Source organism: Novosphingobium sp. AP12, assembly GCF_000281975.1.
GTDB lineage: Bacteria > Pseudomonadota > Alphaproteobacteria > Sphingomonadales > Sphingomonadaceae > Novosphingobium.
The window spans coordinates 1-43,880 of the sequence record NZ_AKKE01000124.1 but is presented as its reverse complement, the minus strand read 5'-3'; the positions used below and the strand labels follow the sequence as shown (position 1 = coordinate 43,880).

The 43,880-nt window shown below is 66.4% G+C and carries 45 protein-coding genes; 20 read left to right on the top strand and 25 right to left on the bottom strand.

Features of this window, described 5'->3' with window-relative positions:
- The coding region (locus PMI02_RS17400) for a hypothetical protein (RefSeq protein WP_007685235.1) at positions 1–558 on the top strand (558 nt) is incomplete at its 5' end.
- A gap of 62 nt (positions 559–620) precedes the next feature.
- Here the strand turns inward: PMI02_RS17400 and trxB are convergent.
- Entirely contained in the window at positions 621–1,592 is a 972-nt protein-coding gene (gene trxB, locus PMI02_RS17395; RefSeq protein ID WP_007685234.1) for a thioredoxin-disulfide reductase, read from the bottom strand.
- A gap of 163 nt (positions 1,593–1,755) precedes the next feature.
- Here trxB and PMI02_RS17390 point away from each other — a divergent pair, with 163 nt between their 5' ends.
- Positions 1,756–2,466, top strand: a complete 711-nt coding sequence (locus PMI02_RS17390; RefSeq protein ID WP_007685233.1) for a DUF899 family protein — start codon at positions 1,756–1,758, stop codon at positions 2,464–2,466.
- 61 nt (positions 2,467–2,527) lie between these two features.
- Positions 2,528–3,400, top strand: coding sequence for an alpha/beta fold hydrolase (locus tag PMI02_RS17385; RefSeq protein ID WP_007685232.1), 873 nt, complete (start codon positions 2,528–2,530; stop codon positions 3,398–3,400).
- A 5-nt stretch (positions 3,401–3,405) separates the two neighbouring features.
- Here PMI02_RS17385 and PMI02_RS17380 read toward each other — a convergent pair whose 3' ends face one another.
- Positions 3,406–4,200: a tyrosine-protein phosphatase gene (locus PMI02_RS17380; RefSeq protein ID WP_007685231.1), complete on the bottom strand. Its 795-nt coding sequence runs from the start codon at positions 4,198–4,200 to the stop codon at positions 3,406–3,408.
- Positions 4,201–4,280: 80 nt separating this feature from the next.
- Between PMI02_RS17380 and PMI02_RS17375 the strand changes: the two genes are divergently transcribed.
- The 3 genes from PMI02_RS17375 (at position 4,281) to PMI02_RS17365 (ending at position 8,399) form a co-directional block, all read left to right on the top strand.
- Positions 4,281–5,396 (top strand): HlyD family secretion protein, encoded by a 1,116-nt coding sequence (locus tag PMI02_RS17375; RefSeq protein ID WP_007685230.1) that lies wholly within the window; start codon positions 4,281–4,283, stop codon positions 5,394–5,396.
- A 62-nt stretch (positions 5,397–5,458) separates the two neighbouring features.
- Positions 5,459–6,952 carry a DHA2 family efflux MFS transporter permease subunit gene (locus PMI02_RS17370; RefSeq protein ID WP_007685229.1) on the top strand — a complete coding sequence of 498 codons (1,494 nt, stop codon included), beginning with the start codon at positions 5,459–5,461 and terminating at the stop codon, positions 6,950–6,952.
- Position 6,953: 1 nt separating this feature from the next.
- The gene (locus PMI02_RS17365; protein ID WP_007685228.1) at positions 6,954–8,399 is read left to right on the top strand and encodes an efflux transporter outer membrane subunit; all 1,446 of its coding nucleotides are present in this window, start codon (positions 6,954–6,956) and stop codon (positions 8,397–8,399) included.
- A gap of 174 nt (positions 8,400–8,573) precedes the next feature.
- Here the strand turns inward: PMI02_RS17365 and PMI02_RS17360 are convergent, their stop codons facing one another.
- Positions 8,574–8,777, bottom strand: a complete 204-nt coding sequence (locus PMI02_RS17360) for a hypothetical protein (RefSeq protein WP_007685227.1) — start codon at positions 8,775–8,777, stop codon at positions 8,574–8,576.
- Between the two features lie 546 nt (positions 8,778–9,323).
- Here PMI02_RS17360 and PMI02_RS17355 point away from each other — a divergent pair.
- The 4 genes from PMI02_RS17355 to PMI02_RS17340 all read left to right on the top strand — a co-directional run bounded on the left by PMI02_RS17355 (position 9,324) and on the right by PMI02_RS17340 (position 11,917).
- Positions 9,324–9,704, top strand: a complete 381-nt coding sequence (locus PMI02_RS17355; RefSeq protein WP_007685226.1) for a winged helix-turn-helix domain-containing protein — start codon at positions 9,324–9,326, stop codon at positions 9,702–9,704.
- A gap of 93 nt (positions 9,705–9,797) precedes the next feature.
- On the top strand, positions 9,798–10,583 hold the full coding sequence (gene modA, locus PMI02_RS17350; RefSeq protein ID WP_007685225.1) for a molybdate ABC transporter substrate-binding protein: 786 nt from the start codon (positions 9,798–9,800) through the stop codon (positions 10,581–10,583).
- Positions 10,584–10,590: 7 nt separating this feature from the next.
- Positions 10,591–11,292 (top strand): molybdate ABC transporter permease subunit, encoded by a 702-nt coding sequence (modB, locus tag PMI02_RS17345; RefSeq protein ID WP_007685224.1) that lies wholly within the window; start codon positions 10,591–10,593, stop codon positions 11,290–11,292.
- Positions 11,282–11,917, top strand: a complete 636-nt coding sequence (locus PMI02_RS17340) for a molybdenum ABC transporter ATP-binding protein (RefSeq protein ID WP_007685223.1) — start codon at positions 11,282–11,284, stop codon at positions 11,915–11,917. Before modB ends, PMI02_RS17340 begins: the two co-directional genes overlap by 11 nt.
- 77 nt (positions 11,918–11,994) lie before the next feature.
- On the opposite strand, the gene PMI02_RS17335 is transcribed toward PMI02_RS17340, so the two are convergent.
- Both PMI02_RS17335 and PMI02_RS17330 read right to left on the bottom strand, forming a co-directional pair.
- Entirely contained in the window at positions 11,995–12,315 is a 321-nt protein-coding gene (locus PMI02_RS17335; protein WP_007685222.1) for a 2Fe-2S iron-sulfur cluster-binding protein, read from the bottom strand.
- A gap of 8 nt (positions 12,316–12,323) precedes the next feature.
- Complete coding sequence (locus tag PMI02_RS17330; RefSeq protein WP_007685221.1) at positions 12,324–13,526, bottom strand: cytochrome P450; 1,203 nt, start codon at positions 13,524–13,526, stop codon at positions 12,324–12,326.
- Positions 13,527–13,737: 211 nt separating this feature from the next.
- On the opposite strand from PMI02_RS17330, the gene PMI02_RS17325 reads away from it, so the two are divergent.
- Positions 13,738–14,940 (top strand): NmrA family NAD(P)-binding protein, encoded by a 1,203-nt coding sequence (locus PMI02_RS17325; protein ID WP_007685220.1) that lies wholly within the window; start codon positions 13,738–13,740, stop codon positions 14,938–14,940.
- 25 nt (positions 14,941–14,965) lie between these two features.
- Here PMI02_RS17325 and PMI02_RS17320 read toward each other — a convergent pair whose 3' ends face one another.
- The 4 genes from PMI02_RS17320 to PMI02_RS17305 form a co-directional block, all read right to left on the bottom strand.
- Positions 14,966–16,123 (bottom strand): isovaleryl-CoA dehydrogenase, encoded by a 1,158-nt coding sequence (locus PMI02_RS17320; RefSeq protein WP_007685217.1) that lies wholly within the window; start codon positions 16,121–16,123, stop codon positions 14,966–14,968.
- 124 nt (positions 16,124–16,247) lie between these two features.
- Positions 16,248–16,898, bottom strand: a complete 651-nt coding sequence (locus PMI02_RS17315; protein WP_086000126.1) for a TadE/TadG family type IV pilus assembly protein — start codon at positions 16,896–16,898, stop codon at positions 16,248–16,250.
- Positions 16,898–17,437 carry a TadE family protein gene (locus tag PMI02_RS17310; RefSeq protein ID WP_238539105.1) on the bottom strand — a complete coding sequence of 180 codons (540 nt, stop codon included), beginning with the start codon at positions 17,435–17,437 and terminating at the stop codon, positions 16,898–16,900. The genes PMI02_RS17315 and PMI02_RS17310 overlap by 1 nt, the downstream gene beginning before the upstream one ends.
- 71 nt (positions 17,438–17,508) lie before the next feature.
- On the bottom strand, positions 17,509–19,260 hold the full coding sequence (locus tag PMI02_RS17305) for a Tad domain-containing protein (RefSeq protein ID WP_007685212.1): 1,752 nt from the start codon (positions 19,258–19,260) through the stop codon (positions 17,509–17,511).
- A gap of 240 nt (positions 19,261–19,500) precedes the next feature.
- Between PMI02_RS17305 and PMI02_RS17300 the strand changes: the two genes are divergently transcribed.
- The 4 genes from PMI02_RS17300 (at position 19,501) to PMI02_RS17290 (ending at position 22,399) form a co-directional block, all read left to right on the top strand.
- Entirely contained in the window at positions 19,501–19,839 is a 339-nt protein-coding gene (locus PMI02_RS17300) for a hypothetical protein (RefSeq protein WP_007685210.1), read from the top strand.
- The gene (locus PMI02_RS17295) at positions 19,829–21,649 is read left to right on the top strand and encodes a response regulator (RefSeq protein WP_007685209.1); all 1,821 of its coding nucleotides are present in this window, start codon (positions 19,829–19,831) and stop codon (positions 21,647–21,649) included. Before PMI02_RS17300 ends, PMI02_RS17295 begins: the two co-directional genes overlap by 11 nt.
- 97 nt (positions 21,650–21,746) lie before the next feature.
- Positions 21,747–21,896, top strand: a complete 150-nt coding sequence (locus PMI02_RS27225) for a hypothetical protein (protein WP_007685207.1) — start codon at positions 21,747–21,749, stop codon at positions 21,894–21,896.
- A 35-nt stretch (positions 21,897–21,931) separates the two neighbouring features.
- The gene (locus PMI02_RS17290; protein ID WP_007685205.1) at positions 21,932–22,399 is read left to right on the top strand and encodes a low molecular weight protein-tyrosine-phosphatase; all 468 of its coding nucleotides are present in this window, start codon (positions 21,932–21,934) and stop codon (positions 22,397–22,399) included.
- A 4-nt stretch (positions 22,400–22,403) separates the two neighbouring features.
- On the opposite strand, the gene PMI02_RS17285 is transcribed toward PMI02_RS17290, so the two are convergent.
- Positions 22,404–22,871, bottom strand: coding sequence for a MaoC family dehydratase (locus tag PMI02_RS17285; protein ID WP_007685203.1), 468 nt, complete (start codon positions 22,869–22,871; stop codon positions 22,404–22,406).
- Between the two features lie 190 nt (positions 22,872–23,061).
- On the opposite strand from PMI02_RS17285, the gene purC reads away from it, so the two are divergent.
- A complete protein-coding gene (gene purC / locus PMI02_RS17280; RefSeq protein ID WP_007685201.1) occupies positions 23,062–23,844 on the top strand; it encodes a phosphoribosylaminoimidazolesuccinocarboxamide synthase in 783 nt (260 codons plus the stop codon).
- Positions 23,845–23,950: 106 nt separating this feature from the next.
- On the opposite strand, the gene PMI02_RS17275 is transcribed toward purC, so the two are convergent.
- The 11 genes from PMI02_RS17275 to cysD all read right to left on the bottom strand — a co-directional run bounded on the left by PMI02_RS17275 (position 23,951) and on the right by cysD (position 35,437).
- Positions 23,951–24,694, bottom strand: a complete 744-nt coding sequence (locus PMI02_RS17275; protein WP_238539104.1) for a TetR/AcrR family transcriptional regulator — start codon at positions 24,692–24,694, stop codon at positions 23,951–23,953.
- Positions 24,695–24,737: 43 nt separating this feature from the next.
- Positions 24,738–26,219: an aldehyde dehydrogenase family protein gene (locus tag PMI02_RS17270; protein WP_007685197.1), complete on the bottom strand. Its 1,482-nt coding sequence runs from the start codon at positions 26,217–26,219 to the stop codon at positions 24,738–24,740.
- A 41-nt stretch (positions 26,220–26,260) separates the two neighbouring features.
- Complete coding sequence (locus tag PMI02_RS17265) at positions 26,261–26,998, bottom strand: SDR family oxidoreductase (RefSeq protein WP_007685196.1); 738 nt, start codon at positions 26,996–26,998, stop codon at positions 26,261–26,263.
- Between the two features lie 136 nt (positions 26,999–27,134).
- The gene (locus tag PMI02_RS17260; RefSeq protein ID WP_007685194.1) at positions 27,135–27,581 is read right to left on the bottom strand and encodes a MarR family winged helix-turn-helix transcriptional regulator; all 447 of its coding nucleotides are present in this window, start codon (positions 27,579–27,581) and stop codon (positions 27,135–27,137) included.
- Positions 27,582–27,629: 48 nt separating this feature from the next.
- On the bottom strand, positions 27,630–28,046 hold the full coding sequence (locus PMI02_RS17255) for a nuclear transport factor 2 family protein (RefSeq protein ID WP_007685192.1): 417 nt from the start codon (positions 28,044–28,046) through the stop codon (positions 27,630–27,632).
- Positions 28,043–29,761 (bottom strand): class I adenylate-forming enzyme family protein, encoded by a 1,719-nt coding sequence (locus tag PMI02_RS17250; protein WP_007685189.1) that lies wholly within the window; start codon positions 29,759–29,761, stop codon positions 28,043–28,045. The genes PMI02_RS17255 and PMI02_RS17250 overlap by 4 nt, the downstream gene beginning before the upstream one ends.
- Positions 29,762–29,834: 73 nt before the next feature.
- The gene (locus PMI02_RS17245; RefSeq protein ID WP_007685188.1) at positions 29,835–30,818 is read right to left on the bottom strand and encodes an MDR family oxidoreductase; all 984 of its coding nucleotides are present in this window, start codon (positions 30,816–30,818) and stop codon (positions 29,835–29,837) included.
- Positions 30,819–30,996: 178 nt separating this feature from the next.
- Positions 30,997–31,668, bottom strand: coding sequence for a TetR/AcrR family transcriptional regulator (locus PMI02_RS17240; protein WP_007685185.1), 672 nt, complete (start codon positions 31,666–31,668; stop codon positions 30,997–30,999).
- A 192-nt stretch (positions 31,669–31,860) separates the two neighbouring features.
- Positions 31,861–32,598 carry a 3'(2'),5'-bisphosphate nucleotidase CysQ gene (locus PMI02_RS17235; RefSeq protein WP_007685182.1) on the bottom strand — a complete coding sequence of 246 codons (738 nt, stop codon included), beginning with the start codon at positions 32,596–32,598 and terminating at the stop codon, positions 31,861–31,863.
- On the bottom strand, positions 32,598–34,535 hold the full coding sequence (cysN, locus tag PMI02_RS17230) for a sulfate adenylyltransferase subunit CysN (protein WP_007685180.1): 1,938 nt from the start codon (positions 34,533–34,535) through the stop codon (positions 32,598–32,600). The genes PMI02_RS17235 and cysN overlap by 1 nt, the downstream gene beginning before the upstream one ends.
- On the bottom strand, positions 34,535–35,437 hold the full coding sequence (gene cysD / locus PMI02_RS17225) for a sulfate adenylyltransferase subunit CysD (RefSeq protein WP_007685178.1): 903 nt from the start codon (positions 35,435–35,437) through the stop codon (positions 34,535–34,537). The genes cysN and cysD overlap by 1 nt, the downstream gene beginning before the upstream one ends.
- Positions 35,438–35,546: 109 nt before the next feature.
- Between cysD and PMI02_RS17220 the strand changes: the two genes are divergently transcribed.
- Positions 35,547–36,635, top strand: a complete 1,089-nt coding sequence (locus PMI02_RS17220; protein WP_007685176.1) for a LuxR C-terminal-related transcriptional regulator — start codon at positions 35,547–35,549, stop codon at positions 36,633–36,635.
- Positions 36,636–36,684: 49 nt separating this feature from the next.
- On the opposite strand, the gene PMI02_RS17215 is transcribed toward PMI02_RS17220, so the two are convergent.
- Genes PMI02_RS17215 through PMI02_RS17205 form a run of 3 tightly spaced genes read right to left on the bottom strand, consistent with a single transcriptional unit; the run spans position 36,685 to position 39,762 of the window.
- On the bottom strand, positions 36,685–37,932 hold the full coding sequence (locus tag PMI02_RS17215; RefSeq protein WP_007685174.1) for an MBL fold metallo-hydrolase: 1,248 nt from the start codon (positions 37,930–37,932) through the stop codon (positions 36,685–36,687).
- Position 37,933: 1 nt separating this feature from the next.
- On the bottom strand, positions 37,934–38,947 hold the full coding sequence (locus tag PMI02_RS17210) for a zinc-binding dehydrogenase (RefSeq protein ID WP_007685172.1): 1,014 nt from the start codon (positions 38,945–38,947) through the stop codon (positions 37,934–37,936).
- A 23-nt stretch (positions 38,948–38,970) separates the two neighbouring features.
- A complete protein-coding gene (locus PMI02_RS17205; protein ID WP_007685171.1) occupies positions 38,971–39,762 on the bottom strand; it encodes an SDR family NAD(P)-dependent oxidoreductase in 792 nt (263 codons plus the stop codon).
- Positions 39,763–39,925: 163 nt separating this feature from the next.
- Between PMI02_RS17205 and PMI02_RS17200 the strand changes: the two genes are divergently transcribed.
- From PMI02_RS17200 to PMI02_RS17190, 3 genes are all read left to right on the top strand, one after another.
- On the top strand, positions 39,926–40,798 hold the full coding sequence (locus PMI02_RS17200) for a helix-turn-helix transcriptional regulator (protein WP_007685169.1): 873 nt from the start codon (positions 39,926–39,928) through the stop codon (positions 40,796–40,798).
- Positions 40,799–40,947: 149 nt separating this feature from the next.
- Entirely contained in the window at positions 40,948–42,126 is a 1,179-nt protein-coding gene (locus tag PMI02_RS17195; protein ID WP_007685167.1) for a sulfotransferase, read from the top strand.
- Between the two features lie 89 nt (positions 42,127–42,215).
- Positions 42,216–42,692 (top strand): hypothetical protein, encoded by a 477-nt coding sequence (locus PMI02_RS17190; RefSeq protein ID WP_007685164.1) that lies wholly within the window; start codon positions 42,216–42,218, stop codon positions 42,690–42,692.
- 171 nt (positions 42,693–42,863) lie between these two features.
- Here PMI02_RS17190 and cofH read toward each other — a convergent pair.
- Positions 42,864–43,880, bottom strand: a 1,017-nt coding sequence (cofH, locus tag PMI02_RS17185; RefSeq protein WP_007685162.1) for a 5-amino-6-(D-ribitylamino)uracil--L-tyrosine 4-hydroxyphenyl transferase CofH, incomplete at its 5' end; no start/stop codon positions are given.

Below are 43,880 nucleotides of genomic sequence, written 5' to 3'. Positions count from 1 at the left end.
AACGCCGGCTTCCGATCGGCCGCAGCCGACCTCGCCGCAGCCATTGCTGCCCTTCGCACCGAGTGCCCTCATGTCGACCGGATCGTAGGCCTGGGCAACTGCGATGCCGCCAGCGCGCTGATGCTGGCGGGAGGCGCCGGGCTCGATGCGCTAGTGCTGTCCAACCCCTGGACCATCGAGGACGAAACCGGGGAAGCCCCCGCCGAAGTCGTACGCGATCACTACCGCCGCCGCTTGGCAGACCCCGCCGCGATCAGGCGGCTACTGACAGGCAAGGTTTCCGTCTCGAAGCTGGCGCGCAGTTTGATCTCGGCGGTTCGTCCGGTCCCCGCCGCGCCGGATGGACTGGTGGCGCAGATGGCCGAGGGTATCGCAGGGTTCGACAGGTCAATACGCTTCCTCGTCGCAGGACGGGACCGTACCGGCCTCGCCTTTCTCGCGCGCTGGGACAAGGCCGGCGCGCGCATCCGCACCTGCCCCGAAGCGACGCATAGCTACGTCGAACCCGAGGCACAGGACTGGCTGGCGGAACAGGTACTGGAAGTCCTGCGAGGCTGACGCCGGACGCATCTTCCACGCGTGTCTGGAAGGGCGTGGAATAACCACGCCCCCCGGAGCCTTCAGCCCTGCACCGTCTCGGTGATGCCTGCGAATTCCTTGGCGGCCAGATAACGCTCGGCGTCGAGCGCGGCCATGCAGCCCATGCCGGCGGCGGTGATGGCCTGGCGGTAGACGTGGTCCGAAACGTCGCCCGCAGCGAACACGCCGGGAACGTCGGTCTTGGGCGTGCCCGGCTGGACCAGCAGGTAACCGGTCTCGTCCATGGCGAGCTTGCCCTTGAACAGCTCGGTCGCGGGCGCGTGGCCGATGGCGACGAAAGCGCCGTCGGTGAGGATCTCGCTCTGCTCGCCGGTCTGCGTGTCGATCAGCGCCAGCGCCCGCAGGCCGCCGTCCTCCCCGGCCATGAAGCGGTCGACGCGCTGATTCCATACCACCGAGATCTTCGGGTGCGCGAACAGGCGGTCCTGCAGGATTTTCTCGGCCCGCAGCGAATCGCGGCGATGGATCAGGGTCACGTCGTCGGAGTGGTTGGTGAGGTAGAGCGCTTCCTCGACCGCGGTGTTGCCGCCGCCTATCACCACCACCTTCTTGCCGCGGTAGAAGAACCCGTCGCAGGTCGCGCAGGCCGAGACGCCCTTGCCCGACAGCTCCTGCTCGCCAGGAACGCCCAGCCACTGGGCCTGTGCGCCCGTTGCGATGACGAGGGTCTCGCCTTCGTAGATGTCGCCGCCGTCGCCAGTCGCGATGAAAGTATCGCCCGAGAGGTCGACGTTGGTGATCGTGTCCCACATCATGCGCGTGCCGACGTGGACTGCCTGCGCTTCCATTTCCTGCATCAGCCAGGGGCCCTGGATGACCTCGCGGAAGCCCGGGTAGTTCTCGACGTCGGTGGTGATGGTCAGCTGGCCGCCCGGCTGAAGGCCCTGCACGACGATCGGCGCCATGCCCGCGCGGGCACCGTAGATGGCGGCGGACAGGCCCGCCGGGCCGGAACCGATGATGAGCATGCGGGTCTTGTGCGTGGTCGCCACTGGGCAGTCTCCGGAAACGTGGAAATCTTTCTGGCCCGCGAGATAGGCGTTCTACCGCTGCTTTGCCAAGGACAGGGCCAGGATAGCATTAATTCATCCCCACAAATGCAGCCTTCGGAACCTTTCACGCGTTCACGCGCGAAACAGTGAGAGGACCCGTATCATGGAAAAGTCACTGCCGCCCGCGAACGAACTGGCTGCCCTCCGCAAGCCGCGCTTTGCCGGCGAAACCTCCCAATATGCCGCCGCCCGCGAGGCGCTGCTGGCTCACGAGATCGAGGCGCGCCGCCAGCTCGGCCGCCTCGCCGCGCAGCTTCGCGAATTGCCTCCCGGCCCGGCGATCGACGCGGACTACCGGTTCATAGACACGAACGGCTCGGAGATCGGCCTCGCCGACATGTTCGGCGGGCACGATACGCTCGTCGTCTACCACTGGATGTACGGTCCCGACCGCGAGCGGCCCTGCCCGATGTGCACCAATCTCATCGGCCCCCTTGCCGCCAACGCCGCTGACTTGCTCCAGCGTGTCGGCCTAGCCGTGGTGGCGCGCTCCCCGGTCGAGCGGCAGATCGCCTTCGCCATCGAGCGCGGCTGGCGCGAAGTGCCGTTCTATCAGGCGGTGGGCGATGCGTTCTCGCTGGCGGTCGGCGGGCTCGATCCCGAAAAGGGCTGGGAAATGCCGGTTCTCATGGTGCTGGTGAAAGAGGGCGACAAGGTGCGCCTCCACTGGATGGGCGAGACCACGCAGGACATGGCCGACCCCGGCGAGGACCCGCGAGGCGCGACCGAAATCGCGCCCCTGTGGACCGTGCTCGACCTGACGCCCCGCGGACGCGGCAAGGACTGGTATCCCAAGCTGTCGTACCTGCCTTGATCGCTGCGGCGGCACAGGGCCGCCGTTGACGCCGCGAGCGGGACGTTCCACGTCATGCGGCATGACCCAGCTCGGCCCGACATCGAACCGCTTCATCTCGCAGCGCCTGCGCCTCAATTACGTCGACTGGGGCAACCCGGACGCGCCGCCGCTGATCCTCCAGCACGGCGGGCGTGACCATTGCCGCAGCTGGGACTGGGTGGCCGAGGAACTGCGCCGCGACTGGCACGTCATCTGCCCGGACCTGCGCGGCCACGGCGACAGCGAATGGAGCCCGGAGGGGCACTATGCGATGGACGCCTTCGTCTACGACTTCGCGCAGTTGGTCCACACGCTCGGGCACGAGCAGGTGACGATCATCGCTCACTCGCTCGGCGGCAACATCGCCACGCGCTTCACCGGGCTCTACCCGGACAAAGTGGCGAAGTTCATCAACATCGAGGGGCTTGGTCCGCCGATCGCCATGCGTCGCGAACAGGAGGCGAAGGGCGCCGGTGACCGCCTGCGCCAGTGGATCGAGGACAAGCGCAAGGCTTCCGGCCGCACCGTGCGCAAGTACGCCACGCTGCGCGACGCCTATCAGCGCATGAAGGAGGAGAACGCCTTCCTCACCGACGAACAGGCACGCCATCTGACCATCCACGGCGCCAGCCGCAACGAGGACGGCACCTGGACCTGGAAGTTCGACAATTATCTCAACGTCTGGTCGGCCACGGATTTGCCGACCGACCAGATCGTCGCGATGTGGGAGGCGATAACCTGCCCGATGCTGTTGCTGTGGGGCAAGAACAGCTTCGCCAGCAGCCCGGCGGGTGACGGCCGCCTCGACCATTTCCCCAGCGCCCGGCTGATCGAATACGAGGACGCCGGCCACTGGCTCCACCGCGATCAGTTCGACCGCTTCATGGGCGATGTCCGGGCGTTCCTCACGTAAAGCCGCTACGCCACGAGCGCCTTCCTGAGACGATCCCGCTTGGCGCCGTCTAGTCCAAATGCTTCCTCAAGGTAGGCATCCACAGTCCCGTGCCGCTCCTCGATCGCCGCCCAGGCGGTGTCGAGATACTCGGGCTCAACGCCCATCAGCACCCGCAGCACCTCGTCGTCGAGCTGCCCGGTGATGACGCGCATGGTCTCGGCGCCCGACGCGATGCGTGCCTCGACGTCGCCGGCGGTGTTGGTGAGCAGGTAGTCTTCCATGATGTCGTCGCGGTGGACGCCCAAGCCTGCGTGAAGCATCGCGACCGCGATTCCGGTGCGGTCCTTCCCCGCCATGCAGTTCACCAACCCCGGCCCGGCCCCTTCCGCAAGCCGATCGATGTAGCCCCGGATCATCGCTTGAAGCTCCGGCCGGAAGCAGATCGCGGCGTAGTTGCGCACCAGGCTTTCCCAGGTGCCCTCGGCCGTGCGCTGCCGCGTGGTCTGCGCGGCGGCGATGTGCGGGGCATGGCGCACCTCCGGATCGGTGGAGAAAAACACCTCTGCGGCAAAGGCTTGCGGCCTGCGGCACGGGTGTTTGTCCCGCTCCTTCGAAGTCCGCAGATCGAACACCGAGGCCAGGCCCAATCCATCGATCCGGCTGAGGTCGTCGTCGGTGGCGCCGTGGTGCTGGCCCGAACGCCATACCATGCGGCGCTTCATGCGCCCGCCGCCCGCCACGGCGTAACCACCCGCGTCGCGGAAATTGTGCACCCCCTCCAGGGCGAGGACACGCTCGTCCATGTCATTCGCGTTCATGCGCTTTTCCGAGTCTCTCTATTGCCGATAGTAGCCATGCTTAGTATCTGCTGCGACAAGGTCGGGACACAGGATTTTTCATGAACGCTGAAACCACCATCGCGGCCCAGGCACCCGCCGATGGAGAGGCCATAACGGTGACGCCTGCCCGCAAACGCCCGCTCCGCACGGCGCTCATGATCGCCGGCCCGGTCGTGATCCTGGCCGTTGCCGCGTGGTTCTACCTTGCCGGCGGGCGTTACGAATCGACCGACAATGCCTCGCTCCAGACTGGCATGGTCGCGATCAGCCCGAGCATCGCGGGCACCGTCCTGGCGATCGAGGTCCACGAGAACCAGCGGGTGACCAAGGGCCAGGTCCTGTTTCGCATCAGGGCGAGCAGCTTCGAGGCCAACGTCGCACAGGCCGAGGCCGAGCTGGCCGATGCCCGCACCGACGTCGGCTCGCTGCGTGCCGACTACCGCGAGGCCCTCTCGCAGGTTAGCGCCGCCCGCGCCCGTTATGCCTACGCAACCGGCGAGGCCGCGCGCCAGAAGTCGCTCGAGGCCGAAGGCATTGCCTCGCGGGCGCAGTACGATCAGGCATCGACCGAGGCCCTCACCGCGCGTGACGCCATCGCGGCCGCGCAGGCCAAGGCGGACTCGCTGCGCGCCAGTCTCGCCGGAACCGTGGACGGGGCCGTCGATAGCCAGCCGCAGGTCCGCAAGGCCGCCTCGCAGCTTGCTCAAGCGCGCATCGGCCTGTCGGATACGGTGGTACGCGCGCCGCAGGACGGCGTCGTCACGCGCGTGAACCAATTGCAGGTCGGCAACTACGTGACGCCCGGCCGCCCGGTCTTCATCATGACAGGCCTCAAATTCTGGGTGCAGGCCAACTTCAAGGAAGACCAACTGCGCTACATGCGCGCAGGACAACCGGCGCGCATCACCGTCGACGCCTTTCCCGACCACGATATTCGGGGCCATGTCGAGAGTTTCAGCCCCGGCACCGGCTCCAGCTTCGCAGTGCTGCCGGCCGAGAATGCCACGGGCAACTGGGTCAAGGTGGTGCAGCGCGTGCCCGTGCAGGTTACCATAGACAAGATTCCGGCGGGCCTCCCGCTCAGCGCCGGCCTCAGCACCAACGTCGAGGTCGACACGGGCCACGAACGCCACCTCTTCGGAGCGGATACGCAAGCCCCCGCGGCGGCGCGCTGACGGCAATGCCATCCGCCGAACTTCCTCCTGAACCGACCGTCTACCCCAGCCCCGCGCGGCGCATGCTGATCACGATCCCCTCGATGATCGCCTCCACCATGGTCGCGGTCGACATCACCATCGCCAACGTAGCCCTGCCGCACATGCAGTCGAGCCTCTCGGCCTCGCAGGAGCAGGTGCTGTGGGTGCTGACCTCCTATCTCGTCGCCGGGGCCATCGCCACGCCGCTCAGTGGGTGGCTGGCCGGACGGCTGGGGCGCAAGCTGGTGATGCTCGTCTCGGTGGCGGGCTTCACCATCGCATCTGCGGGCTGCGGCCTCGCGACCGACCTCACCACCATCGTCCTCGCCCGCTTCCTCCAGGGCGCCTGCGGTGCGGCGCTGGTGCCGCTCAGCCAGGCGATCCTGCTCGACATCAACCCGCCCGAGGACCACGCCAAGGCCATGGCGATCTTTGCGCTCGGCTCGATGGCCGGGCCGATCATCGGACCGACGCTGGGCGGCTACCTCACCGATGCGCTGAGCTGGCGCTGGGTGTTCTTCATCAACGTGCCCTTCGGCATCCTGTCGTTCATCGGCATGTCGCTGTTCCTGGTCCGGCGCTCCAACCGCGAGCATCCGCGCTTCGACATGTTCGGCTTCGTCACTGTCTCGATCGCGCTGGCCTCGCTCCAGCTCATCCTCGACCGGGGCGAACATCTCGACTGGTGGGACTCGAACGAGATCCGCATCTATGCGCTGATCCTCATCATTGCCGGGTGGCTCACCGTGGTCCACATGGCGACCGCGAAGAACACCTTCATCCGGCCCGAACTGTTCCGCGACCGTAACTTCGCGGTCGGCTCGATCTTCAGCATCATGATCGGCATCGTCGCCTTCGCGACCATCCCGCTGATCGTGGTGATGACCCAGTCGCTGCTGGGCTATTCCGCGCTCGACGCGGGGATCGTCGGACTGCCGCGCGCGATCGGCACGCTGGCCTCGATGCTTCTGGTGACGCGCCTCATCGCCGTGATCGACGTGCGCGCCGTCATCATCGCCGGCCTGTCGATCATGGCCGCCAGCATGCTGATGTACTCGCACATCGACCTCTACGTGGACGAGCGCGCGCTACTCGCCATCGGCTTCGTCCAGGGCTTCGGCAGCGGGCTGATCTTCGTCCCGATCTCGGTCGTGGTGTTCTCCACCCTCCCCGCCGCCCTGCGCAACGAGGGCGCGGCGATGTACGCGCTGACCCGCAATGTCGGCAACGCCATCGGCATCTCGGTGCTCAACGTACAGTTCATCCGAGACATCGCCGCATCGCGTGACACGCTCTTGCAGGGCCTGCGCCCCGACAACCCGGCCCTGTTCTACGCCCGCCCCGACCTCGACTTCGGCTCAACCCAAGCGCTCGCCGGGTTGAGCGGAGAGGTCACGCGGCAGGCGACCATGGTGGGCAACGTCGCGAGCTACCACTTCGTCTTCGTGCTGACCTTGCTGCTGATACCGCTTGTGCTGCTCCTGCGCGCCAACCGGGGCCGGGTCGACACCGCATCGCTTCCGATTGGGGAATGACATGAAGCGCCTGTCCCTTGCCGCGCCGCTACTGCTGGTCGCGGGGTGTACGACCGTGGGGCCGAACTACCAGGCACCGGCGGCTCCGGCCGCGCACGCAGGCTATGGCGTTCCGGCCCAGCCTCCGGGGGCCGTGCTGGGACAAGGACCCGAGGGAGAGTGGTGGAGGGCGTTCGCCTCGCCCCGGCTCGACTCATTCGTCCACCGCGCGCTTGCAGGCAATCACAGCCTGGCCGCGAGCCGCGCGACCCTCGAGCGCGCGCGTGAGCGGATCGCAGCGGTGGCCGGACGGCAGTTGCCGCAGATCGACGTCGATGCACGCGCGGAGCACCAGAAGGTCAATCTCGCCGCCTTCGGCCTTTCCGACAGCTTCGGCGGCGGCGACATTCCCAATCCCGAATTCGACCTCTACACGCTGGGCGGCGGCGTTTCCTACGACCTCGACCTGTTCGGTCGCAACCGCCGCGCGCTCGAGCAGGCCGGCGCGGAGGCCGAGGCGCAGGCGCGCGCGGTACAGGCCGCGCACCTGCTCGTCGCCGGGCGCGTGGTGGCACAGGTGTTGGCCATCGCCTCGCTCAACGACACCATGGCCACCCAGCGTGCGCTGCTTGCGGAAGACGAGCGCAACGTCTCGTTGACGGAAGCGCGCCGAAAGGCCGGAGCGGGCACGCTGGTGGAAGTGCTGAGCGCGCAGGGCCAGTTGGCGGGCGACCGTGCCACCACGCCCGCACTGGATCGCCAGATGGCGGAGGGTCGCGCTATGCTCGCCGTGCTGCTGGGGATTTCGCCCACCGAACTGGAGCCGACCGACTTCGGTCTCGGCGAATTCGTGCTGCCCGCGCAGGTGCCCGTCGCCTTGCCTTCGGAACTCGTCCACAAGCGGCCGGACATCCTGGAAGCAGAGGCTCGCCTTCATTCCGCCGTCGCTGCGGTGGGCGTGGCGACCGCCGACCTCTATCCCGACGTGACGCTTGGCGGGAGCCTGACCCAATCGACCGCCGATCCCGACCGCATCACCAGCAGTCGCTTCAACGCGTTCGACCTTTTTGCAGGCATCTCGGCTCCGATCTTCCACGGGGGCACGCTCAAGGCCCAGAAACGCGGCGCCGAAGCGGAAGCGCGCGGTGCGGCAGCCCGCTACCAACAGGTCGTAACGGAGGCTTTCGGCCAGGTTTCCGGCCTGCTCTGGGCACTGGGCAGCGATCAACGGGAAATCGCGTCGCGGGAGGAGGCGGCCGAAGTCGCAGGCCGATCCCTGCGCCTGTCCCGCCGCAGCTTCGAGGTCGGCAACAGCGGCGTCCTTCAGGTGCTCGAAGCCAACCGCACTTATCAGCGCGCGCAGCTGACATTGCTGGAATCCCGCATCCGGCAGTACCAGAACATAGCGCGACTATACGTGGCTACCGCAGGCGGATGGGAGCAGCAGATCGCCCCGTCAGCCAGCTAGGATTGCGTCGATCGACGGCGGCGGCCGGAGGGCGCGACACGACTGCGCCTGGCGGCAAGCTGCGCACGATGGACTCGCCCAAGGCGAATATTGCACACCCATCCTCCGTCGCTTTTTGCCGGCACCGCTTCAAACGCCGCGACGTTACGTCGCGAACATTTCGGCGGACCGAGGTCAGGCGAGCAGGAAGTAACCGAGTGCAGCCCAGCAGGCCATGCAAAGCAGGATCGCGATGATCAGGCCACGCCCGTCATGCTCTTCCTCTGCATGCCCCATGCGCTGCGCGGCGTAGACCATGCCGGCCGGCAGCCGTGTGGAGAAGCTCTCGGAATCCGAGAAGCGTTCGAAGTGGATGATATTCTCGTCGGCGACCTTCATCATAAATCCTCAATTGCCGAGACGGTCTTGGTGGCGTTGCCGGCGCCTATACCGTCCTGATCAATCCCATTAGGGTGCGCCTGTTAGCGTCACGTCCCAGCTCGTTGCCTGCCAGACTTATAACCGAATCCGTAAGATTGTTCCAGAATATCCCGAATGACTCAGATGATTTTAATACCCGGAAAGAATGTGAAATTATCACCACTTTGAAGGTAATTTTATGCGCCTGTGGGGCAATATTAATTGACGATGTTAGGCGAGCATTTTGCACTGCAAAAACCACGATCCCCCTTGGTTTCCGCAACTTCGCAATCGGTGCTCATTAATCGGTGGTGAATCCTACTGCACGGCAGCAGTGAGCGTATTGATTGGCAGTGCACTGCAACAAACTGCCCCTCGATGCCCCTTCCGGTCGCGGATCGAAGGGATCGAGCCAAGGCGTTACGAAGCTACGTTGAACTGATTCGCGCGCAATGACGTGATGGAAATCCGGCGCAGGCTGCCGGTGACCTTGCCCCGGAACGGGAGCCATCCTACGCTTACTTCATGACTGCGAAGCCAAGCCTCAAGATCAAGATTCAGATCCATTGCGGTGCCGAAATCGCGATGGGCCCCGGCAAGGCGGACTTGCTCGATGCGATCCGGCAGCACGGCTCGATCTCCGCCGCCGGCCGCGCAATGGCCATGAGCTACCGCCGGGCCTGGCTGCTGGTCGATGCCATGAACCGGTGCTGGGACGGCCCGCTCGTCCATACCGCGCCTGGCCGCGCAGCCAGCAGCGGTGCGCGCCTTACCGAACTTGGCGAAAACGTACTCGACCACTACCGGGCGCTTCAGGATGGCATCGCCCTCGCCTCGCGCGGGCCGGATTACGACGCTTTGGCGATCCGGCTATTGCCCGAGCCCCGCGCCAGCCAGAAAGGCTGACCGTCCCTCCTTGGAGCGCCGTGGGCCTGGTGCGCCTTGCAATGCCGCGCGCTCGATATACTGTGCGATACAATATTCCCCCGGAGACCCTTGATGCCAAAGTCCCTCGCCCGTCCGCTGGCGACGTTCGTGGCCGCGCTGGCCACGCTGCTACTGCCCGCTGCGATCGAGGCTGCTCCGCCTCGGCAGGCCCCCATCGTGCTCGCCGCCGCCAGCCTTCAGGAATCGATGAATGCCGCGGCCAACGCGTGGAAGGCAAAAGGCCACCCACGGCCGCGCATCTCGTTCGCCGGCTCCTCGGCGCTGGCCCGTCAGATCCAGTCCGGCGCCCCCGCCGACATCTTCGTTTCCGCCGACGAGCCGTGGATGGACGCGGTCCAGTCCAAGGGGCTCGTCCGCAAGGGTACGCGCGTGTCGTTCCTGCGCAATTCGCTGGTGCTGATCGCGCCTCGCGCCAGCACCGTGCGTCTGCGCATTGCGCCGGCCATGCCCCTCGCGAAGGCACTGGGCAGCGGCCGGCTCGCCATTGCCGATCCCGCCGGGGTGCCCGCAGGCATCTACGCCAAGCAGGCGCTTTCCCGGCTGGGCGTCTGGAATACGGTGCAGGGGCAGCTCGCGCCGGGTGAAAGCGTGCGCGCGGCCCTCGCCCTCGTCAGCCGCGGCGCGGCGCCGCTCGGCGTGGTCTACGCGACGGACGCACGCGCCGATCCCGGCGTTCGCGTCGTCGGCGTGTTCCCGCCGTCGAGCCACGATCCGATCAGCTATCCCGTCGCGGTGATCGCCTCCTCACGCAACCCGGAATCCGACGCCTTCCGTCGCTACCTGGTTTCGGCCGAGGGGAAGGCGGTGTTCCGCCGCTTCGGGTTCGGGACGAAATAGCACGACCGTGAACCTTCTTTCGCCGACCGAATGGGAAATCCTGCTACTCTCGCTCAAGGTCAGCGGCGTTGCCATGCTGGCCGCGCTGCCGGTTGCCTTTGCGCTCGCGTGGGTGCTGGCGCGCTGGCGGTTTCCCGGCAAGGTCCTGCTCGACGCCGCGGTCCATCTTCCGCTGGTTTTGCCCCCGGTCGTGACGGGGTGGCTGCTGTTGATCGCCTTCAGCCCGAACGCCCCGCTCGGCCGTTTTCTCGAGCAGGCGTTAGGCCTCACTTTCCTGTTCCGCTGGACCGGCGCGGCGCTCGCGGCGGCGGTCATGGCGCTGCCGTTGATGGTGCGCGCGATGCGGCTGTCGCTCGAGGCAGTCGATCGGCGACTGGAAAGCGCGGCGCGCACCTTGGGCGCCGGGCCGTGGCGCACCTTTACCAGCGTCACGCTGCCGCTCTCCGCCAACGGCATCCTCGCCGCGCTCGTCCTCGGACTGGCCCGGTCGGTGGGCGAGTTCGGCGCGACGATCACGTTCGCCTCGAACATCCCCGGCGAAACCCAGACGCTGCCGCTGGCAATCTACAGCGCCTTGCAGATGCCGGGTTCGGACATCCAGGTCGCGCGGCTCGCGGGGCTTTCGGTGGCACTCTCGGTGGCGGCGCTGGTGCTGTCCGAGTGGCTGGCGCGGCGCAGCGGGCAGGAGAAGGGCCGCCATGTCCTTTGACGTCTCGGTGACCCTGCAGCGCGGATCGCTGCGATTGAACTACGAGTTCACCGCCGGTCCCGGGCTTACCGCATTGTTCGGCCCCTCCGGCGCGGGCAAGACCAGCCTGCTCGACGCGGTCGCCGGTCTCGCGCGGCCTATCGAGGGCCGTATCGCGGTATCGAGCACGGTCCTGTTCGACCGGCCGGCCAGGATCGATCTCAAACCCGAGCTGCGCCGCTGCGGCTACGTGTTCCAGGACCTGCGGCTGTTCCCGCATCGCACCGTGCGCGGCAATCTGCAATTCGGCATGAAGCGCCTCGCGGTCGACGAGGGGCATCGGCTGGACTGGGACCACACGCTTGACCTGCTGGGCATCACCGCCCTTCTCGACCGCATGCCCGCCACACTCTCCGGCGGCGAGGCGCAGCGCGTGGCGATCGGGCGCGCACTGCTTTCAGCTCCGCGGTTCCTGCTGATGGACGAACCGCTTGCCTCGCTAGACCTGGACCGGCGCGGCGAGATCCTCGGCCTGATCGAGCGCATCCGCGACGAACTGCGCCTGCCGATCCTCTATGTCAGCCACGACCGTGCGGAAGTGGAGCGGCTGGCGGACCGCGTCGTCCAGGTTCCGTCCCCCGCCTGACCGGAGGACGCTGGCCGAACCTTGCCCGAGGAGAGGCATGGTCCGACCAGCGGTCCCGGATCGCGTCCGGAACGGCGTCAACTCTGCGACGCGGGCGTGCGCACCAGCAAGCCTTCCAATTCGGGTGTCACCGTGATCTGGCACGACAGGCGGACGCCCGGGTCGGTATCGCCGCTGGCCTCGATCATCGGCTCCTCGATCTCGGTGATCTCGCCCGTCACCGCGCGCCACGCGGGATCGACGTGAACGCGGCATGTGCCGCAATAGGCATTGCCGCCGCAGATCGCCTCGATCGCGTCGATGCCGCCGGCCACCGCGTTTTCCATCAGCGACAAGCCATCGGTGGCGTCGATGCGCTGCTCAAGGCCATCGACAGCGACGAACGTGATGGCGACCATGCGCGAAATCAGCCCCGGTCGCAGGCGACGACGGCGCCGCGCAGTTCGTAGCCCTGGATCTGCGGGTTCCACAGGACTTCCGGCTCGGACACCAGCTTGACGCCCGGAAGGCGCAGCAGCCGATCGAGGAAGATGCGCGTTTCGTGCAGAGCGACTTGCGCGCCCGGGCAACGGTGCGGGCCGTCGCCGAAGCTCATGTAGGGGCCGGCGACCTTCATCCGCCTCGCGCGATCGGGGTCGAGCTGGAATGGACACGGGCCGGTGATGGCTTCGTCGACGTTGGCTTCGCGGATCGAGATGCAGGCCGTCTCGCCGTCAGCCAGGACCCCTTCCACCGGCTCGGCGGCGCGGCGGTGGAGCATTGAGGCGACGGGATCGAGCCGCAGAATTTCCTCGAGGATGGCGAACTGGTCGTCCTGGCCCCCGGTGAGATAGCGTTCGCGCAGGGCAGCCTTCTCGAACAAGTGCCACGCGGCCATGACGATGAATTCGCGCGTGGTCATCATGCCCGCCCCGCCGTAGCTGAGGCACTCCATGATCATGCCCTTCTTGGAGTAGTTCTCCTTGACCATGTGGGAGATCACGTCGTCCCTGGGCTGCTTGCGGCGGGCCTCGATGGCGGGCAGCAGGTCGTGCTTCCAGAAGGCGCCGACGTGGACGAGCATCTTCGCGTTGAACACCAGCGCGTTTAGCCGGCCGGGTTTGCGGGCGACCGACGCCTCGAGCACCTTCTTCACCCGCCTGGCTAGATTGGCGTTGGTGTCGCTGTCGGTCAGGCCGACGATGTCGGCGGCAACGTCGACCGCCATCTGCCAGCTCAGTTCATCGAGCGGAGCCGAGCCCCGCGCCTGCAGGTCGGCGACGATGGCGTCCATGGTGCGGTTCATCACCCGCTGATGGCGCGTGACGATGGTCTTGGGCGCGAACAGGCCGGCGACGGCGGCGCGCCGCTTGCGGTGCAGGTCTCCGTCGAGGAAGAAGAACGATATCTCGTCCGGGTGGCTGAGGTCGACCACATCGGCGCTGGCGCCGGCTTGCCGCACCTTCGGTGAGCGGAGGATGTCGCGCCCGGCGGCGAACGACCCGATCACGCGTGAGCCCGGTGCGGGAGCGAGGTTGGCCTCCGCCACTTTCGCACTCTTGCGATCGTCGCGGCCGGCGTGCGCTGGACAACCCGTAGTCTCGCCTGGTGCGTGGGTCGCCGTCGTCATGCTGGACTCTCCCTGCCGGATCCGCCTCAAGGGTGGCCTTGCTTATGTGATACACAGTAGATCGTTTCGATGATGGCGAAAAGCGAAAATTCGCCTCGGCGTTTGACCCGCATGGCAATGACAGAGGGCCTTGAACGGCGCCTAACGGGACTTGTCAGTACCCTCGCATGGGGATCATCATTACTCGTCCGCGCGATCATGGAGGGAAACGATGCGCATTCTGGTGGTGGGGCCCACGGGCCGGGCGGGTAGCCATGTAATCGACGCCTTGCGCGCTCGGGATCCCGACCTGTCGATACGCGGATTCTGCCGCTATCCCGAAACGCGGTCCCGTTCGATCGAGGTCATTCCCGGCAACGGAGACACCGGTGGACGCAGGGCAAGCGCGATCGAGGTCATTCCCGGTAACGGGGATACCGGTGGCCGCCGGGCAAGCGCGATCGAGGTCATCCCCGGCAACGGAGACACCGGCGGACGCAGGGCAAGCGCGATCGGCGTCATTCCCGGCAACGGAGACACCGGCGGACGCAGGGCAAGCGCGATCGGGGTCATCCCGGCCAACGGAGACACCGGTGGGCGCAGGGCAAGCGCGATAGGCGTCATTCCCGGCAACGGAGACACCGGCGGACGCCGTGAGCGTCCGATGGAAGTCGTGCCGGAGCTTCGCATGACCAGCCAGCAGTCGGATTTGATCGATTGCCTGTGTGGTGACCTGGAAAACCCCGCCGACCGCGCGCTTGCGGTCGAGGGCATCGACACGGTGATCCATTACGCCCCGGCCTTTCATCCGCGCGAGGCGGCCATGGGTACCGGGATGATCGACGCCGCCGTAGGCGCGGGGGTGCAGCGGTTCATCTACGTCTCGGCGCTCCATGCGCAGGCGAGCAGCGTCCCCGGCCACGCCGCGAAGCTGGAGGTCGAGGGCTACCTCGCCGAATCCGGCCTTGAATGGACCATCGTACGGCCGCAGAGCTTCATGCAGAACATCGACGTTGCCGCTGCCCTCGAGGCGGGAGCGCTCGACCTGCCCTTCCCACTGGGCACGCGGCAGGGCCACGTCGATCTGGCCGACCTCGGCGAAGTCCTGGCCAAAGTCACGACCGAGGACGGCCACGCCCTCGCCAGCTACGACATAGCAAGTGATGAGGCTCTGAGCACCGCCGAGATCGCCGCGCTGATCGCGACGGTCAGCGGCAAGCCGGTGGCTTCGGGCGAGATGCCCGCGGCGCATCTCGTGGCCGGGCTGGAAACGGCGGGCCCCGCCCATGCCTACGTCGTCGATGCGATCAGCAGGCTCAATGCCTGGCAGGTTCGCACCGGTGGGCGCGGCAACGCGAACACGCTGCGCTGGCTGCTGGGCCGCGAGCCGGCGAGATTCGAGGACTATGTCAGGCGCAGCCTGCCGGCTGGCTGAACCTGCCGCATGATCGGGGCGGCGTTCACGCGGCCCCGATCAATTCCCGGCCGATGAGCATGCGCCGGATCTCGTTGGTCCCGGCGCCGATGTCGAGCAGCTTGGCGTCGCGCAGGTAGCGTTCGACCGGCCAGTCCTTGGTGTAGCCCGCGCCGCCGAGCGCCTGAACCGCCTCGCCAGAGACGCGGAAGGCGTTCTCGCTCGCCAGCAGGATCGCGCCGGCCGCGTCGAAGCGGGTCGTCTGCCCGGCATCGCAGGCGCGGGCCACGGCATAGACGTAGGCGCGGGCGGACTGCAGCGCGACGTACATGTCGGCGACCTTGGCCTGCATGAGCTGGAAAGCGCCGATGGGCTTGCCGAACTGCTTACGCTCGCGAAGGTAGGGAATGACCGTGTCGAGGCAGGCCTGCATGATACCGAGTTGCAGTCCGGCCAGGACCACGCGCTCGTAGTCGAGCCCGCTCATCAGTACGCCGACGCCGCCGTGGAGCGGACCCATGACGTTCTCTTCCGGCACGATGCAGTCGTCGAACACCAGCTCGCAGGTGGGCGAGCCTCGCATGCCCATCTTGTCGATCTTCTGGCCGATGGAGAAGCCGGGCATGCCCTTCTCGATCAGGAACGCAGTGATGCCCTTGGAGCCCTCTCCCGTCTTGGCATAGACCACGAGCGTGTCGGCATAGGCGCCGTTGGTGATCCAGAACTTGGTGCCGTTGAGACGGAAGCCGCCGGGCACCGCCTCGGCGCGCAGCTTCATGGAAACCACGTCCGATCCCGCGCCGACTTCCGACATCGCGAGGCTACCAACATGCTCGCCGGAAATCAGTCCGGGCAGATACTTCGCCTTCTGCTCGTCGGTGCCCCAGCGGCGGATCTGGTTGACGCACAGGTTCGAGTGGGCGCCGTAGGAAAGCCCGACCGAAGCCGATGCGCGGCTCACTTCTTCCACCGCGATGACGTGCTCGAGGTAGCCGAGGCCGATGCCGCCCCATTCCTCTTCGACGGTGATGCCGTGGAGGCCAAGCTCTCCCATCTCGGGCCAAAGCTCGCGGGGGAACCAGTCCTCGGCATCCACTTTCGCTGCGAGGGGTGCGATACGTTCGTCGGCAAACCGGGCAACGGTATCGCGGATCATGTCCGCGCTTTCGCCCAGCGCGAAGTCGAAATCGGGGGTGGCGCGCATGTCTGTTGACCCTTTCTTGCCTCTCTCAGGGACATTCCCTTAAAGCAAGATCGATACGGCGCGAAGACGCATTGTTACTCCATGCAGCGCGATTATTTCTCCGGCCGCGCGAACTAAGCTAGCTTCAGGTGCAGAGCGACTTGCCGTTGCCGCCGGTCACGCCTGGCCCGAGGTTGCGGTCGTCGCGAATGATGAAGGCAGCTTCACGGCGAAAGTTCGGCTTGCCCACGAACATCGTCCCGAACAGAGGCTGGTAGGTGTAGTAGACCTCCACGAACATCACCGCCGACTTGGAGTTCGCGGTGATCGCCGGGTTGCCCATGCCATTGAGCTTGGTGCCGGTCAGCCCCGCGCCCGCCGCCCCGTACTTCGATACGACCTTCAGATTGCCGCGACAGCGCTGCCAATGGATGTACTGCCGCCCCGTGCTGTCATCTAATTCGAGGCTCGACAGGATGATGCGGCCGCTCGATTCGAACTTGATGCCCGCCCCTTCCACGAGCGCGCCGGTCATGACCGAATCCACCAGCGTCTCGCTGATCGTCGGCGTGACCGCGCTGTTGTCGGTCTGGCCGAGGCGCGAGGCATTGTCGGCGACGGACGAGGCAAGCTGGCCGATCTGCATGTTGACCGTCGCCATGAAGGCCAGTTCCGCGCCGTAGAAACCCAGCGTGATGATGATCGGCAGGATCAGCGCAAATTCAACGAACGAGACCGCGCGCGTATCGTCCCGCAGGCGGCCAGCGAATGCGGCGAGGTTGAGGAACCTGCCCATCAGGTGCACTTACCCGCCTCCGAGCCGTACTTCGCCTGCAGCGCGTAAGGCTGGTTCTTCTTGACCGCACTCGCGCTGATGGTCCGTGCGGCGTTCTTGCTGCCGCCGAAGGGATTGAAGAATATGGGAGTATAGGTCACCGTCACGGTGTAGAGCACGACGTCGTTGGCCCCGCCGTTGTTGCTGGAGCCGATATCGGCATCCCAACGGCCGTTCTTGTTCTCGTCGGTATAGCCTTCCGAGTTGTCGCAGATCCCGTTGCCGTTCTTGTCGTTCCACGCTTCCGCGCGCTTGATGTCGGCGAAGTCGTAGTAGCTGACGCGCTTGGAAACGACCGTGGCTCCCGGCGCCACGCCCTTGATGATACTGGAGACATAGGCATCGGCCTTGGCGGTATCGGCGGTTTCCAGCGCATCGCTGCGCCCCGCCTGGTTGACCGCACCGCGCAGGACCGCCGTCAGGTAAGCCCAGTGCCCCATATCGTAGATGCCCAGCAGCAGCGCGATGAGGATCGGCGCCGCGACCGCGAACTCGATCACGGTGGCCCCGCGCTCGTCATCGCGGCAACGTCGGTGTAGCGCGCTAAGGCCGGGGGTACGCACCGCGCCCCTCACTGGACGACCCGCAGTTCGCCCACCTGCTTGGCGATTTCCTGGAACGCAGTGTTCAGGTCGGTCGCACTGGTGGCGAGATAGGAACTGTTGTCCGACGCGCAGGACTTGAGATCGTCACTGAGGTCGGAGGTGAACGCCACCACCCATACCCGGATGCCCTTGTCCTTGATCGCCTCACACGTCGCCAGGAAGCGCGAGGTATGGCGCGCGGCGTCCTTCGACATGTCGGTGGTCACGCGGCGATCCCAGTATTCCATGCCCCAGGCCTGCGGGATGTAGGCGTTGGGCTCCATCTCGCCGTCGGTCATGAAGATGAGGTGCCGCGCGACTTCGCCGCCGTTGGAGGGATCGTCGGTGACCAGCCCCCGCCACATGCCCTGCGGCGAGGCCAGGCGGCCACCCCAGATCATGCCGACGTCGAGATACGTGCCGCCGCTGGGGTTCAGCGAGTCGACATATTCATCGTATTTGGTCTTGGTCATCTCGCCGAGCAGGCGCGCGGCGACGGGGCAGTAGGTTCCGCCCAGCTCGCCGTCGTACATCGGCTCGGAGGTCGTGTAGCTGCCGCGGCTGTTCCAGCGGCGGTAGGTGAGCTGCGGCCACATGGGCGCCCATTTCGTGTCATCGTTGGCCACGTCCGGAGCGGCGTCGAGATTGACGTCGAGCGCTGCCTTCGGCGTGATGCCGGTCGTGGACGAATAGCTGAAATTCGAGTCGGCGACGGTCGTGCGTTCCTCGATGCATCCCGCCCAGGTGCTGTTCTGGTTGGCGCCGTTGGTTCCGGTCGGCGTGCCCGTCGAGGCGAAAGTCTTGAACACGGACGTGGGCCAGGTGACCTGCCGGTATCGCATCTTGTAGGGACGGACCACGTCTCGCGAGTACACGTAGTATTTGGTACCGTACTTGCGGCATGAATACTCGACGCGGTTCTGCCTCTTGGACGAGCCGGAGCCCGAATCGCTGGTTGTGGTGGCAGGAACGTTGCCGCCGCACGTGTCGGAAGAATAGCTGGTGCTGGAGAACAGGTTCCAGCTGCCCGCGTCGTCGCTCGCTTCGTCGGGCTCGAATATCCGCGACTGATAGGCGCGAGTGTCGACGATGTAGCGAGTGTCGACGTCCATCAGCAGCCGACCCACGTTGACGGTGGAGCTGAACGGCACGAACCCGTAGCGGATGCGCGCATTCGAACTGGCTGTCGCATTGCTCATCGTCGTGTAGAAGTTCTTCATCGCGGTCCGCAGCGCCGCGATGCGCGTGCTCCCGGAAAGCGCGTTGGCCATCGATCCCGTGGTATCGAGCACCATCATCACGTCGGCATTCCCCACGCCCATCGAACTGGCGCAGCTGACGGTGATGTTGAAGCTGTCCCTCAGGAACACGCGCATCAGCAGCGTATCCAGCACGGTGCTCGCCGTTGCGGTGACGGTATTGCCGTCATCGGGCGATACGGGTTCGAACTTGGTCAGCCGGGTGGTCTGCGCGTTGTCGTTGTAATTGGTGTTGAAGAACGCCTTCGCGGCAGTCACGGAGGCGGCGTCGAAGCCGTTGTTGGTCACGGCCCGTCGGCCCGCGAGGACGCCCGCGTCGCATGCCGACTGCAATTGTTCCTTGGCGAGGTAGGAACGACCCATGTCGACGGCCGAGCCTATGATGAGCGCGCCTACCAATAGCCCGATCGCTGCGATCGGCAAGATGTTGCCACCGGCGTCCCGCGACAGCCGGGCAGCGAATTGAGATGCTTGGCGCATGTTGTAAACCAGGCTCGCTTCTTGAATAGGCTGGATAATCCGCCGGGGTTATCAGCAATGTCTTAAGGAAGTTTTTGCGGGGTATGCCGGGCCTGGCGCGGGCTTCCTCGTCGATGACCGTCAATTTTCTCGTCAGCCCGGGAACCGAATGCGTTGCCGCGCGTTTGCATGCCCGATCCGGGGATCGCGCAAGAGGGGGAGCGATCCGATAGGCCGTGGCATGCTCCCGCAAGACTAGAGATGGTGCGCTCGCAGCCGAACCCACGGGTCCTCGCCAACGCCGAGGCCGACATCGTCGAGATTAAGCGCGCCGGCAGCGCCGGGCGGCGGGGTTCGCTGGCCGACCATCAGTGTGCCGCCGACGCGGTATTCTTTGAGGTGCGGCTGGTATGCCGCCACAATGTCCTTATGGACCTCCACCACGCGACGCAGGACCCGGCGCCCGGCCTCTTCGCACAATCCTTGCCTCCCGGCGGTTTCCCAGGCCTCGGCTCGAAGGAAACGATCAGTTCCTTCGCGCAGAGCGCGCGCTGGCGCCGCAACACCCACGACGTGCAGGAGGCGGCCTTTGCCGAATGAACCCATCAAGATCCTCGCCGTCGACGACATCCGGGAGAACCTGATCGCGCTTGAAGCCGCGCTCGACCAGCCCGGCGTCGAACTGGTCACCGCGTCCTCAGGGCTCGAGGCGCTGGAACTGCTCTTGAGGCAGGACTTTGCCCTCGCGCTGCTCGACGTGCAGATGCCCGAGATGGACGGTTTCGAGCTCGCCGAACTGATGCGCGGGACCGAGCGCACGCGCGGCGTTCCCATCATCTTCCTTACCGCGGTCGCCACGGATGAACGTCGCAAGTTTCGCGGGTTCGAGACCGGCGCGGTCGACTACCTCCTGAAGCCCCTCGACATCACGGTGCTCAATTCCAAGGTCGCAGTGTTCGTCGAGCTCGCTCGTCAGCGCCGCGAGATTGCTGTCCAGCGCGACGAACTCGGCGCCGCGCTGGGCCGCCTGCGCGCGCATGGCGACAACTCGCCACTGGCCATGCTGGAAATCGATTCGACCCTGCGCATCGTCGGCTGGTATCGCAGCGCCGAGCGCATGGTGGGCTATCCCGCCTCCGAAATGCTCGGGCTGAGCCTCGCCGACGCACCGTTCATCCCGCTCAATGGCGGGCGCGAGGTGTTTCTCGCAGGAATGAACGCGCTGCTAGAAGGCGGCGATCGGCGCGCCATGCAGGAGCACCGTTTTTCCCGCGCCGACGGCGCCCTGCGCGAAGGCGAGTGGTACTGCTCCTCGCTCGCCGGCAATGGCCGCAGGCCCGGCAGCGTCATGATCGAACTGCTCGACGTGACCGAACGCCGCCGCGCCGAAGACACCCAGCGCCTTCTCATCGGCGAGCTGAACCACCGCGTGAAGAACACGCTGGCGACGGTCCAGGCGATCGCCTCGCAGGGCTTCCGCCACGCCCGCTCCGAAAAGGAATTCCAGGACGCCTTCACCGGCCGCCTCCAGGCCCTCTCCCGCGCCCACTCCATGCTGAGCGCCACGACATGGGAAAGCGCGGGCCTGCGCGCCCTCATCGCAGACCAGGTCGCCATCGGTGCGGTCAGCGAGGACCGGCTGCTGCTCAACGGACCCGAGGTGGACCTTCCGCCCGAACTCGCGCTGCGCTTCTCGCTGATCTTCCACGAACTCGCCACCAACGCGCATAAGTACGGCGCTCTTTCGAATGGGACCGGCACGGTGAGCCTGGGCTGGAAGCTCAAGGACGGCGTGCTCTCTCTCGAATGGGCGGAAAACGGCGGCCCGCCGGTCTCCCCGCCCGAGCGGCGCGGTTTCGGCTCCACCCTGATCCAGCACAGCATGGCCGGCGACGGCGCGCGCATCACCTCGGACTTCGCGCCGGAAGGTGTGCGCTGGGCGATGACCCTGCCGCTGGCGGCCAGCGCGGTCGCATCCCCGCCGGCGCCCGCCACGGTTGAGGTCGCACCGCCTTCGCCCGCCGCAGCTTCCGACAGCCTGCCCCCGATGCGCATCCTCGTGGTCGAGGACGAACCGCTGGTCGCGATGGAACTGATGATGGAGATCGAGGACGGCGGCGCCATCGCCATCGGCCCGGCTTCCTCGTGCGAGCAGGCGCTCGCGATGATCCGCAGCGAACGGCCCGACCTCGCCCTGCTGGACGGCAATCTCAACGGTGAGAAGATCGACCTCGTCGCTGACCTCCTCGCCGCCCGTGACACGCCCTTCGCTTTCGTCAGCGGCTACGACCGCGACCACCTCCCCCATGGCCACGCCGCCCGGCCCATGCTGGGCAAGCCCTTCCTCACCTCCGAAGTGCGGGAAATGATCCTGCGCCTCGCAGCCCAGGCAAACGCCGTGCTGAGGTAGATGCGTTTTCGAAAGACATTCCGCCCGACCCCCTGAAACCATAGCCGCGCTGACGCATTTGGCTCCCCGAACGGAACCCAACGCACGGAGCAAAGCCATGGCCTTGTCGAATGATCGCAACGATGGGGCCCGCCGTCTCTGGAGCGCCCGCACCCCACAGGACCCTCTGATGCGCCGCCGTATCCATGGCCCCATCCAGCCCATGGAAGCGCCTTCGATCCTGCGCCGGCTGCTCGGCCATCACTGAGTGACGCGCACGACGCGGCGCGCTATTGCCGGGTCATGTCGCAAGCTCCCTCGGTACTCTTCGTCTGCCTGGGCAACATCTGCCGCTCGCCCCTCGCCGAAGCCGCCCTGCGGCGCGAGGCCGAGGCGGTGGGCCTTGACGTGGTGGTCGATTCGGCCGGCACCGGCGCATGGCATATCGGCAAGGGCCCCGACCCGCGATCCTGTGACGAAGCGCAGCGGCACGGCATCGACATCCGCGCCTACCGCGCCCGGCAGGTGAGCCCCAGCGACTTCCACCGTTTCGACCGCATCCTCGCTTTGGACGCCGCGAATCTCGCCGATCTCGAACGCATCGCCCTTCCTGGCGCCCCGGCGCGACTGTCGCTGCTGCTCGACCACGTGCCGGGCCTGTCCGGGCAGGACGTAGCCGATCCTTACTACGGCGGCCCCGAGGGCTTCGAGGAAACCTGGCGGCAGGTCAGCGAGGCGGCCCGCCATCTCGTCGCCGAGTTGCAGCGCTAAACCGTCAGCTCAGATAGAGCGCTATCCACGTCGCGACGAGCGCCGGACGTGCCTGCCCCTCTATTTCCACGCTGGCCTCCACCGTCTCACGGTAGCGCCCCGGCTGCGTCTCGGCGATCTCCCGCGTCCGGAAATGGCCCCTGATCCGGTCTCCCGCATAGACGGGAGAAAGGAAGCGCACCGCGTCGAGCCCGTAGTTCATCGCCATGCGCATACCCGGGCAAGGCTCCATCCCCGCGTCCATGCGCATCGGCGACATCAGCGACAGCGTCAGAAAGCCATGCGCGATCGTGCGCTCCATGCCGACCTCCTGCGCCGCCTCCTCATCGGTGTGGAGGAAGTTCCAGTCCCGGGTGACGTCGGCGAATCCGGCGATCATGGCATCGTCCACAAGGACCCAGTCCGACACTTTCGGTCTTCCGACGACCTGCGCGACCCAGTCCGCGATCGATCCGGCGGTCTCTTCGTCCATGTCCCTGCTCCGCCGGTGTTATATCGCCGCCCATCCTGCCCAAGGCGGAGCCTGTCACCAAGTCTCCTTCGGGCAGTTTGCTTTTGACCCCGGTTGCACTATATGCGCGCTCGAATGCCCCGGCCGTGGAAGTCGCCAAAGCGGCTCGATCGCCGGGGTTTGCTCTTATGTCGTTTCAAGGACCATGCGCATGTCCCGTCGCCGCCAGATCTACGAAGGCAAGGCCAAGATCCTCTATGAAGGTCCCGAGCCCGGCACGCTGATCCAGTACTTCAAGGATGACGCCACTGCGTTCAACGCGCAGAAGAAGGGCACCATCCAGGGCAAGGGCGTGATCAACAACCGCATCAGCGAGTATGTGTTCACGCGCCTCAACCACATCGGCGTGCCCAACCACTTCATCCGCCGCCTCAACATGCGCGAGCAGCTTGTCCGCCAGGTCGAGATCATCCCGATCGAAGTCGTGGTGCGTAACGTGGCCGCCGGCTCGATCTCCAAGCGCCTCGGCATACCCGAGGGGGAGATGCTGCCGCACACGCTGATCGAATACTACTTCAAGGATGACGCACTCGGCGATCCGATGGTCGCCGAAGAACACATCGCGTGCTTCGGCTGGGCCAACAACGACGAGATGCAGGACATCGCCGCCATGGCGATCCGCGTGAACGACTTCATGGCGGGCATGTTCGCGGCGATCAATATCCGCCTCGTCGACTTCAAGCTCGAATTCGGACGCATCTGGGACGGCGACTACAGCCGCGTGATCCTCGCCGACGAGATCAGCCCCGACGGCTGCCGCCTGTGGGACATGACCACCGGCGAGAAGCTCGACAAGGACCGCTTCCGCCGCGACCTCGGCGGCGAAGAGGAAGCCTACCAGGAAGTCGCCCGCCGCCTTGGCCTGCTGCAGGACGATGCGAACCCGAGCGAAGTCCTCGACCTGACCAAGCACCGCAAGCTGCGCGGCAAGTAAGCGCTGCCAGAGGTCGAACGAAAAAGGCGGTGCCCGGCGGGCGCCGCCTTTTCTTTTGGGCGGGGTGAATGGCTCGCCCGAACCCGGCCGGACACATCGTGTGCCCTCAGTCCAGCAAGGCGATCGGCTCGCGCTCGGCCCCGCCTGCCCGAGCATCGCTGATCGCAAACTCCATGAGCCGCGCGCCGGGAACGAGGTAGCGGTCCTCGCTGACTTCCGGTCCCATCTCGACGAGTCGGCGCAGTTCGCGGTCGGTAACCAGAGTAACCGAGCGTTCGATGCCGATCATCAGCATGGTCGCCATCGAGGTATGCGGGCCCAGGCCGAGCGGCTCCGCGCCCATCTGGCTGACGAGAAGGCCGATGATCGGACGGCTGCTCTCGATGCGGTGGTGCATCATGCGCGCGTCCTGCTGGTCCGCCAGCGCGTTGCGCATGTGGAGTAGGCGCGAGTGGCGCAGCCAGAAGCCATGGTAGCGCCGCACGAAGCGGTAGCAGTGCTCGAACAGGGCCTCGTCAGGCCAACGCTCCTGTAGGACCGAGAGGTAGTCGTCCTCGGCCGTCGCCATGACCGGCTCAAGCGCGGCGAGCAGCAGTTCGGTCATGTCGGTGAAGTAGTTGTAGACCGAGGTCATCCCGAGCGAGGCGTGGACGGCGACGCGGCCCAGCGTCACCGGTTCCTCCGACGCCTCGATCAATTCGATCGCGGCCGCCAGGATGCGCTCTCGCGTCACCCTGCCCTTGCGGCCAAGCTTCTGCCCGTTGACGTTGTGGCTGACCGCCGCGCAGGCCCCCGTGACCGCCGCCGACAGCGACGGCGACAAGGCAGCGAGGTGGCCTGAATCAGCCACCTCGGGTTCGTCCCCCACCACAGATCCCCCCCTGAGCCGTGGTTCAGGCGGGCTCGACCTGCCCGACCGGCCAGGCCAGCATCTTGACGTCGGTGTATTCCTCGATGCCCTCGAGGCCCCATTCACGGCCCATGCCGCTGGCCTTGAAGCCGCCGAAGGGAATGTCGCCGGCGATGCACATGCCGTTGTTGACGCTCATCGAGCCGGTCTTGATCCGGCGGGCGATGTTCATGGCGCGGTCGTGGCTGCCCGAGACGCCGCCCGACAGGCCGTAGGCGTTGTCGTTCGAAATGCGGATCGCGTCCTCGTCGTCCTCGTAGGGGATGACCACCAGGACCGGGCCGAAGATCTCCTCCTGAGCAATGCGCATGTCGTTGGTGACATCGACGAAGCAGGTCGGCTCCACGAACCAGCCGCCGCCCTTGTCAGGACGGATGTTGCCGCCCGCCAGCAGAGTCGCGCCTTCCTCCTGGCCAAGGTCAATATAGCTTTTCACCCGCTCCATCTGGCGCCTGGAGACGACCGGGCCCATGATGTGCGCGGGGTTGGCGACATCGCCCCAGTTGTCGCCGAAGTTGCCATAGGCGCCCTTGAGGATGGCCTTGGCCTCCTCGTAGCGGCTCTTGGGCACTAGCAGGCGGGACTGGACGGCACAGCCTTGTCCGGCGTGGAAGACCAGCATGGTCATCGCCACGTCCATCGTGAAGTTCGGCGCATCGTCGAGCACGATCTTGGCCGACTTGCCGCCCAGTTCGAGGAACACGCGCTTCAGCGTCGGCGCGCCCTGTTCCATGATGCGCTTGCCGACGCCGGTGGAGCCGGTGAACGAAATCAGGTCGACGCGCGGGTCGGTGACGAGCATTTCACCCGCCAGTGCCGGATCGGCGCCGAACACGACGTTGATGACGCCGGCCGGGAAGCCGGCTTCCTCGGCCAGCTCACCGAAGATCGCGCCCATGCCCGGCGTGTTCGGCGCCGGCTTGAGGATAACGGTGCAGCCCGCCAGCAGCGCCGCCACGACCTTCCCGATGTTGACGTAGAGCGGCACGTTCCAGGGCGTGATAGCACCAACCACGCCGACCGCCTCGCGCAGGCCGACGCGCTTGTGAATGAAGCCGAACGCGGGCTTCTCGCCGTAGTCCTTTTCCCATTCCAGCTTGCCGAACACGTTCATGTATTCGTCCCATCCGTCGAGCGCCATGTCGACGTGGGCGCGGGTGACCGCACCCTGCGCGGCGCCGGCTTCGTGGATGGCCAGCTGGCCGACGCGGGCGCGCTCGCGCTCGAACAGTTCGCGGTATTTCGTCACCAGTGCGACGCGCTTTTCGACGTTGGTCGACCAATCGGTCTCGTCGAAAGCGCGGCGGGCGGCGGCGATCGCTTCTTCGACGTCGGCGGCGGTGGCGTCGGCCGCCTTGCCGACCGGCTCACCCGTCCAGGGGCTGATGATGTCGAACGTGGCGCCGCCGGTCGCGTCGCGCAGCTTGCCGTCGATATAGAGCTTTGCGTCGGGGAGAGTGGTCATGAGAGGATCCTTGGCGAGAAAATCTAGGACTGGAATGACGCTCAGGCCGTGCGGGCGCCGATAGAGACGTGGGACACCCGCACGTCAGGGGGAAGATCGATGACTGCGCGGAACACGCCAGTGACCGAATTGGAATGCGAGACCGCGCGGGTGCGCAGGTCGAGGCCGTTCTTCGCGCAGCCCATGTGGAAGCGCATCGCAGCATCACGGTCCCAGTTGGGAGAATCCTTGCCCTCGTCGTACATCGGCCCGGCGCGCAGCAGGGCGACCCGGATGCCCGATTCCTCCAGCTCCGCCTCGAGCGAGGTCGTGAACATTTCCAGTCCCGCCTTGCTGCACTGGTAGAGCGACAGCATCACGAAAGGCACGGTGACCGACTCGCTGCCGACGTTGATGATGAGGCCGCCCCGCTCCATCATCGGTATGGCTGAGCGGCAGCAGTAGATCGGGCCGCTGAGATTGGTCGCGATGATCGAGTCGATCTGCCGGTCGGTCGCCTCGGCGATCGTGAAGGGTTCGTAGATGCCGGCGTTGTTGATCAGCACGTCTATCTTCGGGTGCTTCTCGGCGATCGCGGCAAAGGCGGTGCGCACGGAATCGGCGCTGGCGACATCGCACTCCACCGCGAGCGCGGCGCCGCCCAGTTCCTCGGCGACGGCCTGGACCTTGGAAAGGGTGCGGCCGAGCAGGATAACAGTCTCGCCCTCGTCCGCGAAGCGCCGCGCGAGGGCCTTGCCGAGACCGGCTCCGGCGCCGGTGATGACGATCGTCTTACCCACAGTTCCTCCCAGGTGATCGGTTGCCCGTCATGCCGGGTCCGACTGCTTTCCAGCATCATAGCGAACAGGCAACGGCCAGCCTATCGCGGCCACGATGGTTCGATGCGGGTGGCTCGCGACGCGCCCCGGCGATAACTCAGCTGTCGAGCGGGTCGCTCGTCGCGGGCTTGCCCGTGAGGTTGCCGAGGATGGTCTCCAGCGTCGCGAGGAGCTGCGCCTTGTCGGCATCGCTGACGCCCGCCAGTGCCTCTTCCGAGGTCTCGATGGCGAGCGGCTGAAGGCGTTCGATCATCTCGTCCCCCCGCCTGGTGAGGTGGAGGTTCCAGGCGCGGCGGTCGGAAGGGTCCGCGCGGCGTTCGACGAGGCCGGCATCCTGCATGCGGTCGATCATACGCCCGGCAGTGATCGGCTCGACCTCGAGGATTTCGGCAAGGCCCGCCTGGCGGATACCTTCGTAACGGCGCAGCACGCCAAGCACCTGCCACTGCGGGCGCGTCACCCCGATCTCGCGCGCACGCTCATCGAAAGCGCGCCGCATGAGGCGCGAGACTTGTCCCAGGACCGTGCCCACCCTGCGTTCCATCGAGGAAGGACTAATGAGCCTGCTTAGGATTGACCAGACAATTCGGTTTCAGCCCTGGGGCTTGTCCATCTCGACGATCAGGCGGGTGAGCGTCTGCCGGGCGATCTTCCAACCCTCGGGCGTGCGTACGCAGGTCTCGTGGTAGTGGCCGTAGCCGGTGAGGGCGAAGTCGTCCTTGATGACGCGGTCCTGCATCGCCCAGACGACCTGCGCCGTGTCGCCCTCGACGGTGATCTGCGGCGCATGGATCTGGTGCGCGGTCTTCGCATCCGCCAGCGAGCGGCTGACCATCGCCACGAATTGTTCGCGCCCTTCCTCCACCGTCCCCCCGCTGGGGGTGGTGTCCACCACGCAGTCCTCCGTGAACAGGGCCTTCCAGCCCTCCCAATCCTTGGTGTCGAGCAGACGGCAGTAGGCGGCCTTGAGGTTGCAGATGGCGAGCCAGTCGGCGAAGTCGGGGGTCATGCCGCCGCGCCGTCCATCTCGGCCAGGCGTTCGGCTGCCAGCTTGCGCAGGTCGGCGGTCTTGATCTTAGCGCTGCCGGTGGTCTTGAGGTCTGTTTCGGCGACAAACAGCACGCGGCGCGGGAGCTTGTAGCTGGAGAGCTTGGCCTTGGCGAAATCGCGGATCGCCTCCGCGCTCGGGCTTGCGCCTTCGACCGGGACGATGCAGGTGACGACCACTTCGCCCAGCAGCTCGTCGTGCACGCCCACGGTCTGCGAGACCTTGACCTCAGGATGAGCGCGGATGACCTCGTCGATTTCAAGCGGCGAGACGTTGGCGCCGCCGGTCTTGATGATGTCGTTGAGGCGGCCTTCCCAGAACAGGCGGCCCTGCTCGTCCACATAGCCGCCGTCGGCCGTGCGCAGGAAACCTTCGCCGTCGAGGGATTCATCGAGCGGTATCCCGAGGTAGCCCAGCATCAGCGTGGGGCCCTTGACCGCGATCTCGCCGCGCTCGCCCAGCGGCATGATGACGCCGGTCATGGGCTCGACGATCTTGATCGTGGAGCCTGCCGTCGGGATGCCGTGCGACTTGCCGGCGATGTTTTCCGGAGTGCCCGCCGGATAGACCGAGATCAGCGTGAACGTCTCGGTGTTGCCGTAGGCCTGGCCAGGCTCCAGCCACTGGCTCGACACGGTGGGCTGGCGGGAAATGGGCTGGTTCTGGCAGACGTATACCAGCGACGACAGATCGACGTCGAGGTAGTTGGGCGCCGCTTCCAGCTGCGCCCATTGGTGCGGCCAGGCAAGCGCCATGTTGGCCTTTTCCTTCGCCATGAGGTCGAGCGCCTCAGCCGCGTCGAACCAGCGCTGGAGAACGAGGCTGCCGCCGCGCGACAGGGTGCCGCCCAGCGCCATGGTGAAGTTGCCCGACCAGAAGAAGCCGTTCGCCGACCACGTCCGCGCGGGCAGTTCATCCTGGATCGCGTACCACTGCGGCCAGCGCCAGAGCTGCAGGCAGACGGCGCGGTGGGCGCTGAGGATGCCCTTGGCCTTGCCGGTTGACCCTGAGGAGAACAGCAGGATGCCGGGGTCGGACGGCGCCACCGCGTCGCTTGCCGCGAGCACCAGATCCTCGAAAACGCTCTTACCTCGCGCGAGGAAGGCGCCCAAGCCCTCGATCATGCCAAGCGGCTGCTCGTCGTCGATCATGGCAGCGTAGCGCAGGAACGGGAACTTGCGCGATACCAGCTCGCCGGGCTCGCTGGTCAGCACTTCGGGCTCGAGGCCCGCCAGCATCTCGGCGAAGTCCTTCTTGAGCACCTTGCGCTCAAGCAGCAGGACCGAGACGCCCGAGGCCTTGAGAACGACTTCGAGTTCGGTCGGCGTGAAGAAGGTGCTGATCGGCGTCGCCACGCAGCCCGCCAGCGCGGCGCCGAAGGCGGCGGAGAGGAACTCCAGCCGGTTGGTCATGAGGATGCCGACGCGGGTGCCTTTGCCCGTCCCCAGCGCGATGAGCGACTTCGCGACCTCCATCGAGCGCGCGTAAAGCTCGTCGTAAGTCCAGCGCAGGACTTCGCCGTCCAAGTGGATCACCGCCGCCTCGTTCGGGCCGAAGCGCTCCGCGATCTCGCGCACGTAGCCACCCAGCGTCAACGCGCCGATGCCCTGCTCCTCGCCGAGCGGAATCCCGTGAACGATGGACAGTCCGTCCACAACCTCGACCGAACCCGTCATGCCATCCTCGTCGTTTATGTTGCAGTGCGGGCGGGCCGGATTCCCATGGGTCACCGGCCCACCCGACGGTCGATCAGGCGTTCACGTCGACGATGTAGCGGCCCTTGACCTCGCCAGACATGAACTTGGCCGCAGCCTCGATCGCTTCGCCGAGACCGATGGTCTGGCCGATGGTGTCGAGCGCAGCGGGGTCGAGGTCCTTGGCGAGGCGGCCCCACGCCTTGAGGCGCTTGGCCTTGGGCGCCATGACGCTGTCGATGCCCAGCAGCGCGACGCCGCGCAGGATGAAGGGCATGACGGTGGCGGGCAAGTCGAGGCCCTGCGCCAGGCCGCAGGCGGCGACGGCGCCGCCGTACTTCGTCTGCGCGCAGGCGTTGGCGAGGGTGAAGCTGCCGGCGGTGTCCACGACGCCCGCCCAGCGCTCCTTCTGCAGGGGCTTGCCCTTGGCAGACAGTTCGGCGCGGTCGATCACCGTCTCTGCGCCCAGCGACTTCAGGTAGTCGGCCTCGGCGGCCTTGCCGGTCAGCGCGGCGACCGAATAGCCCAGCTTCTTGAGGATCGCGATGGCGACCGAGCCGACGCCGCCGGTGGCGCCGGTCACGAGGATTTCGCCCTGCTCCGGCGTCACGCCCCAGTCCACCAGCGCATCGACGCAGAGCGCGGCGGTGTAGCCGGCCGTGCCGATCGCCATGGCCTGCGCCGGGGTGAAGGCGGCGGGCAGCGGCACCAGCCAGTCGCCCTTGAGGCGGGCCTTCTGCGCCAGGCCGCCCCAGTGGACTTCGCCCACGCCCCAGCCGTTGAGCACGACGGTGTCGCCGGCCTTCCAGTCGGCGTGGCTGCTGTCGGTCACGGTGCCGACGAGGTCGATCCCGGGCACCATCGGGAACTTGCGCACGACCGGCGAGCTGTTCGTGATGGCAAGGCCATCCTTGAAGTTGAGCGTCGAGTAGGCGACGTCGATGGTGACATCACCCTCGGGCAGCACGGCTTCGTCGAGCTGCTGCAGGGTGACGGTCTGGCCATCGTCGTTCTTGTCGATCACGATCGCGGAAAACATGGGCAATTCCCTCCTCGGCAGGCGCGGCGACCCCATCGCGGGATCACGCGCCGAAAATGTGCTTGTCCTGCTGACGGGATCGGAGGGCCGGCGTCAATGCCGCTGCAGCGCGGCATCGCCGAGGCGAAATAGAATGACCCAGAGGTGCAGATATCACCCGTCACCCCTTGGAAGGAACCTAACCCGCTGCCTTGCCGGCCTCCCCCGCCGCCAGCCGCGCCGCGACTTCCGGGAAGCGCTGGGCGTTCATCGAGCCGTACATCGACAAGCGCAGGATTTCGTGCGTGAAGCGGTGCGAGAGGTGGTTGCGCTCGTCCTCGTTCGCCGCGTGGGAGCGCGCGAAGATCGGCCAGAAGAACACGCCCGCAAGGTTCATGACCGCCAGCACCTCGCTGTCAACGCCCGGCATCGCCAGCTTCGTGTCTGCGAACCGCTGGAGCGAACCGGCATACTCTCGCCAGAACGGGTCCTGGCTCGGATCGGGCGAGGCCAGCACCTGCTGCAGCCAGACGCGGCAGATTTCCGGATTTTCCATAGCAAAACCACAGAGGCGCTCGGTAAGCGCGGCGGTATCGACTTCCTCGACACGGCGTTCGCCGATGGTCGCAGGGTCGCCGAAAACAGCGAGGAACAGCTTGTCCGAAACCCATTGAATGGTGGCCTCGATCAGCTTCTCGCGCGTCTCGAAATGCTGGTAGGCCGTGCCCCGGTTGACGGCGGCAAGGTGGGCAACGGCCGAGAGACTGACACCCTCGAGCCCATCCTTGGCAAGCAGGTTACTGGCCGCTTCGAGGATCGTCTCGCGCGTCGCCGCGGGGTCGCGCACCCTGCGCCTGGTCCTGACTTCCATTGCTGCCCCTTGAACCGGAAAGGGCGTGGCTATAGCCGGACGGTTACTGAACGACAATGTTGATGATCATCGCCGGAATGATCGTCGTCCCAGCCTCGACCGGGACCGCTGGCGAATCTTCAGGCGCGGCTCGCCGAGAGGTGAGTGCGGCTAGCCAAGCGGTCCCGGATCAAGTCCGGGACGACGGGACTATCAGAGGAACGCCTTGACCTCGCGCAAGACCATGTCGGCATGTTCCTTCCGGCAGATCAGCAGGTCGGGCATGTACACGTCCTCCCGGTTGTAGACCAGCGGCGAGCCGTCGATCCTCGACACGTGGAGACCCCAGCCGAGCGCGACGGCGGCAGGCGCGCAGCTATCCCATTCATACTGGCCGCCCGAGTGGAGGTAGATGTCCGCCTGCCCGAGCAGGATCGCCATGGCCTTGGCCCCGGCCGAGCCCATCGGCACCAGCTCGGCCCCGATCGCCTCGGCGACGCCGGTGGCCTCCTTGGCCGGACGGGTGCGGCTCACCACCATGCGCAGCACCTCGGGCGCGGCCGGGATGTCGCCCGGCTCATCCGAACGCAGCACGAGGTCCGCGCCCGGCAGAGCGACCGCGCCGAGCACCGGCACGCCGTCCACCGCCATGCCGACATGGACCGCCCAGTCGGCCCGCGCCTCGCCGTATTCGCGGGTGCCGTCGACCGGGTCGACGATCCACACCCGGCTCTTGGCGAGACGATCGGCGTTGTCCTTCTCCTCCTCGGACAGCAGGCCATCCTCGGGCCTCTGCTCACGCAGCGCGTGGCAGAGGAACTGGTTCGCGGTCTGGTCGCCGGCCTTGCCGAGGGCCTTGCCCCCGAAAAGGCCCGACTCGCGTACCGAGAGAAGGATCTTGCCCGCCTCGTCGGCCAGCTTCGCGGCGAGATCACCGTCGCTATACGACATCAGGCGTCACCCAGCAGGGTGTCGACGATGAGGTTGGCGGCGTCTTCCGGCGACAGCACGGTGGTGTCGATGCGAACCTCAGGGTTGCGCGGTGCCTCGTACGGGCTGTCGATGCCGGTGAAGTTCTTGAGCTCCCCGGAACGCGCCTTCTTGTAGAGGCCCTTGACGTCGCGCGCCTCGGCGACCTTCAGCGGGGTGTCGATGAACACCTCGATGAACTCGCCCTCGGGCAGCATCGAGCGCACCATCTCGCGGTCCGCCTGGAACGGTGAGATGAAGGCGGTTATCACGATGAGACCGCCGTCGGTCATCAGCTTGGCGACTTCGCCGACGCGGCGGATGTTCTCGATGCGGTCCGCCTCGGTGAAGCCGAGGTCCTTGTTGAGCCCGTGGCGCACGTTGTCGCCGTCGAGCAGGAAGGTGTGCCGGTTCATCCGGTGCAGCTTCTTCTCGACGAGGTTGGCGATGGTCGACTTGCCCGAGCCCGAGAGCCCGGTGAACCACAGCACGGCCGGCTTCTGGTTCTTGAGGTTGGCGTGCTGCCTGCGATCGATGTCGACGGCCTGCCAATGGACGTTCTGCGAACGGCGCAGCGAGAAGTTGATCATGCCCGCAGCGACGGTGGCATTGGTCATCTTGTCGATCAGGATGAACCCGCCAAGCGTGCGGTTGTCGGCATAGGCCTCGAACACGATCTGCTTGTCGGTGGTCAGCTCGGCCACGCCGATGGCGTTCAGTTCGAGCGTCTTGGCCGCCATGTGCTCCATGGTGTTCACGTTGACCGTGTACTTGGGCTCCTGGACGGTGGCCGAGACCATCTGCGTGCCGAGCTTGAGCCAGTAGGCCCGGCCCGGGATCAGGGCCTCGTCGGCCAGCCACACGAACGTCGCGTCGAACTGGTCGGCGGTCTGCGGCGGATTGTCCGCGACCGAGATGACCGACCCGCGCGAGCAGTCGATCTCGTCCTCGAAGCACACCGTGACGGACTGGCCGGCAACCGCTTCGTCAAGGTCGCCGTCGAAGGTGACGACGCGGGTGATCGTGCTGGTCTTGCCGGAGGGCAGGACGCGGATCTTGTCGCCGGCCTTGACTCCGCCCGTGGCGATGAGCCCCGAGAAGCCGCGGAAGTCGAGGTTCGGGCGGTTGACCCACTGCACCGGCATGCGGAACGGCTTGTCGGCATCGACCGAGGACAGGACCTCGACGGTTTCGAGGTGTTCGACCAGCGTGATGCCGGGGTACTTGGGGCCCTTGTACCAGGGCGTGTTCTCCGAGAGCGTCGTGATGTTGTCGCCCTTGAAGCCGGAGATCGGCATCGCGGTGAAGCTCTCGATCCCGATCGAGGACGCGAACTCGGTGTAGTCCTTGACGATGGCGTCGAACACGGCCTCGTCGTAGTCGACCAGGTCCATCTTGTTGACGGCCAGGACGATGTTCTTGATGCCGATCAGGTGGCACAGGTACGAGTGGCGGCGCGTCTGCACCAGCACGCCCTTGCGCGCGTCGATCAGGATCACGGCAAGGTCGGCGGTCGAGGCGCCGGTCACCATGTTGCGGGTGTACTGCTCGTGGCCGGGGCAGTCGGCGACGATGAACTTGCGCTTCTCGGTGTTGAAGAAGCGATAGGCCACGTCGATGGTGATGCCCTGCTCGCGCTCGGCGGCGAGACCGTCGACCAGCAGCGCGAAGTCGATTTCCTGGCCTTGGGTGCCGACCTTCTTGGAATCGGCAGAGAGCGCGTCGAGCTGATCCTCGAAGATCATCTTCGAATCGTAAAGCATCCGCCCGATCAGCGTGGACTTGCCGTCATCGACGCTGCCGCAGGTGATGAAGCGCAGCATCGTCTTGTGCTCGTGACTCACGAGGTACGCGTCGATGTCGTCGGCGATCAGCTGGTCAGTGACGTAGACGGCGTCCTTGGTTTCGATATCGGACATCAGAAGTACCCCTGCTGCTTCTTGACTTCCATGCCGGCGCCGCCGGCATCCTTGTCGATGGCGCGGCCCTGCCGCTCGGACGTGGTGGTGAGCAGGGTTTCCTGGATCACCTCGGGGAGCGTGCTGGCCGTGCTTTCGACGGCGCCGGTCAGCGGGTAGCAGCCGAGCGTGCGGAAGCGGATCGAACGCATCACGGGCTCTTCGCCGGGCTGCAGCGGGAAGCGGTCGTCGTCGACCATCAGCAGCATGCCGTCGCGCTCCACGGTGGGGCGCACGCCGGCGAAGTAGAGCGGTACGATCGGGATGTCGTTGAGGTGGATGTACTGCCAGATGTCGAGCTCGGTCCAGTTCGAGATCGGGAAGACGCGGATCGACTCGCCCTTGGCCTTGCGGGCATTGTAGAGGTTCCACAGCTCCGGGCGCTGGTTCTTCGGGTCCCAGCCGTGCGACGAGGTGCGGAACGAGAAGATGCGCTCCTTGGCGCGGCTCTTCTCCTCGTCGCGGCGGGCGCCGCCGAAGGCCGCGTCGAAGCCGTACTTGTCGAGCGCCTGCTTGAGGCCTTCGGTCTTCCACATGTCGGTGTGGAGCGCGCCGTGATCGAACGGGTTGATGCCCTTCTCGGCCGCTTCGGGGTTCTGGTAGACCAGCAGGTCCATGCCGGAATCCTGCGCCATCTTGTCGCGCAGTTCGTACATCGCCTTGAACTTCCAGGTCGTGTCGACGTGGAGCAGCGGAAACGGCGGCGGCGAGGGATAGAACGCCTTGCGCGCGAGGTGCAGCATCACGGCGCTGTCCTTGCCGACCGAGTAGAGCATCACCGGCTTGTCCGCCTCGGCGACGACTTCCCGAATGATGTGGATGGCCTCGGCCTCCAATCGGTCGAGGTGAGTCAGGGTCTTCATTTCAGGCTATCCCTTCCATGGGCCTTCGCGGGGTTGGCCCCTTCGTATCGTGGGCACGAATCGTCTTTTGCAGGGATGACACGACGGCAAACCTCCCATATGGGAGGGCATGGCACTGACTTCGAGGGACGAGACCGACCTGCTGCTTCCGCTGCTGCGCGGCGTGGGGGCGGACGGGCAGTTTTCAGAGTTCCTGGAACGGCTGAGGCGGCGCACCGATGCCGAATACGTCAGCATCGTCATGAAGCAGGGAGACGGCCCGCACGCCCAAGTCACCGACTTTCACGCCGGCCGTGATCTGCGCGCCGAGGTGCGGGAGGTAGATCCCTTCGAGATGCACGCGCTCGAACGCCTGCACTACGACCGGCTGCGGCCGGGGCGGGTCTATTCGGTCGCCGAGTTCGTCGACCACGACCCGGTGTTCCGCGCCGAACGCAGCGGCAAGATGCGGCGCCTCGGCATTGCCGACGAACGCGTGGTGCGCGTGCCTGACATCGAGGACACCAGCGCCTGGCTCATCATGGCCCGCGCCCGGCCCTGCACCGGCGCCGACAGCGCCCTGCTCTCCTCGCTCGCGCCCTATGTGGAAGCCGCGCTGCGCAGCTACGTCGCGCTGGAGCGGCACCGGATCCGCGCCAGCGTCAGCACGCAGGGCATGGCCCGCAGCGCCACCGCCTGGATGGTACTCGACCGCGAAGCGCGCCTGCTCTCGATCGACCCGCGCCTCGATACCTGGATGCGCGATAACCTGCGCTACACCCCACGCCTGGGCGAGCGCCTGCGCGACGTCGGCGTCCACGCCGAGCGCGAACTGGCGGCGGCGGCGGCACTGTTCGCCTCCGCCGATCCGCCGGCGCCGCGCCCCGTGCTGCTGCACGAGCATCCGAGGCTGGAAGCCCTGCTGACCGCCACGAGCGACATGCCACGCCCCTCGATGCTGGCGCTGTGCCGCCTTCCCAATGCGCGCACCGCCGAGAGCGTGGAGCGCCTCGCCCGCCTTTTCGACCTGCCCCCGCGCGAGGCCGCGCTGGCAATCGCCCTCAACGAAGGCCAATCGATCGCCGAGGCGGCCGAAGCCATGGGCCTGACCCTGGAAACCGCGCGCAACTATTCGAAACGGCTCTACGCCAAGCTGGGCGTGCGCGGGCAGGCCGAACTCGTCCGCCTCGTGTGCGACAGCGTGGCGGTGATGGCGTGAGGATTTGACGAAATCCGTCGTCCCCGGTCGAGCCGGGGACGACGTCGGTTTAGCCCGCCAGCTTCGCTTCCATCGCCGCGATCTCGGAGCGCAGCCACATCGTCTCGGACAGGTTCTTGCCGCCGCTCGCCGCCAGCAGCGCCTCGTGTGCGGCCTTGCGCACCTTGAGCGCCTCGACGCTGCCAGGCTCGGCGTTCAACGCGATGTCGGTCAGATGCACCGCCTCCAGCGCAGCGCCCGCGTCCAGCTTCGCCTGCGCCCGCTCGGCCAGCTTCGCTGCGCCGCCGGCCAGCTTGACCAGGTCCGCATCCACACTGGAACGCGGTACGCCATAGAGCGCGGTGGTGCCGTCCTCGTAGTGCAGCCAGCCCGAGTATTCGCGCCAGATCGACTTGACCGCCCAGCTCCCCTTGCCGTGGAATTCGCCGATCGCCAGCCCCTCGGGCCAGGCGAATTCGCGCATCAGGGTGTGGACGTCCTTGCCGGCGTTCATGCCCTCCAGCGTGTAGTCGCGCACATGGCTGACCGCAGCGTGGAGCTTGTCGAGGTCGGCGCGGATGCGGTCCTTGCCGCGGATCGCCTCGCCATGCCCGGTGACGACGATCTCGGCGCCAAGATCGCGCACGGTCTCCAGCGACTTCAGGTAATTCCTCACCAGTCGAGGCTTGTCGCCGCGCAGGGTGTTGAGGAACGGCATCGACAGCCACACCGGCCCGAACACGTTGCCGGTGAAGGCGATCTTCTCATTCGGCAGCCACACTGTCAGCGCGTCGATCGTCTCGCCCTCGGGGGTGGAGATCACCTCGAAGGTACGGCCACCCAGCTCGACCGTCAGGCGGCGGTCGACGAGGATGTCGGGCTCGACGTGCGGCGGCGCCTTGGGCGCGGAGCCGCGCTTGAGGGTGGAGCCCCAGAGCTTTCCGCTCCTCGGCCCGAAGAAGGGCTGGAGGCGGTTCATGTCGTCCAGCACTTGGTTGAAGCCGGGGCCGCCGACGACCTGCGTGCCCTCTTCGACGAACTCCGGCAGGCCGCCGTAGTGGTCTGCGTGGCTCTGCGTCAGGACGACGAAGGCGAGCGCTCCGGTGCGGTGCGGCGCCAGCAGGCGCTTCGTGCGCTCGGCGTTGTCCATGAAACCGGTGTTGATCATCACGTCACCCTCGGACGTGGTGACGAGATAGGCGTTCGAAATGTCGTTCGCCTGGAAGATGAAGTCGGTGACGGCAATGGCCTCGGCCTGCTCGTCGCCCGAGCGCACCAGATCGGCAAGCTTGGGTGCCGCGTCTTTCACATCGCTCATGTCAGGCGTCCTCGAACTGGATCATGACCTTGGCCGACTGCGGCGTCGCCGCGATCTCGAGGCCGTAGAGCACTTCGTCGAAAGGCAGCGTGTGGCTGATAATCGCCGCGATCTTGTCCTGGAGACGCGGCATCGCGGCGATCACCTCGGGCATTTCGGTAGGATAGCCGACCGCCGTGGTGATCGTCATCTCGCTTGTCAGCATGCGACCGGCTGGGAATTCCAGCGGCTTCATGTAGGCGGCGGTGATGACCAGCCGCGCGTGGAACTTGGCCATCATGATGACTTGGCTGAGGATATGCGGCGCCCCCGCCGCGTCGATATAGGCGTCGGTGCCGACACCCACGCGGCCGTAGCTCGGCACTTCCCCGTGGAGCCGCGCAAGTTCGGCGCGCAGGTCCACCTTGGTCGGGTCGAGCGCCGCCTGCACGCCGATGGCGCGGGCGCGTTCGAGGCGTTCCTCGGACAGGTCGAGCGCGACGACATCGGTGATGCCCCGGTCATTAAGCCACAGCAGCATGCCTAGCCCGATGGGGCCGCAGCCGAACACCACGACCTTGTCGCCGGGCTTCACCTCGGCGCGGTTGACGCCGTGCATGGCGACCGCCAGCGGCTCGCACATCGCGGCGACATCGAAGCTGACGCCCTCGGGGATCGGCAGGATCGAATCGCCCAGCCGTGCCTCGCGCACCAGCAGTTCCTCGGTGAAGGCGCCTTCGGGGCCGCCCGAGCCGATGTTGCTGGGGGTCATCATTGGATTGACGATGACCGCGTCGCCCACGGCGATGCCGCTGACTTCGGCGCCCACCTGCAGCACCTCGCCCGCGCCTTCGTGGCCGAGCGCGGTCTGGCCGCCGGGCTCGGCGGGCATGCCGCCGACCTTGATGTAGGTCAGGTCGCTGCCGCAGATGCCCACCGACTTCATGCGCACGACCACGTCCTTGGGGCCTGCCTCGGGCCGCTCGTAACTGTCGAGGCGGACATCGCCGACACCGTGGATGTTCAACCGCTTCATCGTCTCTCTCCCGTATGCCGCTGTTACGGCCTGACCATGTACCCGCCGTCGATCGTAATCGTCTCGCCGGTCATGAAGCTGCTGGCGTCCGAGCACAGGTAGGCGCCGATGCCCTCGAAGTCGGCCGGGAAACCGGTGCGCTTCATCGGGATCGTCGGCGCGAAGTGCTGCGCGACCGCGTCGGCGCGCGCGCCCTCGCCCATCATCGGCGTGATGATGAGGCCCGGCGCCACCACGTTGGCGCGGATGCCGAGCGGCGCCAGTTCGATCGCGAGACAGCGCACGGCGGCGGCGATGCCCGCCTTCGACGAGGCATATTCCATCTTGCCGGGAATGCCCTGGAACAGCGAGAGCGAGCCGCAGGCGACGAGGCTGCCGCCGCTTTCGTCACCCGCCTCGACGCGCGCCTTCATCAGACGCGCGCCTTCCCGCAGGGTAAAGAAGGCGCCGTGCAGCGCCGTCTTCTGAAAGTCGTGCCAGTGCTCGGTCGGCATGTCGAACACCGAGTTGTAGCGCGGCGAAGCGCCCGAGTTGGCGAAGACGCAGTCGACGCGGCCGAAGTCGGCCATGACCTGCGCATAGCCGTCGATGATGTTCTGCTCTTCGGAGACGTCGACCTGGTAGGCGATCACCTTGCCAGCGCCGGCCGCCTCGAGTTCGGCCTTGGCTTTGGCGCTCTTCTCCGCATTGCGCGCCCAGATCGCGAGGTCGCCGCCCATCTTGGCGACGCCCATCGCGAAGCCGAAGCCGATGCCGCCGTTACCGCCGGTCACCACCGTCACCTTGCCCGCGCAGTCGAAAAGGCCCTTAGCCATGTAACTTCCCTCTATCCCATTCGAGCCGCCTTCGAGCGGCGCTTTCGTGGGCGCGATGTTCTTCGCCCGCGCCTTGCCGGGCAAGGTCGCGGGATATAGAATTCGGGACCTAAGATGGCGTCCGGGACATATTGCGGATGAGGCGCCACGCGGAGACCCGAGGATGACCTTCAGCGATGTTCACCGCCCCACAGCCAGCGTCGACGCGCAGCTGGAGACAGCCGGCGTGCTCGCGCAGATCGTCCGCTACGACATCCCCGAGCCGACCGACGGGCGACACTCGGTGGGCGACGGCTACCACGTCAACATGTGCCTTACCCCTCGCCCGCTGCAGTCGCGCGGCGGGTATCGCCAACGCTGGGGCCCGCACCGGCTGGAGCGGCTGGGCGACATCTTCGCGCTGCCGCCGGGCGAGGAACTGTTCGTCAAGGGCGGCAGCGGGCGGCAGGCCTCGCTCATCTGCACGATCGACGCCGACCTCGTCCACGATCTCGTCGGGCGCGAGCTGACCTGGGACGACCCGCATCTCGCCGCCGCCCTCGACATCGGCAGCGCGCAGATGCGCGCGCTGCTGTTCCGCATCACTGCCGAAGTGCGTCACCCCGGCCTCTCGGCGCAGCGGATGCTGGGATTCCTCGGCGGCGAGCTGGCGATCGAGTTGGGCCGCCACTGCCTGGAAGTGGCCGAGCGACCGATGACCGGCGGGCTTTCCGGCTGGCGGCTTCGACTGATCGACGAGCGCCTCGCCGACGACCTCAGCGCGCCCTCGCTCGAGGAGCTGGCGGCGCTCTGCGCGCTGTCGGTGCGCCAGCTGACCCGGGGGTTCCGAGTCAGCCGCGCCTGCTCGATCGGCGACTATATCGAGCAGCGCCGCATGGAAGCGGCCAAGCGCCTGCTGATGGAGGGGGAAAGCGTGAAGACCATAGCTTTCTCGATGGGCTTCGCCTCCCCCTCCAGCTTCACCTTCGCGTTCCGGCGCGCCGTGGGGGCGAGCCCGAGCACGTTCCGCCAGCGGCAGGGGCGCGTGCTGGCGTGATACGATGCCTCGCCGTCGGGTCTTGACCGGAACTCGACACAAAGGCCCGATCTGACGGTCCACCCGCATTGCCAATCCCTCCCCCCGGCGGATTATCTCGCACCATGGACGGCCGCCCAAGCGGCCCGATGGGAAGAGGATCACCACACATGGCTACCACCGCCACCGACCAACTGGTCGCCGACGCCCTCATCGAACAGGCGATGACCGAAACCGGCATCGAAGCCTTCGACAGCGACACCTACCGCGAAGGACTCGACGTCTTCGCCGCCTCGTTCAACGACGGCATCGCCAAGGGCTGGATGAGCGAAGGCGGCATCGCCCGCGCCCGCAACGACACGCTCCATTACCTGCGCGGCCGTCTCAAGGTGTCGCAGTACATGCGCGACAACCCGGAAGTCCTGGAGCGCAAGATCGAGCGTCCGGTCTTCGTCATGGGCGTGCCGCGCACCGGCACCACGCTGATGTCGAATCTGCTGGCCGCCGACCCGACCCGGCGCTCGCCGCTGACCTGGGAGATCGACGATCCGGTGCCGCCGGTGACTTCGAACGAACTGCTCACTACCGATCCGCGCGCCGTCGGCCGCCTCGCGCAGGAGAAGGCCGCGCTCGAGGCCAATCCCGGCATGGCCAAGTACTACCGCGGCTCGGCGATCTATCCCAATGAGTGCGTGTTCTTCATGGCGCACGACTTCAAGACGCTGATGATCGAGTCCAAAGGCAAGCTGCCGGCCTACAAGGACTTCATCTTCTCGTGCGACATGACCAGCGCCTATGAATACCACAAGAAGTTCCTGCAGGTGCTGCAGCACCACACCACCGGCGTGTGGAACGTCAAGAAGCCCTCGCACTCGCTGTGGCTGGAGACGATCTTCCAGGTCTATCCCGACGCGCGCGTGATCTGGACCCACCGCGATCCCTTCACCGCCACCGGCTCGCTGTGCTCGGTGATCTCGCTCAGCCACCAGGCGCACATGGGCCGGATCGACGCCGAGTGGCTCAAGGAGGACTACCCCTGGCAGGCCGCCGAGCACGCCAACCGGATCATGGATTTCCGCGACAAGTTCGGCGAGGACAAGATCATCGACGTCCACTACGCCGACATCGTCGCCGACCCGGTCGCCGCCACGAAGAAGGTCTACGCCCAACTCGGCGACGCATGGACCGCAGAGGCCGAAGCCGGCGTCCAGAAGTGGGTGGACGACAACCCGCAGGACAAGTTCGGCCGCCACGAATACAAGCTGGCGCAGTACAGGCTCAGCAAGGCGGAGCTGGAGCCGCTCTTCGAACGCTACCTGTCGCGCTACGACGTCGCGCGGGAGGGCTGAGGCTCACTACATCCTCATACCGTCGTCCCCGCGAAGGCGGGGATGACGGTGCAGGATGAATGGCGGCGTGCGCGCCAAGGGAGAGAAAAATGCTCGAAGGCATCCACTACCAGAACGCCTATATGTGCGACAATCTCGAGGCGGGGATCGACCTGTTCCGCGGACGCGGGCTCGAAAAGGAGCCGGTGATCATCCCGATCGACCAGACCGTGCTCACCCCCGACGGCCCCAAACGCCAGAAGGGCCGTATCTGCTTCATCTGGATCGGCGAGCTCCAGTACGAGCTGATCGAGAACGAGATCGACGAGGTCGGCCTCTACGCCAACTGCCTGTCGAACGGCGGGCCGCTGCGCTTCCATCACATCTGCTTCCGTATTCCGGAGTGGGAGGACTTCCGCGCCCGCGTGGATGCGCAGGCGTTCCCGATCGCGATGGAGCGCGACCTGACCGGCGAGGCCGAGGGCGGGCTGAAGTTCCTCTACCTCGATGCGCGCAAGGTGTTCGGGCACTACATCGAGTATACTTGGATGCCCGAGCCGATGTGGCAGTACATTCGCGCGATGTGAGGCGGGGCGGATAACTCCGCCTACCCGTTCCCCCTCACACCCCGTCGCCCCCGCGAAGGCGGGGCCCCGCTTCCTTGGCGCCCTAGAAAGAACAAGCGGGGTCCCCGCCTGCGCGGGGACGACGGGATGTGGGTTTTCGGGAGGAGCGTGCGGTTGAGGGCGCGGCGTGCATCACGCCATCTCGTTGGCAACTACGTCCTTGTACAGCGTGGTCCGCTGCCGCAGCCGCCTCCCGACGCTTTCCGCCGCCGCGCGCATGTCGGCGACGTCGGCCAGCTGGCCATGCGAGGCGCCCGCTGCGCGGCTGATGCTTTCGTTCATCAGCACGCCGCCAAGATCGTTGGCACCTGCCGCGAGCACAGCCGCCGCGCCGTCCATGCCCAGCTTCACCCAGGAGACCTGGATTGAATTGATCGCCCCATTCAGCGCGAGGCGCGCCACCGCATGCATCATCACCGACTCGCGCCAGGTCGGCCCCTTGCGGCTCTGCCCCTTGCGGTAGAACGGCGCTTCCATGTGGACGAGGGGGAGCGGTACGAATTCGGTGATGCCGCCGGTGTCGAGCTGGAGATTGCGCAGTTCGAGCAGGTGCCTGGCCCAGTGGCGCGGGTTTTCGAGGTGGCCGAACATGATCGTCGAAGTCGTCGGCAGGCCCACGCGGTGCGCGGTGCCGACGATATCGAGCCATTCCTGAGTGGTCAGCTTGTCCGGGCAGATCTGCGCGCGGATATCGTCGCACAGGATCTCCGCCGCCGTGCCGGGGAGCGAGCCCAGCCCGGCGTCGCGCAGCATCGAGAGATAGTCCGACACCGGCATCCCCAGCGTGCGCGCGCCCTGGCTCACCTCGAGCGGGGAGAAGGCGTGGACGTGCAGGTCCGGGTAGGCATCCTTCACCGCGCGCAGGATCGAGAGGTAGGTGTCGCCGGTATAGCTGGGATGGATGCCGCCCTGCAGGCAGACCTCGGTGGCCCCGCGCTCCACCGCTTCGCGCGCACGGCCGGCGATTTCGGCGAGGTCGAGGTTGTAGGGCTTGTCGCGGAAACCACCCTTGCTGCTGGTCTTGCTGAACGCGCAGAACGAGCAGGTGTGGGTGCAGATGTTGGTGTAGTTGATGTTGCGGTTGATGACGTAGGTCACGTCGTTGCCGCTGACATGCGCGCGCAGGGCATCGGCGGCTTCGACGACCGC

Bases quoted from the DNA above. Each gene is read 5' to 3' on its own strand.
- PMI02_RS17390 (WP_007685233.1), top strand. From the start codon at position 1,756: ATGGAAAAGTCACTGCCGCCCGCGAACGAACTGGCTGCCCTCCGCAAG.
- PMI02_RS17385 (WP_007685232.1), top strand. From the start codon at position 2,528: ATGACCCAGCTCGGCCCGACATCGAACCGCTTCATCTCGCAGCGCCTG.
- PMI02_RS17380 (WP_007685231.1), bottom strand. From the start codon at position 4,200: ATGAACGCGAATGACATGGACGAGCGTGTCCTCGCCCTGGAGGGGGTG.
- PMI02_RS17375 (WP_007685230.1), top strand. From the start codon at position 4,281: ATGAACGCTGAAACCACCATCGCGGCCCAGGCACCCGCCGATGGAGAG.
- PMI02_RS17370 (WP_007685229.1), top strand. From the start codon at position 5,459: ATGCTGATCACGATCCCCTCGATGATCGCCTCCACCATGGTCGCGGTC.
- PMI02_RS17365 (WP_007685228.1), top strand. From the start codon at position 6,954: ATGAAGCGCCTGTCCCTTGCCGCGCCGCTACTGCTGGTCGCGGGGTGT.
- PMI02_RS17360 (WP_007685227.1), bottom strand. From the start codon at position 8,777: ATGAAGGTCGCCGACGAGAATATCATCCACTTCGAACGCTTCTCGGAT.
- PMI02_RS17355 (WP_007685226.1), top strand. From the start codon at position 9,324: ATGACTGCGAAGCCAAGCCTCAAGATCAAGATTCAGATCCATTGCGGT.
- modA (WP_007685225.1), top strand. From the start codon at position 9,798: ATGCCAAAGTCCCTCGCCCGTCCGCTGGCGACGTTCGTGGCCGCGCTG.
- PMI02_RS17340 (WP_007685223.1), top strand. From the start codon at position 11,282: ATGTCCTTTGACGTCTCGGTGACCCTGCAGCGCGGATCGCTGCGATTG.
- PMI02_RS17335 (WP_007685222.1), bottom strand. From the start codon at position 12,315: ATGGTCGCCATCACGTTCGTCGCTGTCGATGGCCTTGAGCAGCGCATC.
- PMI02_RS17330 (WP_007685221.1), bottom strand. From the start codon at position 13,526: ATGACGACGGCGACCCACGCACCAGGCGAGACTACGGGTTGTCCAGCG.
- PMI02_RS17325 (WP_007685220.1), top strand. From the start codon at position 13,738: ATGCGCATTCTGGTGGTGGGGCCCACGGGCCGGGCGGGTAGCCATGTA.
- PMI02_RS17320 (WP_007685217.1), bottom strand. From the start codon at position 16,123: ATGCGCGCCACCCCCGATTTCGACTTCGCGCTGGGCGAAAGCGCGGAC.
- PMI02_RS17315 (WP_086000126.1), bottom strand. From the start codon at position 16,898: ATGGGCAGGTTCCTCAACCTCGCCGCATTCGCTGGCCGCCTGCGGGAC.
- PMI02_RS17305 (WP_007685212.1), bottom strand. From the start codon at position 19,260: ATGCGCCAAGCATCTCAATTCGCTGCCCGGCTGTCGCGGGACGCCGGT.
- PMI02_RS17300 (WP_007685210.1), top strand. From the start codon at position 19,501: ATGGTGCGCTCGCAGCCGAACCCACGGGTCCTCGCCAACGCCGAGGCC.
- PMI02_RS27225 (WP_007685207.1), top strand. From the start codon at position 21,747: ATGGCCTTGTCGAATGATCGCAACGATGGGGCCCGCCGTCTCTGGAGC.
- PMI02_RS17290 (WP_007685205.1), top strand. From the start codon at position 21,932: ATGTCGCAAGCTCCCTCGGTACTCTTCGTCTGCCTGGGCAACATCTGC.
- PMI02_RS17285 (WP_007685203.1), bottom strand. From the start codon at position 22,871: ATGGACGAAGAGACCGCCGGATCGATCGCGGACTGGGTCGCGCAGGTC.
- purC (WP_007685201.1), top strand. From the start codon at position 23,062: ATGTCCCGTCGCCGCCAGATCTACGAAGGCAAGGCCAAGATCCTCTAT.
- PMI02_RS17270 (WP_007685197.1), bottom strand. From the start codon at position 26,219: ATGACCACTCTCCCCGACGCAAAGCTCTATATCGACGGCAAGCTGCGC.
- PMI02_RS17260 (WP_007685194.1), bottom strand. From the start codon at position 27,581: ATGGAACGCAGGGTGGGCACGGTCCTGGGACAAGTCTCGCGCCTCATG.
- PMI02_RS17255 (WP_007685192.1), bottom strand. From the start codon at position 28,046: ATGACCCCCGACTTCGCCGACTGGCTCGCCATCTGCAACCTCAAGGCC.
- PMI02_RS17250 (WP_007685189.1), bottom strand. From the start codon at position 29,761: ATGACGGGTTCGGTCGAGGTTGTGGACGGACTGTCCATCGTTCACGGG.
- PMI02_RS17245 (WP_007685188.1), bottom strand. From the start codon at position 30,818: ATGTTTTCCGCGATCGTGATCGACAAGAACGACGATGGCCAGACCGTC.
- PMI02_RS17240 (WP_007685185.1), bottom strand. From the start codon at position 31,668: ATGGAAGTCAGGACCAGGCGCAGGGTGCGCGACCCCGCGGCGACGCGC.
- PMI02_RS17235 (WP_007685182.1), bottom strand. From the start codon at position 32,598: ATGTCGTATAGCGACGGTGATCTCGCCGCGAAGCTGGCCGACGAGGCG.
- cysN (WP_007685180.1), bottom strand. From the start codon at position 34,535: ATGTCCGATATCGAAACCAAGGACGCCGTCTACGTCACTGACCAGCTG.
- cysD (WP_007685178.1), bottom strand. From the start codon at position 35,437: ATGAAGACCCTGACTCACCTCGACCGATTGGAGGCCGAGGCCATCCAC.
- PMI02_RS17220 (WP_007685176.1), top strand. From the start codon at position 35,547: ATGGCACTGACTTCGAGGGACGAGACCGACCTGCTGCTTCCGCTGCTG.
- PMI02_RS17215 (WP_007685174.1), bottom strand. From the start codon at position 37,932: ATGAGCGATGTGAAAGACGCGGCACCCAAGCTTGCCGATCTGGTGCGC.
- PMI02_RS17210 (WP_007685172.1), bottom strand. From the start codon at position 38,947: ATGAAGCGGTTGAACATCCACGGTGTCGGCGATGTCCGCCTCGACAGT.
- PMI02_RS17205 (WP_007685171.1), bottom strand. From the start codon at position 39,762: ATGGCTAAGGGCCTTTTCGACTGCGCGGGCAAGGTGACGGTGGTGACC.
- PMI02_RS17200 (WP_007685169.1), top strand. From the start codon at position 39,926: ATGACCTTCAGCGATGTTCACCGCCCCACAGCCAGCGTCGACGCGCAG.
- PMI02_RS17195 (WP_007685167.1), top strand. From the start codon at position 40,948: ATGGCTACCACCGCCACCGACCAACTGGTCGCCGACGCCCTCATCGAA.
- PMI02_RS17190 (WP_007685164.1), top strand. From the start codon at position 42,216: ATGCTCGAAGGCATCCACTACCAGAACGCCTATATGTGCGACAATCTC.